Source organism: Jidongwangia harbinensis (assembly GCF_020216025.1).
Taxonomy (GTDB): Bacteria; Actinomycetota; Actinomycetes; order Mycobacteriales; family Micromonosporaceae; genus Actinoplanes; species Actinoplanes harbinensis.
The window spans coordinates 1-57,462 of sequence record NZ_JAIWNC010000057.1; the positions used below are offsets into that span (position 1 = coordinate 1).

Annotated in this window: 46 protein-coding genes, 1 tRNA gene and 1 pseudogene (1 of these 48 only partly in view); 30 read left to right on the forward strand and 18 right to left on the reverse strand. The window is 70.9% G+C overall.

All coding sequences use genetic code 11. The features are described 5' to 3' along the window. A partial coding sequence (locus LDL48_RS40365; protein WP_255630320.1) for a type I polyketide synthase occupies window positions 1-6,496 on the forward strand: 6,496 nt, incomplete at its 5' end. An 87-nt stretch (window positions 6,497-6,583) separates the two neighbouring features. On the opposite strand, the gene LDL48_RS40370 is transcribed toward LDL48_RS40365, so the two are convergent. Then, complete coding sequence (locus tag LDL48_RS40370) at window positions 6,584-7,360, reverse strand: thioesterase II family protein (protein ID WP_225260475.1); 777 nt, start codon at window positions 7,358-7,360, stop codon at window positions 6,584-6,586. Window positions 7,361-7,681: 321 nt separating this feature from the next. Here LDL48_RS40370 and LDL48_RS40375 point away from each other — a divergent pair, with 321 nt between their 5' ends. From LDL48_RS40375 to LDL48_RS40390, 4 genes are all read left to right on the forward strand, one after another. After that, complete coding sequence (locus LDL48_RS40375) at window positions 7,682-8,599, forward strand: ABC transporter ATP-binding protein (RefSeq protein ID WP_225260476.1); 918 nt, start codon at window positions 7,682-7,684, stop codon at window positions 8,597-8,599. Window positions 8,600-8,609: 10 nt separating this feature from the next. Next, complete coding sequence (locus LDL48_RS40380) at window positions 8,610-9,350, forward strand: ABC transporter permease (protein ID WP_225260477.1); 741 nt, start codon at window positions 8,610-8,612, stop codon at window positions 9,348-9,350. A 3-nt stretch (window positions 9,351-9,353) separates the two neighbouring features. Continuing rightward, entirely contained in the window at window positions 9,354-10,610 is a 1,257-nt protein-coding gene (locus LDL48_RS40385; protein WP_225260478.1) for a sensor histidine kinase, read from the forward strand. 409 nt (window positions 10,611-11,019) lie between these two features. Next, a complete protein-coding gene (locus LDL48_RS40390; RefSeq protein ID WP_225260479.1) occupies window positions 11,020-11,742 on the forward strand; it encodes a helix-turn-helix transcriptional regulator in 723 nt (240 codons plus the stop codon). On the opposite strand, the gene LDL48_RS40395 is transcribed toward LDL48_RS40390, so the two are convergent. Together LDL48_RS40395 and LDL48_RS40400 are read right to left on the reverse strand one after the other, a co-directional pair. Further along, window positions 11,735-12,394 carry a 4'-phosphopantetheinyl transferase family protein gene (locus LDL48_RS40395; RefSeq protein ID WP_225260480.1) on the reverse strand — a complete coding sequence of 220 codons (660 nt, stop codon included), beginning with the start codon at window positions 12,392-12,394 and terminating at the stop codon, window positions 11,735-11,737. The two genes, LDL48_RS40390 and LDL48_RS40395, sit on opposite strands and share 8 nt — an antisense overlap. Further along, window positions 12,391-13,239, reverse strand: coding sequence for a metallophosphoesterase family protein (locus tag LDL48_RS40400; protein WP_225260481.1), 849 nt, complete (start codon window positions 13,237-13,239; stop codon window positions 12,391-12,393). Before LDL48_RS40400 ends, LDL48_RS40395 begins: the two co-directional genes overlap by 4 nt. A 219-nt stretch (window positions 13,240-13,458) precedes the next feature. Here LDL48_RS40400 and LDL48_RS40405 point away from each other — a divergent pair, with 219 nt between their 5' ends. After that, on the forward strand, window positions 13,459-14,349 hold the full coding sequence (locus tag LDL48_RS40405) for a helix-turn-helix domain-containing protein (protein WP_225260482.1): 891 nt from the start codon (window positions 13,459-13,461) through the stop codon (window positions 14,347-14,349). Between the two features lie 271 nt (window positions 14,350-14,620). Here LDL48_RS40405 and LDL48_RS40410 read toward each other — a convergent pair whose 3' ends face one another. Further along, window positions 14,621-15,049, reverse strand: a complete 429-nt coding sequence (locus LDL48_RS40410; RefSeq protein WP_225260483.1) for a hypothetical protein — start codon at window positions 15,047-15,049, stop codon at window positions 14,621-14,623. Window positions 15,050-15,573: 524 nt separating this feature from the next. Between LDL48_RS40410 and LDL48_RS40415 the strand changes: the two genes are divergently transcribed. From LDL48_RS40415 to LDL48_RS40425, 3 genes are read left to right on the forward strand one after another with little or no spacing between them, the layout of a single operon-like run. Continuing rightward, window positions 15,574-16,053, forward strand: coding sequence for a (2Fe-2S)-binding protein (locus LDL48_RS40415; RefSeq protein ID WP_372472303.1), 480 nt, complete (start codon window positions 15,574-15,576; stop codon window positions 16,051-16,053). Next, entirely contained in the window at window positions 16,050-16,457 is a 408-nt protein-coding gene (locus tag LDL48_RS40420) for an FAD binding domain-containing protein (RefSeq protein ID WP_225260484.1), read from the forward strand. The genes LDL48_RS40415 and LDL48_RS40420 overlap by 4 nt, the downstream gene beginning before the upstream one ends. Before the next feature lie 2 nt (window positions 16,458-16,459). Next, the gene (locus tag LDL48_RS40425) at window positions 16,460-17,422 is read left to right on the forward strand and encodes an XdhC family protein (protein ID WP_225260485.1); all 963 of its coding nucleotides are present in this window, start codon (window positions 16,460-16,462) and stop codon (window positions 17,420-17,422) included. 99 nt (window positions 17,423-17,521) lie between these two features. On the opposite strand, the gene LDL48_RS40430 is transcribed toward LDL48_RS40425, so the two are convergent. Further along, complete coding sequence (locus LDL48_RS40430) at window positions 17,522-18,439, reverse strand: LysR family transcriptional regulator (RefSeq protein ID WP_225260486.1); 918 nt, start codon at window positions 18,437-18,439, stop codon at window positions 17,522-17,524. A 392-nt stretch (window positions 18,440-18,831) separates the two neighbouring features. Here LDL48_RS40430 and LDL48_RS40435 point away from each other — a divergent pair, with 392 nt between their 5' ends. The 5 genes from LDL48_RS40435 (at window position 18,832) to LDL48_RS40455 (ending at window position 27,643) form a co-directional block, all read left to right on the forward strand. Then, window positions 18,832-19,914, forward strand: a complete 1,083-nt coding sequence (locus LDL48_RS40435; protein ID WP_225260487.1) for a LysR family transcriptional regulator — start codon at window positions 18,832-18,834, stop codon at window positions 19,912-19,914. A 164-nt stretch (window positions 19,915-20,078) separates the two neighbouring features. Beyond that, entirely contained in the window at window positions 20,079-21,692 is a 1,614-nt protein-coding gene (locus tag LDL48_RS40440; protein WP_225260488.1) for an amidohydrolase family protein, read from the forward strand. Window positions 21,693-21,964: 272 nt separating this feature from the next. Then, complete coding sequence (locus LDL48_RS40445; RefSeq protein ID WP_225260489.1) at window positions 21,965-22,111, forward strand: hypothetical protein; 147 nt, start codon at window positions 21,965-21,967, stop codon at window positions 22,109-22,111. Window positions 22,112-22,545: 434 nt separating this feature from the next. Further along, window positions 22,546-24,801 carry an AfsR/SARP family transcriptional regulator gene (locus tag LDL48_RS40450; protein WP_225260490.1) on the forward strand — a complete coding sequence of 752 codons (2,256 nt, stop codon included), beginning with the start codon at window positions 22,546-22,548 and terminating at the stop codon, window positions 24,799-24,801. 97 nt (window positions 24,802-24,898) lie between these two features. Next, window positions 24,899-27,643, forward strand: a complete 2,745-nt coding sequence (locus tag LDL48_RS40455) for a helix-turn-helix transcriptional regulator (protein ID WP_225260526.1) — start codon at window positions 24,899-24,901, stop codon at window positions 27,641-27,643. A 97-nt stretch (window positions 27,644-27,740) separates the two neighbouring features. Here the strand turns inward: LDL48_RS40455 and LDL48_RS40460 are convergent, their stop codons facing one another. After that, window positions 27,741-28,721, reverse strand: coding sequence for a phosphotransferase (locus LDL48_RS40460; RefSeq protein WP_225260491.1), 981 nt, complete (start codon window positions 28,719-28,721; stop codon window positions 27,741-27,743). Between the two features lie 115 nt (window positions 28,722-28,836). On the opposite strand from LDL48_RS40460, the gene LDL48_RS40465 reads away from it, so the two are divergent. From LDL48_RS40465 to LDL48_RS40475, 3 genes are all read left to right on the forward strand, one after another. After that, the gene (locus tag LDL48_RS40465; protein ID WP_225260492.1) at window positions 28,837-30,126 is read left to right on the forward strand and encodes a serine hydrolase domain-containing protein; all 1,290 of its coding nucleotides are present in this window, start codon (window positions 28,837-28,839) and stop codon (window positions 30,124-30,126) included. Window positions 30,127-30,254: 128 nt separating this feature from the next. Then, a complete protein-coding gene (locus tag LDL48_RS40470; protein ID WP_225260493.1) occupies window positions 30,255-31,064 on the forward strand; it encodes a hypothetical protein in 810 nt (269 codons plus the stop codon). Next, complete coding sequence (locus LDL48_RS40475) at window positions 31,061-31,948, forward strand: hypothetical protein (protein ID WP_225260494.1); 888 nt, start codon at window positions 31,061-31,063, stop codon at window positions 31,946-31,948. The genes LDL48_RS40470 and LDL48_RS40475 overlap by 4 nt, the downstream gene beginning before the upstream one ends. Before the next feature lie 95 nt (window positions 31,949-32,043). Here LDL48_RS40475 and LDL48_RS40480 read toward each other — a convergent pair whose 3' ends face one another. Genes LDL48_RS40480 through LDL48_RS40490 form a run of 3 tightly spaced genes read right to left on the reverse strand, consistent with a single transcriptional unit; the run spans window position 32,044 to window position 35,132 of the window. Then, the gene (locus LDL48_RS40480) at window positions 32,044-32,604 is read right to left on the reverse strand and encodes a hypothetical protein (RefSeq protein WP_225260495.1); all 561 of its coding nucleotides are present in this window, start codon (window positions 32,602-32,604) and stop codon (window positions 32,044-32,046) included. Between the two features lie 24 nt (window positions 32,605-32,628). Beyond that, window positions 32,629-34,440 carry a sensor histidine kinase gene (locus LDL48_RS40485; RefSeq protein WP_225260496.1) on the reverse strand — a complete coding sequence of 604 codons (1,812 nt, stop codon included), beginning with the start codon at window positions 34,438-34,440 and terminating at the stop codon, window positions 32,629-32,631. Beyond that, a complete protein-coding gene (locus LDL48_RS40490) occupies window positions 34,440-35,132 on the reverse strand; it encodes a response regulator transcription factor (RefSeq protein ID WP_225260497.1) in 693 nt (230 codons plus the stop codon). Before LDL48_RS40490 ends, LDL48_RS40485 begins: the two co-directional genes overlap by 1 nt. An 82-nt stretch (window positions 35,133-35,214) precedes the next feature. Here LDL48_RS40490 and LDL48_RS40495 point away from each other — a divergent pair. The 3 genes and pseudogenes from LDL48_RS40495 to LDL48_RS40505 form a co-directional block, all read left to right on the forward strand. Then, window positions 35,215-35,949, forward strand: a pseudogene (locus LDL48_RS40495) (AAA family ATPase); the annotation flags it as partial. Window positions 35,950-36,033: 84 nt separating this feature from the next. Further along, the gene (locus LDL48_RS40500; RefSeq protein ID WP_225260498.1) at window positions 36,034-36,369 is read left to right on the forward strand and encodes a PadR family transcriptional regulator; all 336 of its coding nucleotides are present in this window, start codon (window positions 36,034-36,036) and stop codon (window positions 36,367-36,369) included. After that, entirely contained in the window at window positions 36,357-38,306 is a 1,950-nt protein-coding gene (locus LDL48_RS40505) for a hypothetical protein (protein ID WP_225260499.1), read from the forward strand. Before LDL48_RS40500 ends, LDL48_RS40505 begins: the two co-directional genes overlap by 13 nt. 12 nt (window positions 38,307-38,318) lie before the next feature. Here the strand turns inward: LDL48_RS40505 and LDL48_RS40510 are convergent, their stop codons facing one another. Together LDL48_RS40510 and LDL48_RS40515 are read right to left on the reverse strand one after the other, a co-directional pair. After that, a complete protein-coding gene (locus LDL48_RS40510; protein WP_225260500.1) occupies window positions 38,319-38,582 on the reverse strand; it encodes a hypothetical protein in 264 nt (87 codons plus the stop codon). Window positions 38,583-38,689: 107 nt separating this feature from the next. Continuing rightward, window positions 38,690-39,151 (reverse strand): GNAT family N-acetyltransferase, encoded by a 462-nt coding sequence (locus LDL48_RS40515; RefSeq protein ID WP_225260501.1) that lies wholly within the window; start codon window positions 39,149-39,151, stop codon window positions 38,690-38,692. Window positions 39,152-39,269: 118 nt separating this feature from the next. Between LDL48_RS40515 and LDL48_RS40520 the strand changes: the two genes are divergently transcribed. Beyond that, entirely contained in the window at window positions 39,270-39,911 is a 642-nt protein-coding gene (locus tag LDL48_RS40520) for a hypothetical protein (RefSeq protein ID WP_225260502.1), read from the forward strand. A gap of 93 nt (window positions 39,912-40,004) precedes the next feature. Here LDL48_RS40520 and LDL48_RS40525 read toward each other — a convergent pair whose 3' ends face one another. Together LDL48_RS40525 and LDL48_RS40530 are read right to left on the reverse strand one after the other, a co-directional pair. Then, complete coding sequence (locus LDL48_RS40525) at window positions 40,005-40,910, reverse strand: hypothetical protein (RefSeq protein WP_225260503.1); 906 nt, start codon at window positions 40,908-40,910, stop codon at window positions 40,005-40,007. A gap of 76 nt (window positions 40,911-40,986) precedes the next feature. Next, window positions 40,987-41,598, reverse strand: coding sequence for a YdeI/OmpD-associated family protein (locus LDL48_RS40530; RefSeq protein WP_225260504.1), 612 nt, complete (start codon window positions 41,596-41,598; stop codon window positions 40,987-40,989). Window positions 41,599-41,746: 148 nt separating this feature from the next. Between LDL48_RS40530 and LDL48_RS40535 the strand changes: the two genes are divergently transcribed. From LDL48_RS40535 to LDL48_RS40545, 3 genes are read left to right on the forward strand one after another with little or no spacing between them, the layout of a single operon-like run. After that, window positions 41,747-42,523, forward strand: a complete 777-nt coding sequence (locus LDL48_RS40535) for an ATP-binding protein (RefSeq protein ID WP_225260505.1) — start codon at window positions 41,747-41,749, stop codon at window positions 42,521-42,523. A 15-nt stretch (window positions 42,524-42,538) separates the two neighbouring features. After that, window positions 42,539-43,873: a PP2C family protein-serine/threonine phosphatase gene (locus tag LDL48_RS40540; protein ID WP_225260506.1), complete on the forward strand. Its 1,335-nt coding sequence runs from the start codon at window positions 42,539-42,541 to the stop codon at window positions 43,871-43,873. Continuing rightward, window positions 43,870-44,892 carry a cobalamin B12-binding domain-containing protein gene (locus LDL48_RS40545; RefSeq protein ID WP_225260507.1) on the forward strand — a complete coding sequence of 341 codons (1,023 nt, stop codon included), beginning with the start codon at window positions 43,870-43,872 and terminating at the stop codon, window positions 44,890-44,892. Before LDL48_RS40540 ends, LDL48_RS40545 begins: the two co-directional genes overlap by 4 nt. Before the next feature lie 51 nt (window positions 44,893-44,943). On the opposite strand, the gene LDL48_RS40550 is transcribed toward LDL48_RS40545, so the two are convergent. Then, window positions 44,944-47,676, reverse strand: a complete 2,733-nt coding sequence (locus LDL48_RS40550; protein ID WP_225260508.1) for a winged helix-turn-helix domain-containing protein — start codon at window positions 47,674-47,676, stop codon at window positions 44,944-44,946. Between the two features lie 330 nt (window positions 47,677-48,006). Between LDL48_RS40550 and LDL48_RS40555 the strand changes: the two genes are divergently transcribed. Next, window positions 48,007-48,135: transfer RNA gene (locus LDL48_RS40555), tRNA-OTHER, on the forward strand. A 1-nt stretch (window position 48,136) separates the two neighbouring features. Further along, on the forward strand, window positions 48,137-50,296 hold the full coding sequence (locus LDL48_RS40560; protein ID WP_225260509.1) for a hypothetical protein: 2,160 nt from the start codon (window positions 48,137-48,139) through the stop codon (window positions 50,294-50,296). Between the two features lie 134 nt (window positions 50,297-50,430). Here the strand turns inward: LDL48_RS40560 and LDL48_RS40565 are convergent, their stop codons facing one another. Beyond that, the gene (locus LDL48_RS40565; RefSeq protein ID WP_225260510.1) at window positions 50,431-51,018 is read right to left on the reverse strand and encodes a hypothetical protein; all 588 of its coding nucleotides are present in this window, start codon (window positions 51,016-51,018) and stop codon (window positions 50,431-50,433) included. Between the two features lie 179 nt (window positions 51,019-51,197). Between LDL48_RS40565 and LDL48_RS40570 the strand changes: the two genes are divergently transcribed. From LDL48_RS40570 to LDL48_RS40585, 4 genes are all read left to right on the forward strand, one after another. Beyond that, window positions 51,198-51,674, forward strand: coding sequence for a MarR family winged helix-turn-helix transcriptional regulator (locus LDL48_RS40570; protein WP_225260511.1), 477 nt, complete (start codon window positions 51,198-51,200; stop codon window positions 51,672-51,674). A gap of 178 nt (window positions 51,675-51,852) precedes the next feature. Further along, window positions 51,853-52,788: a helix-turn-helix transcriptional regulator gene (locus LDL48_RS40575; protein ID WP_225260512.1), complete on the forward strand. Its 936-nt coding sequence runs from the start codon at window positions 51,853-51,855 to the stop codon at window positions 52,786-52,788. Window positions 52,789-53,110: 322 nt separating this feature from the next. Next, entirely contained in the window at window positions 53,111-53,602 is a 492-nt protein-coding gene (locus LDL48_RS40580) for a nucleoside deaminase (protein ID WP_225260513.1), read from the forward strand. Window positions 53,603-53,743: 141 nt separating this feature from the next. Beyond that, entirely contained in the window at window positions 53,744-55,084 is a 1,341-nt protein-coding gene (locus LDL48_RS40585) for a thaumatin family protein (RefSeq protein WP_225260514.1), read from the forward strand. A 77-nt stretch (window positions 55,085-55,161) separates the two neighbouring features. Here the strand turns inward: LDL48_RS40585 and LDL48_RS40590 are convergent, their stop codons facing one another. The 3 genes from LDL48_RS40590 to LDL48_RS40600 all read right to left on the reverse strand — a co-directional run. Continuing rightward, window positions 55,162-55,809, reverse strand: a complete 648-nt coding sequence (locus tag LDL48_RS40590; RefSeq protein WP_225260515.1) for a DUF6518 family protein — start codon at window positions 55,807-55,809, stop codon at window positions 55,162-55,164. Window positions 55,810-55,904: 95 nt separating this feature from the next. Next, window positions 55,905-56,384 carry a calcium-binding protein gene (locus tag LDL48_RS40595; protein ID WP_225260516.1) on the reverse strand — a complete coding sequence of 160 codons (480 nt, stop codon included), beginning with the start codon at window positions 56,382-56,384 and terminating at the stop codon, window positions 55,905-55,907. A gap of 31 nt (window positions 56,385-56,415) precedes the next feature. Further along, window positions 56,416-57,462, reverse strand: the 3' portion of a protein-coding gene (locus LDL48_RS40600; RefSeq protein WP_225260517.1) for a hypothetical protein. The gene runs 195 nt beyond the window's last position; 1,047 of the gene's 1,242 nt are visible here — the last part of the coding sequence; its start codon lies off the right edge, out of view; the stop codon is at window positions 56,416-56,418.

Sequence of the window (57,462 nt, forward strand, 5' to 3'; positions counted from 1 at the left end):
GGTTTCCGCGGTGGTGCATCTGGCGGGGGTGCTGGATGACGGGGTGGTGACGTCGTTGACGCCGCAGCGGTTGGCGCGGGTGTGGGCGCCGAAGGCCGCCGCGGTGCAGGTGTTGGACGAGGTGTTCAGCGAGGTGTCGGCGTTCGTGGTGTTCTCCTCCGCGGCGGGGGTGTTCGGTAACCCGGGCCAGGGCAGTTATGCGGCGGCGAACTCGTTCATGGACGCGGTGGTGGCCAGGCGTCGGGCCGCGGGCCGGCCGGGGGTGTCGCTGGCCTGGGGTATGTGGGACGAGTTGGGGATGGGCACCGGCCGGGGGACCGGTCTGAGTGCCGAGCAGGGTCTGGAGTTGTTCGACGTGGCGTTGAGCAGCGACCAGCCGCTACTGGTCCCGACACGCCTGGATCTGAAGGCGGTGCCGCGTGACGCGGTACCACCGCTGCTCCGTTCCCTGGTCCGGGCCCGTCCCACCCTGGCTGGTAGCGGTGACGCGGGACGTTTCACCGGCCTGGACGACACCGAACGCCAGGCGGCGTTGGTGCAGCTGGTCCGGCAACAGGCCGCGGCGGTGCTGGGCTATCCCGACAGCCGTGGTGTCGGCGCGCAGCAGACCTTCACCGAGCTGGGTGTGGACTCGCTGACCGCGATCGACCTGCGCAACCGCCTGCAGAACGCGGTCGGCGTGCGTCTGCCGGCGACGTTGGTGTTCGACTACCCGACGGCGCAGACCCTCGCCGAGTTCCTCCTCGACAAGGTCAGCGGCGGCCCCGGCAAGCAGATCACCACCCGCACGATGCGCACCGACGACGAACCCGTGGTCATCGTATCGATGGCCTGCCGGTTCCCCGGCGGGGTGTCCTCGCCGGAACAACTGTGGGACCTGGTGCGTGACGGTGTGGACGCGGTCGGTGAGTTCCCGGCTGACCGGGGCTGGGCCGACGTCTACGACCCCGACCCGGAGCATCCCGGCACCAGTTACACCCGCCACGGTGGCTTCCTCTACGACGCAGGCAACTTCGATCCGTCGTTGTTCGGGATGTCTCCGCGTGAGGCGCTGGGCACGGATCCGCAGCAGCGGTTGTTGCTGGAGACGGCGTGGGAGACGTTCGAACGCGCCGGCATCGACAGCGCGTCGCTACGCGGCTCAGCGACCGGGGTGTTCACCGGCGTGATGTATCACGACTACGCCGACCTGCTGGTCGACACCGCCGAAGCCGAAGGCACGGTCGGCTCCGGTGCCACCGGCAGTGTCGCGTCCGGCCGACTGTCCTACACCTTCGGACTCGAAGGCCCCGCGGTCACCGTCGACACCGCCTGCTCATCGTCGCTGGTGGCACTGCACCTGGCAGTCCAGGCCCTGCGCTCGGGTGAGTGTGACCTGGCCTTGGCCGGTGGAGTCACCGTCATGGCGACCCCGGCGACGTTCGTCGGGTTCTCCCGCCAGCGTGGCCTGTCGGTCGACGGCCGGTGCAAGGCGTTCTCCGACAGCGCCGACGGTGTCGGCTGGGGTGAAGGCGCGGGTCTGCTCCTGGTCGAGCGGCTCTCCGACGCCCGGCGTCACGGGCACCCGATCCTCGCCGTGGTGCGGGGCAGCGCCGTCAACCAGGACGGCGCGTCGAACGGTCTGACCGCGCCGAATGGTCCGTCGCAGCAGCGGGTGATCCGCCAGGCGCTGGCCAACGCCGGTCTGAACCCCGCCGATGTGGACGTGGTGGAGGGTCACGGCACCGGCACGTCGTTGGGTGATCCGATCGAGGCGCAGGCCCTGTTGGCCACTTACGGTCAGGAGCGGGAGACGCCGCTGCGGTTGGGGTCGGTGAAGTCGAACATTGGTCACACCCAGGCCGCCGCCGGTGTCGCCGGCATCATCAAGATGGTCATGGCACTGCGCCACGAGCAGCTCCCGGCCACGTTGCACGCCGGGCAGCCGTCCTCACACGTGGACTGGGACTCCGGCGCGGTGAAACTGCTCACCACCCCGGTGCCGTGGGACCGTCACGACCGCCCCCGCCGGGCGGGTGTGTCGTCCTTCGGGATCAGCGGCACCAACGCCCACACCATCATCGAGGAACCACCTGCGGTGGAACCGGTCACCGAGCCGGCCCGGGGACTGCCGGCCGTTCCGGTGCTGCTGTCAGCACGAGACGAAGCCGCCCTGGCACTGCCGGAACACGTCGACCTGAACGTGGCATACACCCTCGCGACCGGCCGGACCGCGCTACCGGTGCGGAGCTACGCAATCAACGGAGGCGAGGTCGCGCCACCGGTCCGGGCGGTTGAGCAGAAGACGGCGTTGTTGTTCACCGGTCAGGGTGCGCAGTGGCCGGGCATGGGCCGCGACCTGTACGACAGCTATCCGGTGTTTGCGGACACGTTCAACGAGATCTGCGCGCAGTTCGAGTTGCCGTTGCTGGACGTCGACGAGCAACTGGACCAGACCCGGTTCACGCAGGCGGCGTTGTTCGCGTTCGAGGTCTCCATGTTCCGCCTCCTGCAGTCCTGGGGTGTGCGGGCCGATGTGCTGATCGGTCACTCGATCGGTGAGGTCGCGGCGGCCTACTGCGCCGGGGTGTGGAGTCTGGAGGACGCCTGCCGTCTGGTGGCGGCGCGGGGCAGTCTGATGCAGGCCCTGCCGGCCGGTGGGGCGATGATCGCGATCCAGGCCACCGAGGCCGAGTTGGCCGGCGTGGACGTGGACATCGCGGCGGTGAACGGTCCGCGGTCGGTGGTGATCGCCGGACCGGTGGAGAAGGTGGAGGCGGTGGCGGCGAAGTTCGCCAAGACCCGCCGTCTGGATGTCTCGCACGCGTTCCATTCCTCGTTGATGGATCCGATGCTCGACGAGTTCCGGTCGGTGGTCGCGACGTTGACGTTCCACGAGCCGTCGATTCCGTTGGTGAAGGATGTGACGGACCCGGAGTACTGGGTGCGGCACGTCCGGGACACGGTCCGGTTCGCCGACGACGTCGCGGCGGCGGAGGCGACGGCGTTCCTCGAGATCGGCCCGGACGCCGCGCTGATTCCGGCGGTCGCGCAGCTCCGCGACGACGCGGTACTGATCCCGGTGTCGCGCAAGGACAACACCGACGTGGTCAGCGCGCTTTGCCGGTACTGGGCGGCGGGCGGCACCGTCGACTGGACCGCGTTCTTCGCCGGGACCGGCGCCAAGCTGGTCGAAGCACCCACCTACCGATTCCAACGCCAACGCTACTGGCCCGCCCCGGCCCGCCGGGCGGCCGACGTGGCGGCGGCCGGACTGGCCGACCCCGAGCACCCGCTGCTCGGCGCGGCGGTCACGGTCGCCGGTGGGGGAGGTCTGCTGTTCACCGGCCGGCTCTCACTGGCCGACCACCCGTGGCTGGCCGACCACCAGATTGCCGGCGCCGTCCTGGTGCCGGGCACTGCCCTGCTCGAACTGGCTATGCGCGCGGGCTACCAGGCGGGCGCCGACATGGTCGACGAGCTGACCATGCAGACCCCGCTGAGTCTGCCGGCCGAGGGCGCGGTGCTGGTGCAGGTCGTCGTGGGGGCGTCCGGGGAGGACGGCCACCAGCCGATCGGCATCCACTCACGGCCCGACGACGGCAACCCGGACGCGGAGTGGACGCTGCACGCCGGAGGCTGGCTCAGCCGTGGTGGCGCGGAGCGGATGCCGGCCACGATCACCGAGTGGCCCCCGGCGGGCGCGGACGAGGCCGACCTGACGGGCCTCTACCCGGGTCTGGCCAAGCACGGGTTCGCGTACGGTCCGCTCTTCCAGAATCTGCGGCGGGTCTGGCGCGGCAGCGCGGGAGAGATCTACGCCGAGGTCGCGTTGCCGCAGGCCGGGGACGACGGCTTCGGTCTGCACCCGGCGTTGTTCGACGCGGCCCTGCACGCGCTGGTGTTCGGCACGGGCGAGGGGCCGGCCGAGCCCAAGCTGCCGTTCTCCTGGGAGGGCGTCCGTCTCTATGCCACCGGCGCCGAGACCCTGCGTGTCACGCTCACGCCCACCGGCGACAACGCGGTCGCGCTGTACGGCGTGGACCCGGCGGGCCAACCGGTCGTCAGTGCGTCCGGGCTGCTCGTTCGCACGTTCGCACCCGCGGTGGTGGGCCGGTCCGGCCAGGGCACCGGAGACACCCTTCTGCAGGTCGACTGGATCCAGATGCCGGACGCGCCGCACGGGGACCCGGCCGCCTGGCAGATGACCCGGCCCGCCGACGCCGAGCAGGCCCTGGCCATCGTGCAGCAGTGGCTCGCCGTCGACGACGAACGGCTCCTGGTGATCGCGACGCGCGACGCGGTGCCGGCGGGGGAGACCGTGCCGGATCCGGCGGCCGCGGCGGTGTGGGGGCTGGTGCGCTCCGCACAGTCCGAGCAGCCGGGACGGTTCTTGCTGCTGGACACGGACGTCGCGGGTGGTCACCAGGAAGCGGTGGCGGCGGCGGTCGGCGCGGGAGAGTGGCAGGTGGCGGTGCGGGACGGCCGCTACTACGTCCCTCGCCTCCGGCGGGCCGGCACCGGCGACTCCACCGTCGGATTCGGTTCGGGTGCGGTGTTGCTGACGGGTGCTTCGGGTGCGTTGGGTGGTTTGGTGGCGCAGCATCTGGTCGCGGCGTATGGGGTGCCTGAGCTGGTGTTGTTGTCCCGGCGTGGTCGGGTGGCGGAGCTGGATGAGCGGTTGGTCGCTGCGGGTGCGCGGGTGCGGTGGGTTGCTGGTGATGCCGGTGATCGGGAGCTGCTGGAGACCCTGGTGGATGGGGTTTCCGCGGTGGTGCATCTGGCGGGGGTGCTGGATGACGGGGTGGTGACGTCGTTGACGCCGCAGCGGTTGGCGCGGGTGTGGGCGCCGAAGGCCGCCGCGGTGCAGGTGTTGGACGAGGTGTTCGCCGAGGTGTCGGCGTTCGTGGTGTTCTCCTCCGCGGCGGGGGTGTTCGGTAACCCGGGCCAGGGCAGTTATGCGGCGGCGAACTCGTTCATGGACGCGGTGGTGGCCAGGCGTCGGGCCGCGGGCCGGCCGGGGGTGTCGCTGGCCTGGGGTATGTGGGACGAGTTGGGGATGGGCACCGGCCGGGGGACCGGTCTGAGTGCCGAGCAGGGCCTGGAGTTGTTCGACGCGGCTCTTCGGCACGACCGGGCGTTGCTGGTGCCGATCCGGTTGGACCTCACCCCGGTCGCCGCCGAGCAGGTCCCGCCCCTGCTGCGCGGCCTGGTTCGGGTGGCGCCGGGGCGCAGTGCCACGGCTGAGAGCGCTGCCAACGTCACCGACCGGCTCACCGGGCTCAGCGCCGACGATCAGCACGCCGTCCTGCTCGACCTGGTCAAGCAGGTGGTGGCCCGGCTGCTCGGCCATCCCGGCCCGGAGGCGGTCACCGCCGACGACGGATTCGTCGAGCAGGGCGTCGACTCGCTGGCCACCGTGGAGCTGCGCAACAGCCTCTCCCGGGCGACCGGTCTGCGGCTCTCGGCGAAGCTGGTCTTCGACCACCCCACGCCGAGCCTGCTGGCGCACCACCTGCGGGCGGAACTGGCCGTTCCGGAGGAGGTCGTCACCGGGCGCCACGACCCGGAGGACTCGGTCGCCGAGTTCTACCGTGCGGCCTGCGCGGACGGCCGGTTCGACGAGGCGCAGGAACTGCTCAAGCTGGTCGCCGAGATCCCGCCCAGCCCGGGCACGTCCCTCGACTCGCTGTCCAGCCTGTACGGGCGGCTCAGCGAGGTCGGCCGCTACGGTGAAGGCATCGAGCTGCTGATGACGGTGTCCCGGCTGCGGCCCACCTTCGACGACGCCGCGCAGGTCACCGTGCGCGGCGATGCGGTGCCGTTCGCCGAGGGCCCGGACGAACCCGCCCTGGTGTGTTTCTCGCCGCCGAACGTGTTCGCCGGCCCGCACCAGTACTACCCGTTCGCGAACGCACTACGTGGCCGGCGGTCGGTGTCGGTCTATACCGCGCCCGGATTCCGGCGGGGCGAGCTGTTGCCCGCCAACCTCGAGGTGATGGCCGAGTTGCAGGCCGAGGCGGTTCTGCGCAGGCACCCCGGGGATGAGCCGTTCGTGCTGACCGGGGTCTCCTCGGGCGGCTGGCTGGCCTACGAGACGGCCGCCCGTCTGGAGCGATTGGGCCGCCCGCCGGCCGCGGTCGTGCTGCTGGACACGTACCTTCCCGGGGTGCAGCAGGTCGTCCGGCTCAGCGCGGGCTGGCTCCGCGAGGGCTACGACCGCGCGGACGACTACAACTACCTCGACGGTCGCGGGCTCACCGCCACCGGCTGGTACATGCGGCTGTTCGGCTCGTCGTGGACGCCGTCGCCGATCCAGGCGCCCACGTTGCTGGTGCGGGCCACCCAGCTGGTCGGCGCGGACACCACCGGCGACGAGGGTGACGACTGGCAGTCCACGTGGGAGTTCCCGCACAGCTGCATCGACGTCCCCGGCGACCACTTCACGATGATGGACGCGCATGTGTCGACGACCGCCGATGCGGTCGACACGTGGATCCGGGAGAACCTCACGTGACGCCGATCGACTGACCGCCTGCACGTCAAAGGCCGGCGGGAAGCGTGTCGCGCTTCCCGCCGGCCCTGGCGCCCCGCCGGACCGCCGTCAGCGACGGGCCGGAGCGGCTGCGGTGATCGTCGTGACTGCTTCGGCGATCTCGCGGTTGACCGCGGCCTGCTGCTGAGCCAGGAAGAAGTGCCCACCCGGCAGGGTGACCAGCCGGCACGGTCCGGTGGTGTGCTCCGCCCAGGCCGCGGCTTCGGCGGCCGTGGTGAGCGGGTCGGCGTCGCCGGTGAGCACGGTGATCGGACTGTCGATCCGGCGCCCCGGCTCGCACCGGTAGGTCTCGATCGCGTGGTAGTCGTTGCGGATCGCCGGCAGGCTCATCCGCAGGATCTCGTCATCGGCGAGGACACCGACGGCGGTGCCGTTGAGGCGCTTCAATTCGGCGATCACCCCTTCGTCGTCACGCTGGTGCACCGACTCGTTGCGGATGCACGACGGAGCGCGCCGTCCCGAGGCGAGGACCGCGCCCGGTCCGTCGCCGGCCGCGCCCGTTCGCCATGCGGTTTCGAAAGCGAGCACAGCACCCATGCTGTGCCCGAAGAAGACGGTGGGTTTGGGGGTGAGCTTCTGGAGTTCCTCCGTGATCCGGTCTGCCAGAGTCTCGATGTCGGGGATCATCGGCTCGTGCCGGCGGTCCTGACGTCCCGGGTACTGCAGGGACACCACATCGGCCTGGCCCGCGAACCGGACAGCGACCGGCTGGTAGAAGGTCGCGGAGCCACCCGCGTGCGGAAAGCAGATGATGCGGACCGAGCTCGCGCCGTTCGGGCGGTAGCGTCGAATCCAGGGTGTGGTGGCGTCGTCGGCGAGCGTCACGGTCAGCCCTCTCTGATCGGAAGCTTCGAGTGCATCCGATTCTGGACCGGCTTTCCCCTAAGCCTTTCTAGATCTTTCCCTAGCGTTTCGTTCGGCGGAGGCTGGCGCGTTGGTCCACCACCTACGCTGCGACCGTGTATTCGACGATGCCGGAGGCGGCGAGATGATGACCCGGGTGGGCTTTGCCGGGACCCGGAACGGTCGTCGCCCTCATCAATACGTCGTAGGGCACTTCGGCCGACGAAGCATCAACCAATCGGTGGATTGCGGAGCCGTACACCGGCTGTTGAGCCCGGCGTCCCACCCGACGATACTCGACTGATGGCGATCATTGAGGTAACCAACTTCCGGAAGGTCTACGGGTCTACCGTTGCCGCGGACGACGTGACCTTCTCCGTTGAGGAGGGTGAGATCTTCGGCATTCTGGGGCCGAACGGCGCGGGCAAGAGCACGACTGTCGAGGCCATCGCCGGCCTGCGTAAGCCCGACGGCGGGAAGATCGTGGTCCTGGGCCGCGATCCGGGCGACCCGAGCCTGCGCAAAGAGGTGGGCGTGCAGCTCCAGGAGAGTGAGCTGCCGGAGAAGATGACCGTCCGGGAAGCGTTGGAGCTGTTCAGCACGTTCTACCCCAAGCCGGCGGACTGGCGGCAGCTGGCCGCCGAACTCGGCATCGACGCCAAGCTCAACGCCCGCTTCGGCAAGCTCTCCGGTGGCCAGAAGCAGCGACTGTCCATTGCGCTCGCTCTGATCGGCGACCCGGAGATCGCGATCCTGGACGAACTCACCACCGGTCTCGACCCGTCGGCTCGCCGGGACACCTGGGACCTCATCGAATCCGTCCGGAACCGGGGCGTCACCGTCCTGCTGGTCACCCACTTCATGGAGGAGGCCGAACGGCTCTGCGATCGCATCGCGGTCATCGACCGAGGTCGTGTCGTCGCCCTGGACACTCCGCAAGGGTTGATCGCGCAGGTGTCGACCGAGCAGCGTATCCGCTTCCGTCCGTCGGAACCGCTCGACGACGCGCTCCTGACCGGGCTGGCCGAGGTCCGCGAGGTGCGCCACCACGGCCCGACGGTCGAGGTGATCGGCGTCGGCGACGTGCTGCAGGCGGTGACCAGCGTGCTGGCCGTGAACAACATCATCGCCGCCGAGCTCCGGGTGGAGCAGGCCAACCTGGACGACGCGTTCGTCCAACTGACCGACCGCAAGCTCGCCGCCAACGGCTCCGACAACTGAGGAGATCACCATGAACGTGTTCGTCAAGATGGTCTCGTCCGAACTCAAGTTGTCACTGCGGGAGCCCCTGCTGCTGTTCTTCTCCTTTGCGTTCCCCACGATCCTGATCGTCATCCTGGGCAGTATCCCGTCGTTCCGGGAACCCTCCGAGGAGTACGGCGGCCTGCGCACGATCGACCTGTACGTGCCGATCGCGCTTGCGCTGATCCAGGCCATGCTCGGCCTGCAGTCGACGCCCCAGGTGCTCGCCACCTACCGGGAGAAGGGGATTCTGCGCAGGCTCGCCACCACGCCGGCCCACCCGATGGCCCTACTCGGTGCGCAACTCGTGATGAGCCTGCTGACCGCGGTCGCCTCGGCGGCCCTGGTGCTGATCGTCGGCCGGTTCGCCTTCGACGTGCCGTTCCCACGGTATTTCCTCCTGTTCACGCTCTGCTTCATGCTCAGCGCCGCGGCGGTGTTCTCGGTCGGCATCTTCCTCGCCGCCGTCGTACCGAGTGGCAAGGCCGCTGCCGGCATCGGCGGTCTGCTGTTCTTCCCGCTGATGTTCTTCGCCGGACTCTGGGTCCCGCGCCAGAACCTGCCCGACGTGTTGAACCGGATCGGCGACTTCACGCCGCTCGGCGCCGGACAGCGGGCCATCCAGGAGGCGGCCGCGGGCACCTGGCCCGCCGCGATCGCCGTTGCCGTGCTGGTGGGCTACGTCGTGGTCTTCGGCCTGGCAGCGGCGAAGCTGTTCCGCTGGGAATGACGGATGAGCGAGACGACTGACGGTGACGGCGCGGAGCGGTCCGGATGGCTCGAACGCGTGGTGCGCCCGCTGCCGTACCTCACGTTGATCGGTTCCACGGTTCTGGTGCTCCTCGCCGGTGAAACCGCGTTGCCGCTGCCGGTCACCTTCGTGGTCGTCGCGCTCACGGCCGGCTGGATGCTGTGGTTCGTCACGCTGCACCCCGAGTGGGTGCAGCGCCGGGCGTTGATGGCAACGTTCTTTCTCGGCCTGCTGGTCCTGATCGCCGTGCTGATCCTGTGCAGCCCGCTGTACGGGTTCTTCGCGTGGACCGGTTATCTGTTCGTCGTCACCACCCTGCACCGGCGCTGGACGCTCGGCGGGGCGGCCGCCGTGGCGGTCCTGACCGCGGTGTCCCAGACCCACGGCTATCCGGCACTGCTGGACGGCGAGAAGGTGGTCACGTTCGCGATCGTGCTCGCCTTCAACGTCAGCATCGCGACGGCCATGACGTTCCTGGCGATGGCCTCGGACCGGCAGGCCGCGCGCCGGCAGCGGCTGATCACCACGCTCGGGGAGTCCAACGTCCGGCTGGAGAAGGCCCTGCGGGAGAACAAGGGTCTGCACGCGCAGCTGTTGACCCAGGCGCGGGAGGCGGGCGTCCTGGACGAGCGACAGCGCCTGGCCGGTGAGATCCACGACGTCATCGCCCAGGGGCTGACCGGGATCGTCACCCAGCTGGAGGCGGCCGAGCAGGCCGGGGACCGGAGCCAGCACATGTACGCGGCGCGCCAGCTCGCCCGGGACAGCCTCAGCGAGGTCCGCCGGTCGGTGCAGGCGCTGTGCCCGCAACAGCTGGACACGGCCGAGCTGCCCGAGGCGCTGACCGCCGTCGCCGGCCGTTGGTCCAGCCTTCACGAGGTCGCCACGGACGTGATGACCACCGGTACGCCGCGCCCGCTCAGCGCGGCGGTCGAACTCACCCTGCTGCGGACCGCGCAGGAGGCACTGGCCAACGTCGCCCGGCACGCGGAGGCGTCCCGGGTCGCCGTCACCCTGTCGTACATGGACGATCTGGTGTCCCTGGACATCCGTGACGACGGCACCGGATTCGACCCCGGCCGGCCCCGCGTCGCACGCCACGACGGCGGGTTCGGCCTCGCGGCCATGCGCGAGCGCGTGCAGCGGATCGCGGGAACGCTGGCGGTCGAGTCGGAGCCCGGCGGCGGCACGGCGATCTCCGCTCTGGTGCCGGTCGCGCCGGCGCTGGTGAACGGGTGAGGGGAGGGCGGCGACCGGACCGATCGGTTCGGCCACCGCCCGGAGATGTCAACCCGACGCGATACCGTCGGTGCCGCAGACAGACCTGCAGAATTGCCTCGCGCCCATCCCGTAAATCAGTTTTGACCGGTCACGTCAATAGCGTCCGCAGTCGTTTGCCCGCCCGCAACCCGGCGTTTCCGTCTCAGCCGTCGGCCGGCCCGGTCGTCTGCAGATCACGCCCCATTCAATCAGACACCTCAAACGACACGACGGATACTGATGGCTAAGCCTATTAAGCCGTCGATGGATGCGCCACCCCCTATCGCCGCGGATGATCTAGGGGTTTTACCCATGAACGGCACTGGCCACCATTACGTTGGTCAACACGATGCGTTGGTTCAGGCGAAGAGAAGGCGAGAGCGCCTCCATGGAAAGCGTTTTGATGCAGGACGAAGGCCATTTTGACGAGAAACTGAACGCGGGGAGGCAGGCTTCGGAAGCCGTCCTCGGCTCCGGTGACGCGGTGCTGCCGGATGAGGCTGCCCGCCACCTCGGGGAGGCCGGTGTCGGCGTCGCGCAGCTCGACCGGACCCTCACGATCGAGCACGCGAACCAGGACTTCTTCCGGCAGTTCGGCAGTTCGGCGACCGAGCTGTGCGGCCGTGACTTCCGGGAGCTGGTGCACCCCAGCGTGCGACGGCCGGTGGTGCGGCGCTTCGCCGGTCTGCTCGACGGCAAGCAGCACCGGTTCAGCAGCCGGCTGATCGGCGTACGCCCGGATCAGTCGCCTCTCACCGGCACGCTGACCGGGATGGTCGTCCGCGGTGACGCGCCCGACGCGACCGCCGTTCTGGTGCTGGTCCACCCGCAGGACGAGGTGGCCGACGAGGCCCGCGTCATGATTCCGCAATCAAAACTGTTCGGCCAGGTCGATGCGCAGATCCTCGAGGGCATCGCGGCCGGCCAGTCCACCATCTCGCTGGCCTCGCGCCTCTATCTCAGCCGGCAGGGCGTGGAATATCACGTCAGCGGCCTGCTGCGGAAGATGCGGGTGCCCAACCGCGCCGCCCTGGTTTCCCGGGCGTATTCGATGGGCGTGCTCACGGTCGGCATCTGGCCGCCGAAAGTCATCCACGAATACGTCAAATAAGAACCGTGGTGGCGGTCAGGACGAGCCCGTTCCGGACCATCCACCGGCCGTTCAACCCGGTGAGCGGAGGGCCGCCGTCAACCCGGTCGCCCGGCACCAGTAGAGTCGCGGCGAATGTTCCCGCCACCGGGTCGACGGTGAGATCTGCGCCCTCGAAATCGAGCATCCGGCGGGTCAGCGGAAACCACGCCTTGTAAATGGATTCCTTGGCGCTGAAGAGCAGGCGGTCCCAGCAGACCTGCGTGTCGAATCCGGCCAGCGTGCCGAGTCGGGGCCGTTCGGCGGGCACGGTCACCGCCTCGAGAATGCCCGGCGGGAGCGGCTCGTTCGGCTCGGCGTCGATGCCCAGACTCACCGGTTCGCCGCGGCGTGCAACGGCGGCGCCGCGGTAACCGGTGCAGTGGGTGAGGCTGCCGATGACGCCGTCGGGCCACACCGGCTCGCCGCGCGGGCCACGCGGGATCGGTGCCGGCGCGATACCGAGCCCGGCGAGGGCCTCCCGGGCACACCGGCGGGCGGTGACGAACTCGCGACGCCGGGAATCGACGGCCCGCGCGACGTAGGACTCCTCGCCCGGGAAGGCGGCCTCGCCGCCGTGGTCGCCGAACGCCTCGGCGACCACGACGCCGGCCGGGAGCAGATCGTTGATCATCGTACGGCCGCCGCGACGTCGAGCACCGTGCGGAGAGGCCGAGGATGCTCGCCGCGCCGTGGTCGCCACTCGCGGGGGTAGCCGAGCGAGACCTCTTCGAAGCGGACGCCGTCGTAGTGCGTCGTACGGGGGATGTGCAGGTGGCCGTAGACGGCGACGTCCGCGCGGAACCGCACGTGCCAGTCGGCGGTGCGATCGGTGCCGCACCACTGGGCGAACTCGGGGAACCGCAGAACCTCCGTCGGCTGCCGCACCAGCGGCCAGTGACTCACCAGCACGGTGCGCTGATGACTCCCGATCGCCTGCAGCCTGCGCTCGGTCTCGGTCACCCGGGCCCAGCACCAGGCCTCCCGGCTCGGGTACGGGTCCGGGTGCAGCAGCATCTCGTCGCTGCACACCACCCCGGTGTCGTAGGCGCGGCGCAGCGACTCGTCCTTGGTCCGCGCCCCCGGCGCCCGGAACGAGTAGTCGTAGAGCACGAAGAGCGGCGCGATCGTGATCGGGCCGCCGGTGCCCTCCCAGACGGCGAACTCGTCCTCGGGCGTGAGTACGCCCAGGTCACGGCACGCGTCGACCAGTTCCCGATAGCGGTGCTCACCCCGGGTACGTACCGGATCCTGCGGGTGGGTCCACAGTTCGTGGTTTCCGGGCGCCCAGATGACCTTGGCGAACCGCCGGGCTAGAGCCGCCAGCGTCTCGACGACCTCGCCGAACAGCTCGCCGACGTCACCGGCGACGATCAGCCAGTCCTCGTCGGAGGCGGGACGCAACCCGTCGACGACGCGGCGGTTCTCCGCGTAGGCGACATGAAGGTCGCTGACGGCAAGTAGGCTACCGGCGTTCATGATCCGCACGCTATCCAGTCAGCGGCCCGACGAACAGCCGAGAAAGTCCTCCTGCGCCGTCTCTAAGGGAATCACCTGTTCTGGCGACGCCGCCCAAGGCCCGGTACCTCTGCTCCGTGTGGCGCGACGTTAGCCGCCCGGCCGCGGTGCCTGGTCGCACCACATTCCTAGGTCTGCGGGACCTACCCTCACCGTTCCGGGCCTTGGCACACTGGCTACATGGCCGAGACACACCCCTACGCTCGCGAACTGGGCGGCTTTCTGCGGGCCCGCCGCAGTCGGCTACGCCCGCAGGACGTGGGCCTGGAGCCGGGTGGCAGGCGCCGGGTGACCGGCCTACGTCGCGAGGAGCTGGCTATGCTGGCCGGCCTGAGCACCGACTACTACCAGCGGATGGAGCAGGGCCGGGAGGTGCGTCCGTCGGACGACGTGCTGGACGCGATCGCCGGCGCGCTGGGCCTGGACGCCGAGGAGCGTCGACATCTGTTCACACTGGCCCGCGCGGCGCGGCGCCCGGCGCCGGTCCGAGAACAAAGTGGCGAGCCTGAGCAGGTTCCCGAGCGCACCCGCCGGCTGCTGCAGGTGATCGCCGCTCCGGCACTGGTGCTCGGCCGGCACCTCGACGTGCTTGCCTGGAACGACTTGGCGGAGGCGCTCTTCGGTGACGCCGGCGCGTACCCGCCTGGTCGCCGCAACATGCTCCTGCTGATTTTCGACGATGCCCGGGATCGGGCGTCGCGGTGCGAGCAGTGGAAGCAGCAGGCTTTGGCCTATATCGCCATGATGCGCGCCGCGGTCGCCACCGATCCCACCCACCCGCGCGCCACCGCGGTCGTCGGCGAGCTGAGCATCCGCAGCTCCGAGTTCCGGCGGCTATGGGCCCGGCACGACGTCCGGGAGTCGGTGAGCGGCACCAAGACGTTCCGAACCCCCGAGGTCGGCGACATCGTCCTGGACTGGGACACCTACCCGCTACCGGCCAACCCCGGGCCGGTGCTGCTGGTCTTCACCGCCCAGCCGGGCAGCGCGGACGCCGAACGCCTCCACCTGCTGGCATCTCTGCATGCCACCCGGGCCACCGAGGGGTCACCGCGATACCACCGGTGGTAAGTCCGACCGGGCGAGGCGATCGCACGCAGCAGGTCACTTCACCCCGCGAATGCCCCCACCGACGCCTGTACGGCGATCCGGGACACCGCGCCGGCATGCTCCGTCCCCTCGTTCACGCCACCGAACGGCGCGGCGCTCGCGATCGCCGCGTCCGCTCAGTAGCTCCGGGAGACACGAAGTTCGTTCGTCGCCGCGCGCGCACCCGGCCCGCACATCGTGGAATGCCATCCGCACCGGCACCTGACGGGTGCCACGGCGACGCCTGCCGGCGTCAGGCAGGGATGAGCTTCTCGGCCCAGGTGTACTCGACGTAGGTGCTGGGAGGCCCGCTCATCGTGCCGAACACCTGCCAGGACGCCTCGGCGCCAGGGGTGTAGCGGAAGATCTTGTCGCCGGGCCGGTTGTCCACGAAGACCCGCGTGGTGCCGTCGGCGGAGCGCAGCCTCGCCTCAATGGCGAAGGTCGCGGAATCGAGGATGTCGAGACACACCTCGTACGTGAAAGCCTGCGGTCCGGAGATGTTGTAGCTGTGCCCGTCCACCCCCGGTCGCTGGACGTTGGTGGGAACGTAGCTCGCAAGCTTCCGTGTGTACTGGGCCGAGGTGCAGTCGACAACATCCGCCGCGCCGGCGGGAGCGACGCCAGTGAGTGTGGCGCCGGCGACGCCGGCAGCGACGGCAAGGCGAATCCATCCTTTCATGCGACACCGCCGATGGTCCGGCCGTCGTGTCCCGCGTTCGCGCCGGTAGCGAAGGCCACCTGTCCGGAAAGGTATGTAGTCATGCCGCGATGCTAGGTGCCCGGGAGCGGCGTCCGGACGTAATGCGTTTCCTAGGTCTGCCGGACCTACCCTCTCCTCCGCGGGCGACGGCACACTAGGCCGTGTATCGAAGTGGGAGACGGGCTGCCGCGTGATGAAGCGGGGGACCGGAGCTCCGCCGGACGCCGGCCATCCTTTGTGGAGACCCGAGGCGCCACGTTCGCCATCACCTTCACGTCGTCCAGTAACGGGAACAGGTTCGTACTGTCCCGGTGACAATCTTGAGCGTTCTCTCGACGGGAGACTTGTCCATGGTGGAGCAGAGCCGACGGGCGGCTGAGACGCTGAGCAGACGAGCGCTGCTCAGCAGAGCCGGCCTGGCAGGCACGGCGGCGGCCGCCGCGGGGTCACTCCCGGCAGCCGAGCCGGCGGCTGGAGCAGACGTTGCCGTTCCGGAGCGGACGCTGGCGCCCGGGCCGGCTCAGCTCACCCTGCGAGTGAACGGCCGGCCGTACCCGGTAGACGTGGAGCCGCGGACGACGCTGCTCGACGCGTTGCGCGAGGAACTCGGGCTGACCGGCACGAAGAAGGGCTGCAACCAGGGAGCGTGCGGCGCGTGCACGGTGTTGGTGGATGGCCGGCGGGTGAACTCGTGCCTCACGCTGGCCGTCATGCAGCGCGGTGCCGAGATCACCACCATCGAAGGGCTGGCCGATGGTGATGGTCTGCATCCGGTGCAGCAGGCGTTCCTCGAGCACGACGCATTCCAGTGCGGGTACTGCACACCCGGGCAGATCATGAGCGGTACGGCGGTGATCGCAGAGGGGCACGCCGGCTCACCGGAGGAAGTGCGAGAGTGGATGAGCGGGAACATCTGCCGATGCGGCGCGTACCCCAACATCGTCGCCGCCGTGTGCCATGCGGCGAGGGACGGCCGGCGATGAGGCCCTTCTCCTACACCAACGTGAACACGGTGCGTTCGGCAGTGCAGCTGGTGTCGGCGGACCCGGACGCCATGTTCATCGCGGGCGGTACCGAGATGGTGAACCTCGTCCGTGAAGGTCAGCTTGCGCCGGACCATCTCGTGGACATCGGCGCCCTGCCGTTGCACCTGACCCGCGCCGGCGCCCGTGGGTTGCGTATCGGCGCGCTGGCGCATGAGGTGCAGGAGCATCCGGTCGTGCGCCGCGGGTACCCGGTGCTGTCGCAGGCGCTCCTGGCCGGAGCGTCCCCGCAGGTGCGCAACATGTTCACCGTCGGGGGCCGCCCGCAGCGCGGCCTCATACCGGGGTCGTACGTTGCCTCAGGGGACAGGACGGAGCGGCTACCAGCCGCCGGACGGAGGTAGGCGTGCTGCGGGAGATCTGGCCATTCGTGGAGGCGCACCGGAACGCCGGTCGCGCGGTCGTGCTGGCCCGCCTGGTGGATCGTGATGGTCCCGGACCGCGGCCGCTGGGCGCGACCATGGCGGTGGCCGCCGACGGCACCTGGTCGGGTTCGTTGTCCGGCGGCTGCGTGGAGGGCCAGGTGCTCGAGGTGGCCCGCGCGGTCCTCACCGGCACGGCCGCGCAGGTGATCACGGTAACGCCGGGAGCAGAGCTGTTGCCGTGGGAGGAAGCTCCGGTATGCGCCGCCGAACTGCGCGTCCTCGTGGTGCCGGCCCCGGACGATCCGATCCGCACGGCGATCACCGCCGCGCTCCGCGACGACCGCCGTCTCGCCGTACGCGTGCAGCTGAACCCGCCGTTCGAATGGGCGCTGGCAGCGGAACCGATCGCGGGAACCTTCGTCGACGAGCTGTGGCCGCGACCTCAGCTCATCGTGGTCGGCGTCACCGACCTGGCCGTCCAACTGGCCACGTTGGCCCACCGGCTGGACCGGGCGGTGACTCTGGTGGACCCCCGGCCGTCGCACGTCGACTCGGGAGGCTGTCCGCGGTCTGTCGCGGTGGTCCGGGCCTGGCCGGACGAGTGGATCACCGGTCGGCAGTTCGGCGCCAGGGACGCCGTCGTGGTGGTGACCCACGATCCGCGCATCGACGACGGCGCCATCCGCGCCGCCCTGACCAGCGGCGCAGGTTATGTCGCGGCGCTGGGTAGCCGCGCTACCCACGCACAGCGCCTGCGGCGGTTGTCCGGCACCCCGGGTCTGGACCGTCTGACCGGGCCGGCCGGGCTCGATCTGGGCGGCGAGTCTCCGGCGGAGACCGCGTTGTCCATCCTCGCGGAGCTCGTCGCGGTCCAGAACCGGCGTCCCGGCCACCGTCTCCGCGACGGCAGACGCCCGATCCGCGCCACCACGCAGGCCGCGTGAGGGCTCAGCGCCTCCCGGCGGAAACGGCTGGCCGGGAGGCTCGGCGACGGGCCGGGTCGGATCGACGTGGGCATGGCCGGATCCCGCGCCATTGGCGGCTCAGGTGGCCCGGTGACCGTCTTCGTCGGAGGCCGCCTGGCCAGAGAGACAGTTCAGAGCCGACTTCAGAAACTCTTCCACCAGACTGTTGTCCTCGACCGGGCGGGTCAAGATTACGGCCTGACAGGGCGGGATGCCGTCGATCGGGATGGTGATCAGATCTGGGCGGATGGGGGCGGTGTGATCGCCGCGCGGATGCATGGCGACGGCCTTACCGCTCGCGATCAACTCGAACTTGTCCTGGACGGTGTGCACGGCTGGGCCGGCGAGGCGCCGGCCACCATCCGGGCGCTCCGGCCACCAGAAGGCCAGCCATTCCGTGGAGGCGCCCGGAACGTCGAAGTTCACCATTGGTTCGTCGGCGAAGTCGGCCATTGTGACCGAAGTTCGCCCTGCCAATCGGTGGGAGACGGGAACCACGAGCACCCGCGGATCGTCGTAGAGCACCGTGACGTGGCAATTCTCTATCGGTAACGCCAATGGCTGCCATGCGACCACCACGTCCACCCGGTGTTCCGCCAGGGACCGGCCGTCCTCCCACGTCAGATAGCGAGTGTGAATCTCGGCGTCGGGGAAGCGCTCGCGCAGGTCGCGGACCGCCGGGGTGATGATGAAGCCGGGTGCGTAACCGATAGTGAGCGTTCCTGAGGTGGCGGCGGCCCGAACGTTCCGCACGGCGTGGCGGGCGACCCCCAACAAGTCGTTCGCCTGCGCGAGGAAGACCCGACCGGCGGGGGTGAGCCGGCTGCCATGGGCATTGCGCTCGAACAGCCGGACACCGAGCTGCCCCTCGAGACGCTGGATCTGACGACTCAGCGAAGGTTGCGCGACGCGCAGCTCGGCGGCAGCCCGGCCGATGTGCTGATGTTCGGCGACGACGGTGAAATACCGGACCAGCCGCAGGTCGAGATCCACCATAGCTGCCGATTGTAGCGAGTTCCACAACATGCGCTTCGTGCATAAGGCGGATACGGAACAGGTCTTGGACGCGTACGTCCGGGCACTCGTACCGTCTTTTCATGCATTCCTTATGCAGAACCGGGACGTTATTTCCTGACGAACTGAGACCGCGTACCGGTCCAGGCATCGCCGGCCCGCGCGCCGGCTACCCGCGAGGCCACTAGGCCGGGCGCGTCGACCTTGCTCATCTCGCCACGTGGGACATCGGTCGTGCGGCTCAGCGTCGGCGACTGCGGGGGCGGAGGCCGACGCTGAGCAGCTCCGACGGCAGCGGACGGCAGAGCGCTCCGAGCCGTGACCGGGCGCGCTCTTGGGGGATCTGCCAGGCCCAGGATGGCAAGAACCAGGGTTTGAGTCGCATCTGGGGTTCTCATTGTCTGCCCGATAACGACAGCGCCGGAGAGGATGACAAGGCGATTTCATCACGGCGTTTAAAGAAGGTGCGATCGCGGATGCCAGGCTTGACCGATTTTGGCCCGAACGCGCAGCCGCCCTCGGCGACCATCGCTTCCGGGCTCATACCCAAACTGACCCTTCTGGTCGCGATGAGTGAGCGCGGCAATCTGAGTGCGGCGGCGGACGCGGCCGGCGTGCCGCAGCCCACGGCCAGCCGTTGGTTAGCGGCGCTGAGCCGGATGGTGGGTGTTCCGCTGACCCGCCGGGCCGGCCAACGGGTCGAGTTGACCGCGGCCGGCCGTGCGCTCGCCGAAAGCGTCCGCACGGCTCACTCGGTGATGGCCGTCGGCGTCGCTCGGGCCTACGAAGCCGCTGATCCGGGTCAGGGGCAGGTGCTGTTCGGCTTTCTTCGTACCCTGGGGGTGAGTCGTGCTCCGGAGCTGCTGCGTGGTTATCGGCTGGCGCATCCGCGGGTCCGGCTGACGCTGGTGCAGGCTGCTCACGAACAGCTGGTGGCGGCTTTACACGATGGCACGGTCGACGTCGCGCTCAGTGTGGTGCGGGCGACGGATTCCGAGGTCGTGGCGGTGGAGATGTTCAAGGAGCCGTACGTGCTGGTGATGCCGGCCGGGCATCGGCTGGCTCGGCATGAGTTCGTGCGGTTGCACGAGTGCCGTGACGAGAGCTTCGTGGGGTTGTCGCGGGGTATCGCCATGCGCCGCAGCGTTGACGACCTCTTCCTCGCGGCGCGGGTACGCCCGCGATATGTGTTCGAGACCGAGGAGGTGGAGACGGTCCGGGGTCTGGCGACCGCGGGGGTCGGGGTGGCGGTGTTGCCGGCCCGGCATGGTGGTCCGCTCTCCGGATCGGCCGAGGTACCGATCGCGCCGCGTGCGTATCGGCATATCGGGTTGCTGACGTCGAGGCGGCGCACGCTGGAACCAGCCGCGGAAGGATTCCGCCGCTGGGCGATGCGGCACTCCACCAATGGCCTCAGCTCGGCGCCGTTGGCACTGAATATGCCCGCCAGGCGCTGACGGCTCAGCTCGGGCGAGACCCGGCCGGTACCGCCTCATCACCGCTCCCGGGTTGTCCGCTTGAGGGTATCCGACTATGCATGCGGGCCCGTGACTCTCGTATTTTCGCAGGTCCGGCCGAGCAGCGGCAGGGGAGCCCGCATCCCGGAGAGCGTGCTGACGCTATGCATGGCCGACTCGGCAACCTAGCGTCCCGCCTGATCGGCGGCGTTCGAACATTCGTCGCGAAATACCTGATGGAGGCGGACATGGATAAGGACTCGGGGTCGGGCGAAGCGGCCGGCCCGCACCTACGGCGTCGGTCACTGCTGGGCGCGGCCGCGGGTATCGCGGCCGCCGGAGGAGTCGGCGTGGCCGGCGGGCCGGCCCGGGCGGAGGCGGCGGCGCGGCCGGAGCCCTCTTTCGCTCCTGGGCGGTCTGTCGTGTTCCGCAACGCGACAGTGGTGACCGGCGATCCGCGGCTCGGCGTGCGTTACGAGAGCGACGTTCTGGTCATCGGGGGCACGGTCCGGGCGATCGGCCGGAACTTGAGTGTGCCGGGCGACGCCGCGGTGATCGACGGGCGCGGCGCTATCGTCATGCCCGGCATGATCGACACCCATCGGCACATGTGGCAGACGGTCATCCGTGGGCTGGGCGCCGAGTGGACCATCGCCAACTACTTCGGCTGGATCTACGAGCGCTGGGCCAGCTTCTGGCGGCCCGAAGATCTGTACGCCAGCAGCCTGCTGTCCATGGCGGAATCCATCAACGCGGGCGTGACCACCACCGTGGACTGGTCACAGGATCTGCGCAGCTACGACTATGCTGAGGCCGCCGCCGAGGCGCTCTTCGACTCGGGCGCACGGGCCCGCCTGGCCTACGGTTACTCGTTCATCCCACCGCAGGACTGGGTGCTGAAGGGCGACGTGGCCCGGCTCCAACGAGAGCGATTCTCTTCGAACGACCAGCTCGTCACCCTCCAACTGGCGTGGGACGGCACCGGAACCGAACGGGCGTTCCCCGAGCGTCCGGCCTGGGAGTTCGCCCGCGCGCACCACCTGCCGGTGACGATGCACTCGGGGGTGCGCAACTGGATGGCCGACGAGCAGATCCTGAATCTGCGCGACAACGGCTTCCTGTTGCCAACCAACACCTATGTGCACTGCGGCACGATGTCGGAGAGCAACTACCAGTTGATCGCCGATTCCGGCGGCACCGTCTCCATCGCCGCCGAGAGCGAGCTCAACGCCGGCCAGGGATATCCGCCCACCGGGCGCATCCGCGCCCATGGCATTCCTGTCTCGCTGTCGAGCGACACGCAGGTGTGGTGGAGCGCGGACATGTTCGCGGCCATGCGCGCGACCCTGAACGCCGACCGAGGCATCGACCATTATCGGGCGCACGGGCAGGGCAAGACGGTCGTCAACAACAACCTGCGCACCCAGGATGTGTTGCACTTCGCAACTCAGGGCGGCGCTGACACCCTCGGTGAGAGCGCACGCCTTGGCTCGATCACTCCCGGCAAGTTTGCCGACCTGGTCATGGTGCGTGCGGACACCCCGTCGATGGTCCCGCTCATCAATCCTGTGCATCAGCTGGTCTTTCACGCCCAGCGCGGCGAGGTCGACACCGTCATGGTCCACGGCCGCGTCCTGAAGCACGACGGCAGATTGCTCGGCGGCCTGTTTCCTCGGGCCCGTCGGCTCGCCGAGGCCAGCATGAACCATCTCCGCGACCGGATCGGCGAACAACAGTGGAGCCAATCGCAGGACCCTCCGCCGTTCGAGATGGGCTGATGCGGGCGCGGCGGTTCCGGTGCCGTCTCGGGCGGAACCGGAACCGCCGCCGGGCGAGTGATTGCGCCAGCGGGTGCCGGTTCGCGGCGGCCATGGTGGTGACCTCCTGGCGGCGTACGCGCCGACTGCGGCGCTTCTACCCTTAAGAGGCCGAACCGGACATCCCAGGCTTGCCGGGACCCGGCCGTCGGTGCCCTCGGTAACGCTCTGGTGGTCGTTGAGGCTGGCGGCCGGTCACCCGGCCGGGCTCGGGTCCTGTTGTTCATCAGCGCATGGCGGGACCGTGTCCGCCCGGAGAGCGTGGCCTCATCCTGGGCCTGAACCGGCGTACCCCCGGTCCGCGCCGCGAGGACCGGGCGCTGATCGCCGGAGTGAGCGAGGACTACATTCCGCCGGCCGGGCGGGTCCCAGGCAGGTGACGCCGACGTTGTCCACCTGCGATTTGGCTGCCGGCCGCTACCCGGACATCATCGTCCTCCCGGCTTCCCGTTCGGACTGGTGCGCCGGCGATCCGGGGCGCGGAGGGAGGGTCGTGGCCCCGTGATCCCGTCCGATGTGGACGCGATGTCCGTCTCATCCGATTGAGATGCAAATTTTTGTCCAATCACCTCGTCCGGCCGCCTTGTTTGGTGGGCTAAAGGGGAAGGCCTGGTGCCTTCATGGATACATGTGCCAATTCGTTAACGACGATTTCATGGATCTCCGGCATTGTGGCGGCTTCAGCTGAGGTCCGGCGGCGTGCACCGGCGTGTTTGGCCGGAACGCCGGAACGCAGGCGCGGCGACCCCTGCCGTGCGTCGGGGCACGGAACGCGAGGTGAATTGTAGATTTGGAGTTCCGCATTCTCGGACCGTTGGAGATCACGGCCGACTCCACTCGTGTCCCGCTCGGCGCGGCTCGTCAGCAGATTGTGCTCGGCAACCTGCTGCTGGAGGCGAATCGGGTGGTTCCGATTTCGCGGCTCATCGACGCCATCTACGGCGTCGACGTGCCGTCCACCGCGCGCGTCCAGACGCAGATCTGCATCTCCTCCCTGCGTCGGCTGTTCGCATCGCACGGGCGGCCGGACGCCATTCAGACCAGGTCCCAGGGCTACGTGCTCCAGATCGACCATCCCGACCTCGACATGCACCGGCACGACAGCCTGGTCGCGCGGGCCCGGGCCGAGGCCGATGCGGACCGCCCACGGGCAGCTGCCCGGGACTACCGGGCGGCGCTCGCGCTGTGGCGGGGCCCGGTGCTGCAGGGGCTGGACAGCGCGGCGTTGCGGGCGGCGGCGGGCGCCGTCAACGAGCGCCGGATCACCGTCACCGAGGACTGCATCGAGATCGAACTCGGCCTCGGACTGCAACGCGATCTGGTGGGCGAGCTCACCGAGCTGATCGCCGCGCATCCGCTGAGAGAGCGTTTGCGCGGCCAGTTGATGATCGCGCTGTACCGCTCCGGCCGGCGGGCCGAGGCGCTCGAGGCGTATCAGGCGGCCCGGCGCAGCCTGGTCGAGGACCTCGGCCTCGAGCCCAGCGAATGGCTGCGCCAGCTGCAGCATCTGATCCTGGTCGCGGACGCCGGCCTGCGCTCGCCCGCCCCGTCGGTGGCACCGGCGCACCGCCCCGTCGCGAGCGTCGCGCCGCTCGCCGCCGATCCGGGTAGGAGCGGGCCGCGACTGCTGCCCACCGACATCGGCGACTTCGTCGGCTTCGGTGACCAGCTGGACACGGTTCGCCAGGTCCTCACCGCCGGTGAGGGGGGCGCGAGCCGCCGGGCGGTGCCGATCGTCGTCCTGGTCGGTCGGGCCGGCGCCGGCAAGACCACGCTGGCCGTGCACGCCGCGCATCTGCTGGCCGAGACGTTTCCCGGCGGCCAGCTCTTCGCCGATCTGCACGGCAGGACCGCGGAGCCGGTTGATCCGGCCATGATCCTCGGCCGCTTCCTGCGTGCCCTGAGCGAGCCGGCCGAGGAGAAGTCGCTCGGACTCGACCATCGGGCCGAACGCTATCGCGCGCGGCTGGCCGACCGCCGGACGCTGATCGTGCTCGACGATGCCGCGGGTGAGGAGCAGGTGCGGCCGCTGCTGCCCGGGGCACGCTTCTCCGCAGTGCTGGTCACGAGCCGGCGGTGGCTGCCCGGGCTGCCCGGCGCCGTGCACATCGGAGTCGACGTGCTGGACCGGGCGCACTCGGTCGAGCTGCTCGCCCGGATGGTCGGATCCGGCCGGGTGGATGCCGAACCGACCGCCGCCGGGGAGTTGGCGGAGCTGTGCGGCGACCTGCCGCTGGCACTGCGGATCGCCGGGGCACGTCTCGCCGGCCGCCCGCACTGGCGTCTGCGCCGGCTCGCCGACCGGCTCGCCGACGACGACCGGCTGACGGACGAGCTGGTCCACGGCGGGATGAGCGTCCGGGACAGCCTCGCGATGGCGGTCAGCGCCATGCCCGTACCCGCCCAGCGGCTCTTCCGCCTGCTGGGTCTGCTGGACTTTCCCGCCGTCTCGGGGTGGGCCGGCGCCGCGCTGCTCGGCGTGCCGGTGCCGGAGGTGAACGACCTGCTCGACTCGCTGTCGGACGCCCACCTCCTCGACATCGTGGTGGCGCCGGCCGACCCGGAGCCCCGGTACCGGTTCCATCGCGTGTTCGGGTCGTACGCCCGGGCCGAGGGCCGCGTTCACGAGTCGCCCGAGTGTCGCCGGGACGCCGTGGGCCGTGCGTTGAGCGCCCTTGCGGCGCTGGCCCGGGAGGCGCACCGGCGGCTCGGCGGCCCGGCGCTGCCGGAGGATGCCCAGGACGACGGCGCCCTGCCCGGTGAGACGGTGCGCCGGTTGATCGACACGCCGCACGACTGGTTCGAGCGGGAACGGCTCACCCTGCTGGCCGGGATCCGCCAGGCGGTCCGTTCCGGGCATCTCGACGTGGGCCGGAGCCTGGCGATCAGCACCGCCGGCTTCGCCGCCCCCCGGACGCAGCAGGCTTCCTGGCGCGAGGCCCATGAATTCGCCCTCGACGTGATTCTCACCCTCGGGCACCAGCATGGGAATGCGCAGGACGGCGTAGCCATAACCCGGTATCCGATCCGGCCGGTATGGGCGCTGGAGGAAAAGCGTGGCCGGCATTAATTATCGGCAAATGATGACGCTGCGATAGCGGTCCGATAACGCTATTTAATAGTCTTAACCAACTAAGATCGTCGATCATTTTTGGAGTACGGCCATGATGTCGGACGACCGTGATCGCGCACCTTCCGTGCTGGCCGGGCTGCTTGCCGATGCTATGTCGGGACAGGGACGGACGACCACCCTCGCCGGAACCGTGGGTACCGGAAAGAGCCTGCTGCTCAATACGTTCGCCGGCCAGGCGGTGGCCACGGGCGCGCTGACGCTCGTGGGGTACGGCTCGCGCGCGGAACGCGACCTGCCGCTCGGCCTGATGAGCCAGCTCCTGCGCGACGCGCCGCTGTCGCTCCCGGTCCGGGAACGGCTCCGCGGGCTCTGCTCGCGAGCGGGCCGGCCCAGCCGTGCGGCGTCCGCCGGCGACGGGGCCGATGCCGAACTGTCCGCCTTCGACGTCACGGTGATGCACGAGATCGGTACCGTCCTGCTGAACCTCAGCGAGCGCTGCCCGCTGGCCATCGTGGTCGACGACGCCCACCAGGCCGACGAGGCGTCCCTGCGGTGCCTGGCTTATCTGTGCCGCCGTGCGCGCTACGCGAACATGCTGATCCTGATGAGCTACTCCGAGTTCGACCCCCTCCAGGACGACCTCGTCAACCTGCCGCAGCACACCCGTCTGCGGCTCACTCCGATGAGCCCGGAGGCGGTCGGCCGGCTGCTGGCCGAGCGGGCCGGCGCGGCGTTCGCCAAGCGGCACACCGCCGACTGGCATCAGCTCACCGGGGGAAGCCCGTTGCTGCTCACCGGTCTGTTCGAGGACCACGCGGCGGCCGGTGAGAATGCCGTCGCGGGCGACGTGGCCGGTCCCGGGTACGGCCGTGCCGTGCTGCGCGCGGTCCGGAGCGGTGGTCCGGAACTGCTCAAGGTGGTCCAGGCGCTGGCGCTGTCCGCGGATCCCCGCTACGCGACGGCCCTGTCCGAGGTCGAGAACAAGACCGCCGGACGGTTCCTCCATTCCCTGTGCACCGCCGGCATCCTGCATCAGGGAACGTTCCGGCACCAGGCCGCCCGGGACTCCGTACTGGCCGACATGGACGGTCGTCGGCGCGCCGAGTTGCACCGGCGGGCCGCCTTCCTCGCGCACGAACGCGGCGCCGGTTCCGCGGTGATAGCCGAGCACCTGCGCCAGGCCCCGACCGTCGACAAGTCCTGGGCCGCGGCGGCCCTGGCGGACGCGGCCCGGGTGGCACTGCGCGACGGTGCGGTGGACCGCGGTCTGGAGCTGCTCGAGTGCGTATCCCGGCTACGGGCCGACCCGGTCCGCCGCAACGAGGTCACAGCGTTGCAGCTCCGGGCGCGCTGGCGGGTCAACCCGGCGATGGCGAGTGACCTGATCGGCCGGCTGCTGGCCGGCCACGACCGGGGCGAGTTGCGCGGCGCCGACGCGGTGGTCCTCGTCCGGGCGCTGCTCTGGCACGGTCGCTTCGAGGAGGCCCGGGCGGTGCTGGGCACGTTGTCCACGGCTGCCGACGGCGACGCCGAGACGCTCGCCGAGTTGGCCGTGCTGCGGCCGTGGCTCCGGGCCACCTACCCGACGTTGCGCGACGCGGTCGCACAGCCCCCGACGGAGGCGACGCTCCCGGTGACCACCCTGGCGTCCAGCCGGCTCAACGCCGTCACGCTGCTCGGCCGGGTGCTCGATCAGGGGCCGGCGCGGGAGACCGCGGCGGCCGCCCTGCGCATCCTGCGCGGCGTCCACCTGGACGAGATGACGCTGGACACCGCCGAATCGGCGCTGCTCGCCCTGGTCTACGGCGGGCGGGCCGCCGACGCGCTGCCCGGGTGCGACAGGTTCGTCGAGGAGGCTCGCCTCGGCTCCGCTCCCGCCCGCCAGGCCCGGCTCCTGTCGGTCCGCGCCGAGATCGCCGTGCGGCTCGGAGACCTGCGGGGCGCACAGGACCACGCCCGGGCCGCGCTCGATCTGATGCCGTCGAGGAACTGGGGAACCGGCCTCGGCGCGCCGCTGTCCAGCCTGATCCTGGCCGGCACGGCGATGGGGGAGTACCGGACGGTCCAGGGGTATCTCGAGGAACCGGTGCCCGACGGCATGTTCCAGACCCGGAGCGGCCTGCTCTACCTGCATGCCAGGGCGAGGTACAGCCTGGCGACCGGCCATCGGAAGCTCGCGCTCCGCGACCTCACCCGGTGCGGGGAGCTGACCGCCGAATGGGGCATCGACACCTCCGGCCTCGTCGCCTGGCGGAACGACGTCGCCGAGACGTACCTGGCCATGGGCCGTGCCGAACCCGCCGCCAAGCTGGTGAAGGAGCAGATCGACCGCTCGACCCACCTGCCGCGGGTCGCCGGCGTAGCGATGCGGCTGCTGGCCGCGACGACCGCCGCGCGGAAGCGGCCGACGGTGCTCCGGCGGTCGATCGACCTGCTGCAGCTCAGCGGCGACCGGTACGAACTCGCCCGCACGCTGGTCGACCTCACCGACGCGCACGAGGCGCTCGGGGAGTCCCGCCGGGCCGCGATCGCCAACCGGCAGGCTCGGAGACTGGCCCAGGAGTGCCAGGTCACCCTCGGCGGCGCGGAGTGCGACGACACTCCGGCCGCCCCGAGCACACCCAGCCTCGCCGAACTGCTGAGCGAGGCCGAGCGGCGGGTGGCGGAGCTGGCCGCGATCGGCTACACCAATCGCGAGATCTCCGACAAGCTCTACGTCACCCCGAGCACGGTCGAGCAGCACCTGACCCGCGTCTACCGCAAGCTCGGGGTGTCCAGCCGGTCGGAACTCGCGTCGCTCCTGGACACCGACGAGACGGACCGGCTGGTCATCGCTTGACACCCGGACGCGGGCGTGCCGCCTCTGGACCGTTCACGGCCCGCTTTCCACACTTCCGGCGTGCGATCCGGGGTGGGGCCGCCCCCGGCTCTCGCCGTCAGGGCCGTGTCAGCCGGCTCAGCGCCGACGGTCCCCACCCGGTCGGGTCGTCGCCGGGCGGCACCATCACCAGACCCTGCCAGAGCAGGAGGATGTCCAGCCACTCCGCCTCGGCCGGCGTCAGCGGCCGCTCGGACTGGTAGCCGGTGCGGAATTCCGCGTGCACCTCGGCCGGCACCGGCCCCCAGTTGTGGTAGCGCGTGCCGAGCAGGACCGACGCGCGGGCCAGCTCGACGAGTCGGTGCTCCCGCCGAGCCTCCTCGAAGTCGATGACCGCGACGATCTCACCGCGATCACACAGGACGTTGGCGGCGCGGAAATCGAAGTGCACCAGCTGCGGGGGAAGCCGGTCCGGGGGCGCGCCCGCGACCAGCCGGCGGAGCGTGTCGCGCGCCGCCGCCGGCAGATGGCCGGCGTGGGAGTCGAGCCAGCCGCCGATCCGGTTCCGCAGCGGCTTGGACGGGCCGGCGGGCTCGGGTATCCGATCGGCGTCCGGGTAGGCCGCCAGCGCGTCCTGCAGCCGGGCCAGAACGGCGCCGGCCGCCCGGACCTGGGCTGCGTCGGCGGTCTCCAGGAGGTCGCCCGCGACTTCGCGTTGCACGCCGAGGGAGACGCGGTCGACCTCGACCTGAAGGCGGCCGTCCCGCGCCGGAACCGGCGCCGACACCGGTAGCCCCCGGTCGCGGAGCCAATCCGTGAGACGGGCCGTCGCCGCCAGGCGCGGAAAACGCTCGGGCACCACCGACCACTTCGCAAGCAGCCGCCCGGACGGCGTGCCGACCCACGCCAGCGCGTTGCCGCCGCTCATCACGATCCGCTCGCAGGAGTCGATGCCGACGCCCCAGTGCTTGTCCAGCGTGTCGGCGACCCAGCCGCCGGCCGCCGGCCCGTCCCGGAAACCGAACCGTTCGTCCAACATGCGGTGGGGATCCTGCGGCTCCCACAACATCTCCACCACCGGCGCCTGCGAGGTGACCATGCGGCGTATCCCATCACATGACCCGGAGACCGGTTCGGCCCGTCGGGACCGATGAGTTCGCCTCGCCGGGGTGGTCTACACCGTCATGAGTCGACGAGACGAAGGGGGACCTGTGATGCGCAGGCGATCATTGTTGGCCGGTGCCGGTGCGGCCGGGGTGGCGGGGCTGACGGCCGGCGTCGTGCCGGGTGGGCCGGCGGGAGCCTCGGCCGGTGGGTCGTGGCGGGCAGGGCTCGCCGAGCTGCGCGCGGCGATGGCGGCCCGGGTCGGACGCGGTGACCTGGTCGGCGTCGTGTACCTGGTCGCGCATCGTGGACGGGTGCACGTCGAGACGATCGGCACGACGTCGCTCGGCGGGGGCCGGGCGATCGATCGGGGTACGCCGTTCCGGCTGGCCTCGTTGACCAAGCCGGTGATCGCGGCGGCCACGATGATGCTGGTGGAGGATGGCCGGCTGGCACTGGACGAGCCGATCGACCGGCTCCTGCCGGAACTCGCCGGCCGGCGGGTACTCGCCCGCGTCGACGGTCCGCTCGAGCAGACCCTCCCGGCGGTACGGCCGATCACGGTGGAGGACCTGCTGACCTTCCGGATGGGTCACGGCCTGATCTTCGAGCCGAGTTTCCAGCCGCCGTACCCGGTCATCACCGCCGCCGATCGGCTGCAGCTCACCCTGGCGGAGCCGGACCCGCGTACGCCGCACACCCCGGACGAGTGGATCCGGCGGTTCGCCACCCTGCCGTTGATGTACCAGCCCGGGCAGCGCTGGCAGTACAACACCGGTTCGCTGGTGCTCGGTGTGCTGCTCGAGCGGGCCGCCGGCCGGCCGCTCGCGGAGTTCCTGCGCCGGCGGCTGTTCGGTCCGCTCGGCATGCGGCACACCGGTTTCTGGCTGCCCCGGGCCGAGGCGGCGCGCCTGCCCGGCCTGTACGCGGCCAACCCGCAGACCGGGCAGCTGGAGCTGCAACCCCGGTCCACCCCCGCCGAGTGGTCTCGGCCGCCGGCGTTCCCGTCCGGCGCCGCGGGCCTGGCCTCGACGGTCGACGACTACTTCGCGTTCGGCCGGTTCCTGCTGACCGGCGGCGTCCACGGTGGCCGGCGCCTGCTGTCGGCGGAGTCGGTCCGGCGGCTGACCACGAACCACCTCACCGCGCAGCAGATCGCCGATGCGGGCCCCTTCCCGCTCGCCGGGCACGGCTGGGGCTACGGCATGGCGGTCAGCGTCACCCCGGACGAGGTCTCCGGTCCGGGCCGCTACGGCTGGGACGGCGGGTACGGCACCACCTGGTTCAACGACCCGCACCGGGACCTGACCGCGATCGCGCTGACCCAGACCGTCGACTTCCTGTTCAACGGCGCCCGCGAGGAGTTCCAGCGCCTGGCGGCCGCCGCCGTCGAGAAATAGCGCGATTCGAGAGCCGATGGCCTGCCGAATATTGATCGTCTTCTCACGCTGTAGGGTTTCCGACATATTCGGGTGGCGACGGTCTTCGCAGACTCCACCATGATGTCAGCTATGCCGTTGGAGCTTCGGTGACTCTCGCATTTCAGGCGGGGAAGGCCCTGCACAAGGGCAACCCGGCGGGTGTCATGGCGATAGAACACGCCGAACTCTTGGAGCGGATCTATATGCTCACGGACCGGTTGGAGATCCACGAACTGGAGCTGCAGAACATTCGAAGCACTCTGGAGGCGGCGTTCGGGCCGGCGCCGCCGTACAGCGACGACGTGAAAATCATCTTTGATATCGGCGACCGATCGGTCGACGATCAGGTCGCGGAGGAGCACGTCACCGCCGCGCATCACGGCAATGTCGTGCACTGGTACGCATTCGAGGGATTCAGCCGGGGACGGGACCAGGCGTTCCAGTTCCGCGAAGTCCTCGTACATCTCACCCGCGCACGCGAGGTCGGCCACGAGCGGGTGACGGCCGTCGAACTGACGACCGCGGCGGCGCCACGCGCCCTCATCACGTTCACTCCACCCCACGAGCGCGTGCTCTGGGAGGTGCGGTACCGCTGCCCCGGCTATTGGGACAAGCTCCGTCAAGCGGGCGGTCAGCGGTTCGAATGGGTACCGCCACCGGTCGGGCCCGGGGAGACCAAGGGACGGCGCAGCGTGGTGCGGGCCGTCACGTTCGTCTTCCGCGTCCCCGCGACCCTCGGCACACTCGAGGCATTCGATCTGCCCAGGGGTGCCAGCTTCCGCCGGGCCGCAACCGACGCGCACGGCAGTACGTACCGGATCGACATCAGAGACATCTCCGCGCTTCTCGGTCCGCCGGCCACGGCCATCGATCCCATCCGGTGGTATCTGGAACTGAAGTCGGCGGACGCGCCATGAGCGGGCGCGCCGGCCCGGCACATCACCTGCTCGACATCCTGGCCGCGGTCGCGCCGCTCAGGACGTGGGGTTCGGCGGCCGTCATCGCGATCCTCAGCAGCGCCATCGCCTACAACGCGGGTGCCGGCTGGGCGTCGAGTGCGCTGATCTTCGCCCTGCTCCTCCTGGCCATCCCGCTGCTGCTTCGCAGAGGTGGCCGCGACGCCCCGGTCGACCGGGACCCCGCATGGGCCCGGCATCGCCGTGCCGTGTCCCCGGTGATGCCGGCCGACCTGTCGCCGGTCGACCGTGCCGCAGCGGATCGGGCGGCCCATGACGAAGAGTTCGACGAAGACCTGGAGCTGACCGTATGGGTCGGCGAGAACGCGGCCGGTGATCGCGTCGAAGAGACCCGCCTGACCAGACCGCACCATGCGATCAACGGGCGCGCGCTCACTCTGGTCTCGCCCTATGTGGAGCCGGACGCCCGCCCCGCGCCGGTCGTCCCCGAGCTGTCGTTCGATACCGAGGCGGTTCGCGCGCACTGGCAACACACCACGGTCCCCGGTCGGGGAGTGGTGCTGTTCGACGCGCCGGTATCGGCGCGTCCGCTGCGGTGGATCGTGTCCTACGGCGTGCCGGGAGGGCTCTGGAACCCGCTGCGCTGCATCGGGCTCGACGTATTCCGATACGACGTCCGGCAGTTCCAGATCGGAAACTTTGCCGTACGATTCATCGTCCACGGCAGCGCACACAAGGTCTTCATCCAGGAACGCAACGGGCGCGGCAGGGTCACCGGTTATGACCGAGATCCCGATGGGAGCACGGTCGTGACGTGGACGAGCGACTACCCCGCGGCAGCCGTCCTCTACGAGTGGGACCTGCGCGTCGTCTGGCGCGATTAGCCGGCCGCCGGCCGGATACTGTGGCCCGACCGGCGACGCGCCCGCTTTCGTGCGTTCGGTCACCTCGAAGGTGATTCTCCCTGGATCGGGCCGGCTCAGCCCGTGAACGCTTCTCGCCTGCACTCCTGGAACGCCGGTGAGCCGGCGTCACCGTTGGGTCCGACCTCGGTGAGGCCGAACTGGCCGGTTTCCGGGTCGGCCGGGGTCAGCTGGTAGCCCGCCGCCTTGGCGCACTGGTACCACTGGCGCTGGTTGTCCCGGTACTCCGCCAGGTTGGTGCGTCGCTGGTGCTCGTCGAACGCCTCGGGCTGCTTGGGCAGGCACACCTTCAGGGCGGCCCTGCCCTTCGGATCTTCGGCCGCGATCCCGCCCTTCTCGATCAGGTGCTGCCCGCTGTTCCGGTAGGCCGGGCCGGCGTTCTGGACCATGCAGTCCTCCCAGGGCTTGGTCATGGCCTTCTTGTCGTCCGGGGTGGCATCGAAGGCGAACACCGGCCGCTGGCCGGCGCTCTGCGGCGACGCGGTCACCGGCGGCGGCTGCGACTGCAGCGTGGCCACCGGAGGCGTTTCGGAGTTTCCGCCGGAGCAGCCGGCGAGAAGGACGGCGAGTCCGGTGATCACGATCGCGAAGCGGCTCAGCCGCGCTCTGCTAGACATGGCGGGCACTGAAACATACGGATGTTAGGAGCCTGCTAGGTGTTCCTGCCGCTCGGCGTATTCGTCGACCGGGCGGTGGGGGAGGACCACGGTGAAGGTCGTTCCCGTGTCGGGTGTGCTGCCGACGGTGATCGTGCCGCCGTGCGCCTCGGCGATCTGCCGGGCGATCGGCAGGCCCAGCCCGCTTCCGCCGGTGCTCCGGCTGCGCGAACCGTCGGCCCGCCAGAACCGGTCGAAGACCTTCGGCAGATCGCCGGGTGCGATGCCGACGCCGGTGTCGGCGACCGCGATCGTGAGCGATCCGGCCGCCATCGCGGTCCGGACCGTCACGGTGCCGCCGGGCGGCGTGTGCCGGATCGCGTTGGCCAGCAGGTTGCCGATCAGCTGGCGCAGGCGAACCGGGTCGGCGATCACCTCGGGGTCGCCCGCGTGCTCGGTGATCAGCCGTACCCGGGCCGCCGCGGCGTTCGGCCGGTGAGCGTCGACGACCTGGCCGACGGCGTCGCCGAGGAAGAGCGCTTCGGGATGCATGCGCAGCGTGCCCGCGTCGGCGGCGGCGAGGTCACGCAGGTCGTCGACGATGTGTTGCAGTTGTGCGGTCTCGTTCTGCAACAGGGTGAGTAGCGGTTCGTCGACGGTGGCCAGACCGTCGCGGACCGCGGACAGCCAGGTGCGGATGTTGGTCAGCGGATTGCGCAGCTCGTGCGCCACGTCGTTGACCATGGCCTGGCGCAGGTGCTCGGACCGTTCGCGGCGCTCGGCCAGGTCGTTCAGTGCAGTCGCGAGGTAGCCGATCTCGTCGCGCCCGCCGACCGGTACCCGGAGGCGGTCGTCCGGACGCCGGGCGGCCTCGGTGAGCGCACTTAGCGGGCGGGTCAGGCGGCGGCCCACGGTGATGGTGAGCAGGCCGACGAGCAGCAGCACCCCGGCGGTGGCGGCCCCGGTGCGCAGCACTCCGTCGCGGGACAGCGGGAGGACCCGCCGGGCGGTGGGACCGGCCGGGTCGGTGACGAACAGCAGGGCGGGTGGGGCGGCGTACGGCTCGAGCTGGGTACGCCGCGCCTGATCGAGGCAGCCGGCGGCGCGCGCCGTGCGGTCCATGATGGACAGACCGGTGACCGGGTCGGGGACCGTGACGGTGAGGTCGGGCGCGAGCCGCACCCGGTCCGGATTCCGTTCGCCGGCGCAGGCGGCGACGAGCTTTCGCAGCGCCGCCAGCAGACGCTTCTCGGTCCGGGTCGGGTCGGGGATGAGCAGACACGAGTACGGCTCCTTGCCCAGCATGGTGATGGCCAGCCGGGGGCGGCCGTGTGGCCCGACGACGACCTGTCCCTCGGTGCCGTAGCTGCGCAGGCACGCCAGCGACTGGGTCACCTGGTCGCGGATCCGTCGCTGCTCGGCCGGTGGCAGCTCGAACGGGCCCAGGAGCCGGGTGTCGATGCGATCGGTACGCCCGGTGAGCCCGAGATCCACCCAGAGCGGGTCGACGGTGGCCGACGGACGGGCGGTCGCCAGCGACGGGCCGGTCATCGAGTCCGCGATCACCTGCCGGTCCGCGGTCATCAGGGTGATCCGGCGGTTCAGCTGTGACGCGCGAGCGATGACCAGCGGCCGCACGCCGGACCAGTCGCGGTGGGTCGCGGCGTACCCCAGCATGTCGTCGTAGACGCGCTTGTCGTCGCTCAGCGACCGGCCGATCTGCTGTTCGATGGTCCGCGACGTGAACTGCGCAGCGATCCACGAGGTGGCCAGGACGGCGGCGACGGCGATGGTCAGGGACGCGACCAGCAGCCGGAAGGTCAGGCTCCGGTGCACCGGCACGCGCGGTGCGTCCATCAGGCGGTCCCGGCAGTGAGTTTGTATCCGACGCCGTAGACGGTGACCAGCCGGGACGGCCGGCGAGGGTCGGGTTCGATCTTGCGGCGCAGGTTGAGTACGTGGACGTCGATGCTGCGCTCCACCGAGTCGCGTTCCACGCCGTTGGTGTGCTTGAGGAGTTGGGCGCGGGTGAAGACCCGTTCGGGCTCCTCGGCCATCGCGGCGAGAAGGGCGAACTCTCCGCGCGTGCATTCCACCTGACGCCCGTCGACCCGCACCTCATGGCGGGACACGTCGACGCTGAGCCCGCCGAGCTGCAGCAGACCGGCTTCGGTGCTGTCCCGGCCGGCGCCGCGGCGCAGCAGTGCCCGGGTCCGCGCCAGCAGTTCCCGCGGACTGTACGGCTTCGTCAGATAGTCGTCGGCCCCTCCGGCGAATCCGGCCAGCATGTCGTCCTCGCCGGAGCGGGCCGTCAACATCAGGATGGGGACGTCGGATTTCTCCCGCAGAATCCGGGTCAGGCTCAGCCCGTCCAGGCCCGGCATCATCACGTCGAGAACGAGCAGGTCCGGTGGACGGCGCCGGACCTCGTCGAGCGCGGCCCTGCCGTCGTGCACCACGACCGTGTGGTGTCCCTCGGCGGCGAGGTATCTCCGCAGCCCCTCGGCCTGGCCCGGGTCATCCTCGGCGACCAGCAGATACGCGCACACGCGACGACTATAGGTGCCGACGATCATGGCGGCGGCAAAGCTAACAGGTTCCTAAAGGCGGGTACCCCGCTATCGTGGGGCGATGAACCGACCCCGGACGGTCGTCCTCAACGGTGATCTCGGCAGCGGGAAGACGACCGTGTCGGTGCTGCTCGCGGAGCGCCTCGGGGTACGCCGGGTCAGCATCGGTGATCTCTACCGCCGGATGGCGGCGGAGCACGGCATGACCGCACTTCAGTTCAACCTGCACTCGGAGCTGGACGACAAGGTCGACCACTACATCGATCAGCTTCAGCACGACATCGCGGCCTCGGCCGAACGCCTGGTGGTGGACAGCAGACTCGCCTGGCACTTCTTCACCGACGCGGTCAAGGTGCACCTCGTCGTCGATCCGGTCGTGGCGGCGCGACGGGTGCTCGCCCGGCCGGGTGACGCGGTGGAGAACTATCGCAGCGTCGAGGAGGCCGGCGGCGACCTCGCCAGGCGCAGCGACAGCGAACGGCAGCGGTTCCTGGCGCGGTACGGCGTCGACAAGGCCGATCTGCGCAACTACGACCTGGTCTGCGACACCACCAGGGCGAGCCCGGCGGAGGTCGTCGCGCGGATCGTCGACACGCTCGAGACGCCCGCCGCCCGTCCGGCGCCGGTGTGCCACCTCGATCCGGACCGCGTGCGCCCGGGCGCGGAGGCCGGTGACGACGGCGAGATCGTGGTGCGCCACCAGGCGCCGCACTTCGTCGCCGTACGCGGACACCGGCGGTTGGACGCCGCGGTGCGGGCCGGCGAGACCTTGACCCCGATGGTGCTGGCCGGCGACCGCTGACCCCACCGCCGCAGCCGCCCCGGGCCAGCTGGACCCCTATGTAGGAAAAGTTGCTAGGGCTATGTAGCGTATGTCCTCATGGCGTCACCACTACGAATGACCGCCGCCGTGGCGGGGGTCCTGCAGGCGTTCCTGGCCGAGCCCGGCACCGAGCGGTACGGCCTCGACATCATGCAGGCGACCGGCTACCCGAGCGGCACCGTCTACCCGATCCTCATGCGCCTGCAGCGAGCCGGCTGGCTGGCCGGACACTGGGAGGACATCGACCCGGCGGCGGCCGGCCGCCCGGCGCGGCGCTGGTACCTGCTGACGCCGGACGGTGCCACGACGGCCCGCACCGAGCTGGCCGCGTACCGGCAGCGGTTCGCGGTGACCGGCCCCGCCGTGCCGGGGAGGCCGACATGGGCCTCCTGACCCACCTGACCGGCGCCTGCCTGCGTGCGGCGGCCCGGCGCTGGCCCGCCGACCTCCGCGATGACGTCGCCCGGGAGTGGGCGGCCGAACTCGGTGCCCTGGAGCGGCAGGGCGGCACCGGCTGGCGCCGCGTGACCTTCGCGGTCAGCCTGGCGGTCACGCCGCTGTCGTCCGACGAGAACGGCGCGCCGCGCGGCGGGTGGGAGTGGATGCGCGCGGGCCTGACGCTGCGGTCGGCATCGCGGCTCCTGGTCGCCGGCGGTTTCGGGCTCGGCATCGCGATCACCGTGGCGATGGCGATCGGCAATCTGATCGACTACGGCGCCTACCCCGACGACACCGCCTGGCTGCTGGTCAGGACGCTGATGTCGGCCGTGACGGCCGCCCTGATGACGGGCTATGCCGTCGTGGCCGGCCGGTGGGCCGGTGCGCGCGCGGCGCGGGAGCCCGGCCCGGCCGGCAGCCTCGGCCTCGCCGCCACCGCGGTGGTGCCGTTCACCGTGCTGCTCCCCTTCTTCCTCGCCGTGCGCACCGAGCCGGTGCCCTCCCTGGTCCTGCTGGTGACGGCGCTGTGGACGATGGTGAGCCTGGCGCTGGTGGCGGTCACCGTCCGGGCGGCCGCCACCGGCCGGCGCACCCGGACCCGAGTGCTGACCTGGGCCGGTGTCCCGCTGGTCGCGGTGCTGTCCGGCGTCCCGCTGCCGGTCGGGGGCGGGTCCGGGGTTCCGGCCGATCAGGTCGCCCGCCTGGCCGAGGTGGCGTGCTTCGTGCTGCCCTGGACGGTGTGCGCGGTGGTGTTCGCCCGGACGGCGGTCCGGCGCTGGTCGGCACCCGTGGCAGCGGTGGCACCGCAGCCCGGGTCGCGGGCCTCGTACCCGGTGCGCGGTGTGCCGGCCTGGCGGCACCTGACCCCGCAGCGCGTCCTGCTGTCCGCCCTCGCCGCGGTCGCGGCGGCGGTGTGGGCGGTGGGCGTGACGGTGTGGCAGCCACTGAGCGAGCCGGCCCATGTCGCCGACGCCACCGGCGAGAACAACACCTACTGGGCCCGGGAGCTGCGCTGGGGTGCGCTCGTCGCGGTGGTCCTGCTGCTTGTCGTGTACGTCCGCGGCGACCGCCGGGCGACCCGCGGCGTGCTGCTCGGGGGCGCCGCCTGGCTCGCGATCGACATCCAGCTCGACCGGATCGACCCGGCCTCCGGGACCGTCGCGCTCGCGATCACCGCCGCCGTGGCCGCGATCGCCGCCTGCGCCGCCGCCGGTGCGGTGGCCGCCGTGCCCCGTCCTCAGGTGCTGCTCACCGTCGCCACGGTCGCGGGCGTCATGTCGTTCCTGGCCACGGCCACCGAGTCGCCGACCGACGTGGAGCCGCAACTCAACCTCGGCAGCGCGATCGTCGGCTCGCTGCTCGCCGCGGTGGCGGTCGCCGCGGCGGTGGGTGCGGCCGGGTCCGTCAGCCGGACCCGCGCCGTCGCGGGCCTGGCGGCCGGCGTTGCCGCGGCGGCGGTCCCGTCGCTGTTGCGGCTTCGCTACCCGCAGCCGAGCGACGTCCGCCTCTACGCCATCCTGCTCTTCGCCGCGGTGCTGCTGCTCACCGTCGTCGTCCTCGCCGGCCCCCGGCCGCGGGCCGCCCGGCAATGGCTGCGCTACCCGTTCGCGTTCGTCGTCGGCGCGGTCACCGTTCCGCTGATGCTGTTCCCGCTCGTGGTCATGGCCATCGCCCTGCCGGTCGGCCGGCTGTTCACCGCCCTGGCCGGCAATCCTCCGATCCACGGCGCCGACACGGACGCGGTCACCGTCCTTCTGGCGGTGCCGATCGGGTGGGCCCTGGGCCGCCTGTTGCGGAATGCGGCGTTCGGCCGGCGGTTGTTCCCGCAGGCACCGCGCCCGATCGGCCCGGCACCGGTCCCGGTCCTCGTCCCGCCCGACCGGGCGTCCTGACGCCGGCGCCGGTCAGCGCGTGCACTCCAGGTCGACATAGACGATGAGCGGCCAGGAGTCGACGACGTTGATCTCGTGACAGTCGGCGTTCCCGAAGCCGGCGTCCCGGGCCTGGGCCAGGGCGTCCGCGCGCGCGTAGTGATAGGCGATCTCCGGTCCGAAGCCGCTGTGCCCCTCGCCGCGGAACACCTGGGTGTCCGCGGCCCGCGCGGCGGTCGTACCGGAGATCAGTACGGCGGCGGCGAAGACACCGACCGCGAGCATTCGACGAACCATGAGAAGAGATTAACCATGATCGATACCTTGCGCACGGCGAGCCGGCCGCGTCGCCGTTCTCCACCGCACCGGCATGCGGTCCACGCGGGCCCGGCGTCGCGGTCGCCCTATCGCACGTAGTGCCGCAGCCGCACCGCCTCACCGCGCGGACCGCTCCAGCCGGCAGTCGTGGTGTGCGTGTACCGCCATCCCGTGGCCTCGGAGAACGCGGCCGCCGGGGAGTCCGGCCGGTCGATGACGTGGAGGATCAGCCGGCCGCCGGCCCACACGCTGACGTGGTCCAGCAGAGCACTGGCGACCCGCAGGCGCCGGGCCGCGGGCGCCACGAACAAGCGGGTGACCTCCCGGCCGTTCTGGACGGCGACATGCCCGTCGATCACGCCGGGTGAGCTCTGGGCCACCCAGGCCTGGTCGAGCTGCGGGCGGTCCAGCCAGGCCCGGGGATCCGACGGCCACTTCATCGGATAGCCGTCGGCCAGGCGTACCTCCCGGAGCACTTCCACGCACTGGTCGAGATCCTCCGACCGCCGGGCGCGGATGGTCAGGGGCCGGATCGTCAGGTCACTCACCTGAGCATCATGAACCAACGCCGGCTGATCTCACGAAACGGCCGGTGCGGCGGCGCGGTCCGGTCGCCGTGGCCGTAATCGGCTCGCCGCCGGGCGAGCCGAGCGCGAGACTGCACGGATGCTGCTGACGATCGCCGGTTCGAGTTGCTCCGGAAAGACGACGGCCGCCCGCGCATGTGCGTCGATCGACGGGCTGGTCGTCCACGACTTCGACGAGATCGGAGTCCCGAGCGGCGCGGACCGGCAATGGCGCCATCGCAGCACGGAGGAGTGGATCAGGCGCGTCCTGCGGTACCAGAGCGACGGCGTCGACGTCCTGCTGACCGGTCAGTCGCCCCTGGGTGAGGTGCTGGCGAGCCCGTCCGCGACCGCGCTCACCGGCATCGCGGCCTGCCTGCTGGACGTCGACGACGAGGTGCGCCTGCGCCGGCTCGACGAGCGCGATCCGGGAAAGTGGAGTCCGGCCGAGAAACGGGCCTTCCTCGGCTGGGCGCGGTGGCTTCGCGGGCACGCCCACGATCCCCGGCATCTGCCGGAGGCGATCACCGACGGCTGGGAACCGATGCGGTGGGACCGGTGGATCGGCTGGACCGGCGCCGATCCCCGGTGGGCGGTCAGGGTCATCGACACCACGGGACGCACGAGGGAGCAGACCGCGGCGGACATCCGGCACTGGGTGGCCGATGCGCGCGCGGAGTTCGCTTCCGGACGACTCGGACTCGCGGGCGACTGGGCCACCACGCCGGTGCCCTCCGGCTGACGTCCGCTCACCGGCCGGGCGCGGTGAACGGGGTGCCGCGTCGCCGTGCCCGGCAAGTCGTTCCGGCCTTTCCCGGGTCGACGTCCAGCCGGTTCAGGGAATGGTGTGCGGCAGGTCGCGGGCCCGGGCGACGCGGTGCTTCCAGGCCGCCCGGACGGCGTCGATCTCGGTGCGGTGTTGCCGCTCCCAGACGCGAAGCCGTGGTGCCAGGAGCGTCATGGCGATCCGGTACGCCGGGAGCCGGCAGTCCACGTCGGCGTCGAAGGCGGCCTCGATCTGCTTGACACCGCGGGTCCACGCCGGGGCGGGCGGGCGACCCTCGACGGGCGCGTCCCGGTACGAGATCCGCGGCGCGAAGAGGAAGTCGGTGCGCTCGGTGACGTCGTGGCCGTACCGGTCCCGCATGCACGCCCGGTACGGCCGCATCGCCGCGATCACGGCCGGGTCGCGTGCCACGACATCGAGCAGACCGCGGAAGCCGGAAAGCTGGTACACGCCCTGCGGCGGATCGATGTCGGAGTACGGCCGGTGCTGGTACGCCGCGGTGCACCTGTTGCGGGCCGCCACCTCGGCCGGCCGGGTCGGCCCCGGCGGAGGATCGTGCAGCCCCGCTCGGGCGAAGCGGGCCGCGGCGAGCTCGTTGCGGACGGCTCGCCGGCCCCGGTCGGTGATCGAGTCGAACACCGACCCGCGGCCGGAGCCGAATCCGAGGTCGGCGTCGGTGAAACCGTCGTAGTGGCTCAGGAACGGCCGGATCCGGTACGGCATGCCGGCCGCTCGCATGCAGGTCGCCACACCGCCTTCGACGCGGTGGTAGTTGAGCAGTTCGGACGCTTGCAGCTCCTCGCGATTGCCGGCAATGCGTACGTGCAGCGCGTCCAACCGCGCGGCCGTGGCCGCGAGGTCCATCTGCTCGGGTGAGCCGCGCACGGGCACCGGCGAGACCACCAGCAGGGCGACCGCCAACCAGGCCGGCACCAGGGCCCACTTTCTCCTCATGAACGGCAGAACGATCCGGTCCGTGGATGATGACGCACCGAGAGCGCGAAGGCGGTCCGTTCCGGCAGGCGGCCCGTCAGGACGCCGGCGGGTCCGCCGGCCTGGCCCGCTGTGGGTGGATCGTCTCGTGCCGGGCCAGCATCGCCACGAACTCGGCGATCTTCCGGCTGCGCGTCTCGGCCCGTTTGACGGCATTGACCCGGCCGATGAGGGAGAAGCGGTTCGACCTGGTGAGCACGTCGAACATCGCCTGCGCCGCCGGGTCGGCGGCGATCGCGGCGCTCAGGTCGGCCGGCACCTCCGCCTCCGACGACGGCGCATAGGCGGCCGACCACCGCCCGTCGGCCTTCGCGGCGTCGACCGCGGCGCGACCGGCGGGCAGCATCAGGCCGGCCGCCTCCAGCCGGGCCACGTTGGCGACATTGCGCTGGGACCAGACGCTGCGCGGCCGGCGCGGGGTGAACCGCCGCCAGGAACTCTCGTCGTCGCGCTTGCGGGCCTGCCCGTCGATCCAGCCGAAGCACAGGACCTCGTCCACCGCCTGCTGCCAGGTCAGCGTGGTGACCGAGCCGCCCTTCCTGGTCAGAGCGAGCCACACGCCAGGAGAAGTGGTGTGGTTCTCCAGCAGCCACGCGCGCAGCGCCACGCCGTCGGCCACGATCAACTCGTCCAGTTCGGTTCCTGCCACCACCGCAGGCTAGCCGAGTGATCAGATACGGAGTCGTCGAACCGGGTGGAGGTCGGCCGGCCCTGCGGATGTCGTACACGGTGTCCGTCGGGCCGCATCCCGCCGTGCAACCGTGGCGCCTTGCGGTTTGCTGAAGGAGGCGGTCGGCATGGACCGTGCAGCGCAGGTCGACATCGTTTCCGGTGACACGGTGCGTGTCGTGCTGGCCGGAACGGTGCTGATGGTGCGACAGGCCGACGTGTTGTCGCAGGTGGAGCGGACCATGAAGGCCGTGCCCTGTAGGGAGGTGCAGGTCGATCTGACGGAGGTCACGGCGCTGGACTCCTCGGGGGTCGCGCTGCTCATCCTCACCCGCCGGTTGGCGCACCGGTCCGGTGTCGACTTCCGCGTGCGGGGAGCGAGCCCGGAGATTCTGCAGCATCTGCACCTGGTCGGCCTGACCGCGCTGTTCGGCCTGCGGCCGCTCGACGGCGGCGACAGGTCGGCTTCCGTCGTGGCCGGGTCCACGTCTGATCCGGCCGGGACCACCGTTACCATCCTGGACGAACCGTTCGACCGGCAGTGCGTCGGCGCGATCCGGGGCCGCCTGTCCAGCTACGCAACGAGCTGCGGCTTGTCCGGGTTCGACCGCTACCGACTGCTGCTCGCCGCCACCGAGATCATGGCCAACGCGGTCAACCACGGCGGCGGGCGAGGCTCGATCAGGGCCGAGCACCGGGGGGACCGGATGGTCCTCCGGATCACCGACCACGGTCCCGGCATCCCGCGTCGGCACCGGACCGAGCGTCCTCGTCCACGCCCCGGCCGGGTCGGCTCGTCCGGCCTGTGGCTGGCCCGTCACCTGTGCGAGCAGGTGAGCATCGACACCGGGCCCGCCGGCACGACCGTGGTGCTGACGTACGCCTTGCCGCCGCGCGTCGAGTAGAACAGGACGCACGCCATGAATTCCGCTCCCGTCACCCGATACCGTACGGGCGATCCGGACGTCGCCGGCGACGCCGAGACACCGCCGGCCGCGCCGGACTTCCTGCTGGCCGCGTACCGGATGCTCGGACAGTCGCTCAGCTTGCAACGCAATGCCCATGCGGCGGTCTGGCTGCCGGTTCCCGTACTCGCCGATGCGGTGGCGCTGATCCTGACCACCGGGCCGGGTCAGGCGCAATGGTGGATGACGGACGGCGGCACGGCGGTGGACGACCCGGACCGGATACCAGTCCGATGGGCGGACACGGCGCCGGCCGACCTGCCGGACTGGATCCGAACCGCGCTCGCTGACGCGGAGGGGCCCTGGGTACGGCCGGTGGACTCCGGACCGTGGGTGATGCCCGACGGCACGAAACGCGACGGGCACGGGGTGGCCGTCCGGCTGCTGACCGATCACCTCTTCCCGGGCGTGCTGCTGCTGTTCCGGGAAGCGGATCGCCCGGTCTTCGACGCCGCCGATCACTCCCTTGCCGCCCGGTACGCCGAGCCGGTCAGCCGCGCCGTGACGGCGGCCCGGCTCTACCGGGATCAGGCCCAGGTCGCCGACACCCTGCGCGCTGCGCTGCGGCCGACCCCGTTGCCGTCCGTCGCCGGCCTCGACATGGCGATGGTGTACCGGCCGGCCCGTGAGGCGATGCAGATCAGCGGCGACATCGTGCACGTCGAGCCGATGCCCGACGGCGGTGCCCTCTGCGCCGTCGGCGACGTCTGCGGCAAGGGGGTCGACGCGGCGATGGCCGGCGGCCGGCTGCGGCTTTCGCTGGGAGTCCTGCGCCGGATCACCGGCCAGCCCTTGGACATCCTCGCCGTGCTCAACGAAGCGTCCTTCGACGCCTGCGGCGTGGCGGCGACCCAGTTCACCACGGCGGTCGTGGGCTCGGTGCGGAGGGCGCCCGAAGGCGGCGCGCTCCTGCGGCTCGCGGCCGGCGGCCACCTCCCGCCCCTGGTGATCCGGCGGACCGGCGCGGTGGAGGCGGTACACGTCGGCGGCATGATGCTCGGCGCCGACCTGCCGGGGCAGTTCACCGAGGTGGTCGTCTGGCTCGCCCCGGGCGAGACCTGCGTCATCTACACCGACGGGGTGACCGAGGCCCGCGGCCCGGCCGGCGCGGCGTTCGGTCAGGAACGGCTCGCCGCGCTGCTGGCCGACTACGCCGGCGTGCCGGCCGCCGTGCTGGCCGAACGCATCGAGCAATGCCTCGTCGACTGGCTGACCGGCGCCGACCACGACGACATCGCGCTTCTCGTCCTGCGGGCGCAGCCCGCCACGGCATCGTGCGGACCGGCATGACGACCACGACGGACCATCCCGCATGTTCCAACCTGCTGGGGTATCTCCTGACCGGCGACGAGCCGGCCGCCATCCGGCTGGTCCACCGTCTCATCGAAACGGGGGACAGCCACGAGGAGGTCCTGCTTCGCCTGATCGCGCCGGTCCAGGCGAGCATCGGTGAGCTGTGGGCACGGAACCGCCTGTCGGTGGCCGACGAACACGTGGCGAGCTACATCAGCGAGCGGGTGACCGCCGCCTGCGCCGCAACCGGTCCACCCGCGCGCCGACCGGACAAGCTGGTGGTCGCCTGCGCGGACGGCGAGTGGCACACCCTGCCGTCCCGGCTGCTCGCCGAGACCCTGCGGCTGCGCGGCTATTCGGTGAGCTTCCTCGGTGCCAGTGTCCCGGCCGCACACCTGGCGCTGTACCTGCAGCAGCATGAACCGGTCGCGGTGCTGCTCAGCATCTCGCTGTCCGTCCGGCTGCCGTCCGCCCGCCGATCGATACTGGCGGCCCGGCAGGCCGGTGTGCCGGTTCTGGGTGGCGGCCGGGGATTCGGCGACACGGCGCGGTGGGCGCACTGCCTCGGGGCCGACGCGTGGGCCGCGGACGCCGTCGAGGCCGCCGCCGTCCTGGCGGACTGGCCGCCGCGCCGGGCAGCCGGCACGATGCTCGACCACCTGGCCGACGGGGAGTACGCCCGGCTGACCACGCAGACGCCCGGCCTGGTCGAGAGTGCCCTGGACGTCCTGGAGCGACGATTCCGGCCGATGCGCGGCTACACCGGCTGGCAACGTGAGGCGACCGTGGAGGACCTGGGCCATATCGCGGCCTTCCTGGCTACCGCGGTCTACGTCGACGACGAGGCGTTGTTCGTCCACTTTGTAGGGTGGCTCACCGAGGTGCTGGCGGTCCGCCGCGTGCCGCCGGCCTCCGTCGATCTGGTCCTCGAACACCTGCAGGAGACGCTGGACGACCGGCCACGCACGGCGCGGGTGCTGGCCGCAGGCCGAGCGGCGCTGCAGACCCGCCGGTAGTACCGGTCTCGAGCACCGAACAGATTCCGGTGCCGAGCCGGGCGCGGCGGCTCACAACAGCGAACGCTCCCTCGCGCGGTCCACCGCCGCACGCCGGCGGTCCACCTCCAACTTGCGGTAGATCGATCGGAGATGAGCCTTGACGGTATTGACCGACACACCGAGTTCGCCGGCGATGTCGCGAGCGGTGAACATCGTCGGGAGGTAGCGCAGCACCTCCAACTCCCGCGCGCTGAGGTCGGCGGTGGCGCCCGGCGCGGTCGTACCCTCACCGGTCCCTGCCGCGTCTTTGCGCACGTCGGCCGCGAAGGCGGCGTATCGCTCGGTGGCCGGACTCCGCCGGGCGACGAGCCGAGCCACCTGCTCGGCGCCTACACTGACGAACGGCCGGCGCAGACCCTCCCGCTCGGCGAGCGCGAGAGCACCGGCGAGTGCGTCGACGGCACGGAGGCCGTGTCCCCGGGAATCGGCGATGAGCGCGGCCAACAGGCGGGCCTCGACCGTGGTCACGGTGGCCGGCAGCGGCTCCGGCGGACCGGCGAGGAGCCGCTCGGCCCGATGCAGATCGTGCGTCGCGAAGGCGGCCTGGGCCCGGCAGACCCGCTCGGCGAAGGTCAGGGAGGCCTTGCGGGTCAGTCGTGCGTACCGTTCCTCGACCGCCTCGGTCCGGCCCGCCGACAGGTCCACCTGCGACTCGATGAGCAGCAGCCACCGTTCGAGCACGGGTGCCTGGATCCTGGACCGGTGATACAGGCCTGCCTCGGACAGGATCGCCCGGGCGTCGTCGATCTCGTCCCGGGCCAGGGCGAGGACGGCCCGGCTGCCCAGCCACATCAGGTGCTGCGTGGTCTCGCGCCCGTGCTGACCGGCCTGCCGAGCCTGCCCGAGGAGAAGGTCCGCCGGACTCAACTCGCTGCGCAGGATGTGTGCCTGCGCGAGGGCCAGGTGCGCGGCCGCGGACTGGGGTGCGTGTGTCCACCCCCGGCGCTCGGCGAGGTCGCGCACCTCACCCGCCAGGCGGACGGCCTCCTGCACCGAACCGAACATGATCTCCAGCAGGGCGAGATGACCCACCGCACTGATCTCGACGAGCTCCATGCCCGACGCGCGTGCGGCGGTCGAGGCGTTCCACAGGAACTGCTCCGCGGTACGCGTCCGGCCCAGCCAGAGCAGCCCGACGCCCTTGTGGTGCAACGCCAGCACCCGGTACCGGCCGGCCGCGCGGATCTCGGGTACCTCCATCCGCGCCAGCCTGGCGAGCAGACGCGTGGCCTGAGCGACGACCGCCGGCATGTGGCCGCGCGCCAGGGACATCATCATCTCCAGCGCCGCAAGGGTGATCTCGACCGGCCGATGCTCGCGGTCCAGGCCGTCCGGCAGCAGTTGGCGCGCTCGCGCCAGCCGCTCGGACAACGCGTCCCAGTCGCCCGCGTCGAACAGCTGCAGGGCGTCGCACGCCATCAACTCGGCGGTCGAGGTCACCTCGGCCGCCGGAATGCTCCGGACCACGTTGACCAGGGCCGCCCGGTTCGCCGAGAGGATGAGCGGCGCGGCTTCGGCGACCACCAGACGCCCGACATAGGCCCAGTCCCGGGCCACGGCCGCGTGTCCGAGTGCCTCGAGGATCGAGCCGTGGGCCGCATGCCAGCGCGCCGCCCGCAGGTGCAGCTCGGGCACCATCCGCGGGTTCCAGAGCAGGAGGTGGTGCCGCAGCGCGTCCCGGAGCAGGTGGTGATACCGGAACCAGTGCGGCTTCGCGCCGAGCCGCACCACGAAGTCGTTGACCAGTTCCAGCTTCTCGAGGATCTGCTGGCCGCCGCTACCGTCGATGAGCGCGTCGGCCAGGTCGCCGCAGACGTGCTCGCACACGCTCGTGTACAGCAGGAACCACACGATCCGCCTGGGCTGCCGATCCAGGACCTCGTGCGCCAGGTACTCGTCCACCGAGCGCACATCGCCGGTGAAGTCGGCGATCTCCCGCGGCTGGCCCGGACCGGTCAGGAAGGCGGCCGCCATCTGCAACCCGGCCGGCCATCCCTCGGTTCGCTCCAGCAGCGCGGCCACGTCGGCACTGTCCAGATCAAGGTGGGGCCGGGTCAGCAACCGGGCGGCCTCGTCGGCGGTGAAGGCCAGATCCGGGGCCCGGATCTCGCTCAGCGCGCCCGTCAGCCGCCACCGGTGCAGGGGCAGACCGGGATCCGAGCGGCTGAGCAGGATCACGTGGAACCCCGCCGGCGGCTGGTCGAGCAGCTGACCCAGCTCGCGGAGGACCTGGGAGTCGTCGATCTCATGGAAGTCGTCGATGATCGCGACCGCCGGCCCGGACGGCCGTCGCAGCCATCGCGCCAAAGCCCGGACACGTTGGCCGGCGTCGGAAGGCACGGAGGTCAGCCCGGTGAGCGGATCGCCGTGCACCGTGCCGTCGATCTGCCGGATCGCGGTCATCACGGAGGACCAGAAGGACTGGACGTCGTTGCCGCTGCGATCGACCGTGAGCCACGCGCAGGGAAACGGCTTGCTCGCCGCCCACGTCGAGACCAGCACGGTCTTGCCCCAGCCGGCCCCGGCGCAGACGAGCGTGACCGGGACCTGTAAGGCCGCGTCGAGCAGCACGCTCAGCCTCGGCCGGTGGACCTGTGCCCGCAGCGTCCGAGGCCGGGACATCTTCGCGGTGTGGAACGGATCGAACAGCGGCGTGACGACCTGCCGGGTCATGCGGTGGCCCGGTCGCCCGGCCGGAGTCATGGACGCCTCCGGCCGGTTGGCGCTGTCACCGCTCTTCATGCCGCACCCCCGGCATCGAGTCGCACCCGGTCGCCGCAGCGGACTGCCCATCCCATCGCCTGCACGGCCACGACGAAGACACCGTCAGGCTTCCGTCCCGGGCACGGTGCGCCACGGCCACCGTCGTCCCGGGGGCCGCCTGTATCCCCCGCACCGTCCATCAGCGAACCACGCACCGGAACCGCTTGGCAACAGCTGGTCACCCTTGTCGACACTGACGCGAGAACGCCCAGGCACGTTCCGCGGGATGTCCGGCACGGGCGGGTCCGGCACGGGCGGGTCCGGAACTCGATGGCACCGCGGGTTCGGGCCGTGTGATGATCGACGCCGGGGCCGCTAGCTCAATCGGCAGAGCATCCGACTGAACAGCGCGTCCGCTCCCCGCCCACGCGGCCATGGGGGCGCTTCCTTCTCTTCTGACGGATCGGAGGGTTCGGGGTTCGAATCCCCGGCGGCCCACATGTACGAGAAGCTCATCATCCAGAAGACCCTGCGCGTCCCGGCCGGCGCCGGGGCGGCGGGCGACGGCGCGCCGGTCGCCCGGCAGCTGGATGCGGCGTTGCTCGACGCGGGGTTCTCGGCGTCGCGGGCCCTGCTGGACCACGTCGGCGCCCTGGCGCCGGAGCCGGCCATGGATCTCGCCGCCACCGTCGTCTCCGCGGTACGTGAACTCGTCGGCGACCATGTCCAGCACAACGTCTATTTCCTCGGCTTCCCGGACGAGGTGCCGGACACCGTGGAGTTCTGGACCGAGCGGCTGCGTGCGGCCGTGCTCACCGGCGGCGGCACGGCCACCGAGGAGCAACTGCGGGACGCGGTCGGGTCCGGCCGGGTCGACCTGCTCGGCCTGCCGGGGTACGGCACCTACCAGCACACGTACGACGAACTGCTGGCCGCGCACGACGATCTGGTCGCCGCCGCGGGCGACCGGGTAACCCTGCTGAGCCTCGGCGACACCGCCGAGGTGGAGGCGGAGCGTCTCTACCTCGCCCTGGCGGGCAGTACGACGCCGCACGGCGAGGCGGACCTGGCGATCCTCAGCGAACTCGCGGTCGCCTGCATGGACGGCGCGCAGCCGGCGGAGATCCCGGTGCGCGAGAACCGCGCCGTCCTCAACGGGGTCCGGCTCGTCCTCGGCCGTCCGCTGGTCGGGGTGGACAGCACGACCGACGTGCTGCGCCTGGCCTGCCAGGTCTCCGGCGGCGACGTCTCACTCGCGGCGGCCACGCGGTTCCGCGCGTTCCCGCGCCGGGAGCGGCGCGTCCTGCTGGCCGCGTTGCACGAGGTCGTCGCCGCGAACCCGGCCAAGCTGGGCGACGTCGCCCGTCACGCGGAGCGGTGGAAGCGGCTCGGCGAGCGGTTGCACCCGCACGAGTACGCCGCATGGCCGTACGCACAGCAGGTGTTCGCGGTGGCGCGCGGCGAGCGGCGGGTACGGAACCTGGCCGGCCGTGCGGAGGAGGCGCTGCGCGCCGGGGCCGTCGGTCCGGCCGCGTCCGTGCTGTCGGCCGCGCCGGGCATGCTGTTGCGGTCCGCGGACCGGCTCCTGCGGCTGGCACCGGCGGAGGAGCGGGCCACCGTGGTCGCCGCGGTCCACGGGGCGCTGGGCTCGGCGTCCGGCCGCGTGCTCTGCTCGCTGCGGGAGCACGTCGCCAACCGGCTGGCGCCCGCATCGGCCCGCTTGTACGCGAGCCGTGCGCGCACCGCGTGGGTCGGGCCGGACCGGCGGCCGCCGCTGCCGGCCGACCTGGTGGCCGAGCTGTCGTCGCTGCTCGACGCGGAGATCGGTACCCGGCTGCCGCAGCCCGAATTCCCGCTGCTGGTGGACCCGGAGATCCTCGACGTCGCGCTGCCGTTGTCCGGCAAGGCCGCCGAAGGTGGCTTCCGGGTCCTGCCGCGAGGCTCGCGGGCGACGGTACCGGGTGAGCTCCTGCGCTTCTTCACCTACTGGCGGCAGTCGAGCCGTCGCACCGACTACGACCTCTCGGTGCTGTTGCTCGACGACGACTTCGACGCCGCCGGCCAGGTGTCCTGGACGAACTACCGCCAGGACGGCGCCGCGTACTCCGGCGACCTCACCGAGGCGCCGGACGGCGCGACCGAGTTCATCGACGTGCCGCTGACGGTCGGCGCCCGCTATGTCGTTCCGCAGGTCAACATCTACTCCGGTGAGTCGTTCGACGAGGTCGCCGAGTCGATGTTCGGCTACCAGACCCGCACCCGGGATCAGCGCGGCGCCCCGTTCGACGCGCGGACCGTACGGTCGCGCTCACAGATGCGCGGCTCGGGGCGGGTCGCGCTGCCGGCCGTGTTCCTCCGGGGCGAGCACGGGTGGCAGGCGGTGTGGCTGCACCTGTACCTCTCCGGCTGGCCGTCGTTCAACCGGGTGGAGGACAACACCTTCACCACGGCCGACCGGGTACGGGCCCTGCTGGAGCGGCGCTACCTCACCGTCTCCTACCTGGTGGACCTCTGGCGCGCCCGGACCGAGGTGACCAGGTGGGACGGCCGGCTGCCGGACGAGCCGGTCACCTTCCTGGGCATCGAGGCACCCGAGGGGCTGCCCCAGGGTTCGCGTGCCTATACGCTGGACCGGCTCGGGGAGCTGATCCCCGGGTAGCCGTGACGGCCGAGGCCATGCGGGCGCTTCCTTCTATCCCGTTCAAATCGGGTACCCCCGCGCGAGCGGGGGAGTGGCCGTACAGCAACCGCGCTCTCCTCGGCCCGTCACGGCGGGCACCGATCGACCGGAGATCACCACCGGTACGACTGCATCTCGCACTCGCGGTAGATCTCGAGGTACTTCTTGCTGTCGATGCCGGGTGCCCGCTTGCCGAACGAGAAGAACTCGTCGTCCCAGTTGCCGCTCACCTCGATGCCCCGGTTGTTCATGCACTTCATCCACGCCCGGGTCTGGTCGGGGTAGTTCGGGTTGCGGGCCTTGTCCAGCAGCGGGTCGAGATACGGTTCCTTGTCCTTGCACGCGGCGTACCCGCTGCGGTTCTTCTTGTTCTCCTGCTCCGGAACCTTGGGCACGGGCACGTTGTCCGGCATATCCACCTTCTCGGACCCCGCCTTGCTCACCATCTTGACGCCATGCGACTCCAGGCATGCCCAATAGGCGTCGTAGACGCGGTCCCGGTCCTCCTCGGTCATGTCGATGCGCAACATGGCGCCGGTCTCGGGGGACGGCGACGGCTTTGCGGTCGGCCCGCCGGCGATGGTGGCCACCCGGTCGGACGTTCCGGCGTCGGACGAGGAGGGCTCGTCCGAGCAGCCGGAGAGCAGTCCGGTCGCGCACAGCGCGGCGATGAGCCAGTGGCGAACGTGTGTAGGGCGCATGCCGACATGCTGGCCGAGGACTGTGAGGAACCTGTCAGGCGGCGTCGGCGGCGGGCCGGATGGCCCATCGGTCTGCCCGAGCCGCCCGCGAAGGAGGCTGAGGGGCATTCTCCTCCGACCTGACCGGGCGGACACCCCACGGACGTCGTGAGGTCCCGCTGAAGACGTACCGTGCTGGCATGCAGAGCCCGCAACCGCCCGGGGCCGCCGGCCCGCGCCCCACCGTCGACTCCGAGATCACCTGGCTGCTGCACCGTGCGGCCCAGCGCATGCGTGCCGCCACCGGTGAGGTGGCCGAGAAACACGGACTCACGCTGCGCGAATACATCGTGCTGAGTGCGCTCCACAAGAGCCCGGGTCTCAACCAGGGCGAGCTCGGCAAGACCCTGGGACTGGACAAGACCACCCTGATGAGCCAGCTCGACCGGCTCGAGCGCAGCGGCCTCGTGGTACGGCACAACGACCCGCGGGACCGCCGCCTGCGCATTCCGGTGATCACCGCGGACGGCGAGGCCCTGCGCGCGACGGTCGCCGACGCCTGCGACAACGTCGAGACCTCGGCCCTGACCGGCCTTGATCCCGATGAGGTCCAGATCCTCCGGCGGATGCTCTTCGCGATCATCGGCGACGTCGAGGACCGCGGTTCCTGCCTCTGACCCGCCGGGAGGTGTCCCCGCCCGTCGGCCGGTCGGAATATCGACGCGACTTGGCCATTTAGTGACGGCGTAACCGTTCTGGGGTATACCGGCGAGTGTGCGGAACTCCGAACGACTGTCCGGGCCAGGGTCACTCGACCATCATCCACCACAACATGGTGAACTGCGCCGATTCTCCGTGGGGCGGTTCGAGGAGTTGCGCGACCTGAGCCAGCGGCTGTTCTACCCGCACCGGTGGCAGGCGGCCTCCAGCGTGCAACGGTTGCCGGTCGAGCTCACCGCGATGACGCTGGGCGCCGTCACGATCAGCACGGCGACCATCCGCGGCGAGGTCACCGCATCCAGCACGGAACGGAGCGGGTACTTCATCGCCCTGACTGCCAACGGGTCCATCGACGTCGAACATCGAGGCGTCCGGACTCGGGTGAGCCGGGACACCGCCGCCGTCTACCGGCCGTCCGGACCCGGCCGGATGCACTGGAACGGCAAGGGCGCCCAGCCCTTCGGCGTGAAGGTGGAGAGTGCGGTCCTGGAAGCCACGTTGCGATCGCACCTGCAGCGGCCCACCGCGAAGCAGGTCAATCTGGCGGCCGGCATGGACACCGCGGTGGGGCCGGGGCGTTCGTGGGCGCGCCTGGTCGTTTTCCTGCACCGGGAGGCGGTCAGCGGCACCACCCTGCTGGACAATCCGCTGATCGCGGTCCGGCTGCACGACGCCGTGGTGCTGGGTCTGCTCTGTGCCGTGGACCATCCGGACCGGCAGCAGTTGCTGACCCCGGGCGGAGCGTGGCGACCGCGATCGGTCAAGCTCGCGATCGACATCATGCAGGCGCACCCCGAGGAGGCGCTCAGCGTCACGACGCTGGCCGGCACGGTGGGCGTCAGCGCGCGCAGTCTGCAGGCGGGGTTCCGGCAGTACGTCGGGATGACGCCGATGGCCTACCTGCGCCAGGTGCGGCTCACCCGCGCCAGGGACGATCTGCTGCACGGCGACCCGCACGGAGAATCGGTCGCCGCGGTCGCTCACCGGTGGGGATTCGGCCACGTGGGCCGGTTCGCGGCCGTGTACCGGCAGGCGTTCGGCGAGTCCCCGTCGCAGACGTTGCGGCGTTGACCACCGTCGCCGGACGAGAAACATCAGACTTTTTCTCCATCGGGGGATGTCCACTTCACGCGAGCCCTATCCGCATGCGACCGTGGCGGCAGGCAAGGTTGCGACAGCCCGGCAGGCCGATGGGATGGACTCGGCCTACCCCGGAACGCTACCCAGCGCGGCTCTCGCGCTGTGGAGGGCAGACCAACCTGCTGGCCGGAGTGCTCACGGCAACCGAGCGCTCCGGCTAACCCCGGTTCCACCGGGAGGCTGCCGTCAGTCGGCGGGGGCCCGTGCCGATGCGGAGAGCCACCTTCCCGCGCGACGGCTACGCTGTCCGACTATGACGGCAGCCTCGCGCGATCTGGCGCATCTCCGGCGGTGTGTCGCCCTTGCCGCCGAGGCGGTGGAGGCCGGCGACGACCCCTTCGGCTCCGTGCTGGTGGACGCGGGCGGTGCGGTGCTCGCGGAGGCCCGCAACCGGGAGATCAGCTCGGCGGACCCGACCGCTCACCCGGAGCTGGAGTTGGCGCAATGGGCGGCGAAGCACCTGCCGCCCGATGCGCGGGCCGCCGCAAGCGTCTACACGTCCGGCGAGCACTGCCCGATGTGCGCCGCCGCGCACGCCTGGGTCGGCCTCGGCCGGATCGTGTTCGCCGCGTCGAGTGCTCAGCTCGCCGGCTGGCGTTCCGAATGGGGGCTGGCGGCCGGGCCGGTGGCGGTCCTGCCGGTCGCCGTCGTCGCCCCCGGCACCCCGGTCACGGGTCCGGTTCCGCCGGTCGACCAGGAAATGCGCATGCTCCACGAACGCGCGGCGTCGCGGAAACCGTCCTAGGAGCCGGCCGGCCGGGCCCGATACCAGGCATTCGGCCGCGACGGGTACAGGTGTGGGCGAGACGGCACAATGCCCCGTCCGCTCGCGCACTCTTCGTCCGGCCGGGTGGGGAGCCACCCACCGGGCCTCGACAATGACCCCATGCTCGGTGCACCCGTCCTCGCTGCCCTGCGCCGTCCGCTGCTGATCGTGGCGGCGGCGCTCTGTCTCGTCACCGGTTTGTTGGTCGTCCTCTTCGGGGGTGCCTTCACCGGTGACTCGCCGGCGCGTGCGGCGGAGAGCCACACGGTCACGTTCGTCAACGACAGTGGCGAGAAGATCTGGATCGGCAGCACCGTCAACGCGGACGGTTCGGCGGCCATCGGCGGCCTGCCGACGCTCGAACCCGGGCAGCGCGCGACCATCTCGATCCCGGAGAACACCGGACCGGGGTACTGGCGCGGCAAGTTCTGGGCGCGCCAGCAGTGCACCGGCGAATCCGGCAGCACGTTCCACTGTGCGGTCGGCGACTGCGGCAACGCCGCGGACCGCTGTGTCATCAACTCGCAACAGCCGGCCAGCCTGGCCGAGTTCAACTTCGACGCGTCCGACGCCTACGGCTCGCCCTGGTACAACGTCAGCTACGTCGACGCGGTGTCGCTGCCCATCACGATCACGCCGACCGGCACGGAGGTGCGACCGGCGTCCCAGCAGTGCGGCGAGGCCGGCTGCGCCAAGCCGTTCCTGCAGGCGTGCCCGGATGCCCTCCTGATCCGTGACCAGACGGGCAAGGCATTGAACTGTGTCAACCCGAACCGGGACGCGGAAACCGACTACAGCCGGGCCATCACCGGGCTGTGCCCGAAGGCGTACAGCTGGTCCAAGCACGACGGTGTGGCGAACAACCAGACCGTGTTCCAATGCAAGCAGTGTTCCGGTTTCACGATCACCTTCCACGGCAACGGTACGCAGCCGCCGGCACCGCCGGCCCGGGTGGATCCGAAGCCGGCGCCGCAGCCGCGGGCGGTGAACCCGGAACCGCAGCAGGAGCGGGTCGCCGTACCGGGTCAGGTGCGCACGCCCGGGAAGCGGGCCCGGGCGGCCGATCCGGCGCCGCGGCCGGGCAACGCGATCGTCAGCGACTGGCAGGGCAAGTGCATCGACGTACCCGGCGCGAACTTCTCCGACGGCGTGCGGCTGCAGGTGTGGGACTGCGCCAAGTCGGACGCCCAACGGTGGACCTTCGCCGACGGTACGCTGAGAACCAGGGGCAATCTCTGCATGGATGTGGCCTGGGGATCACGGGACAACGGCGCGCCGGTGCAGATCGCCCACTGCAGCGGCAACCCGGCCCAGCAGTGGGTCCTGTCCGGCGCCGGCGACCTGGTGAACCCGCAGGCGAACAAGTGCCTCGACATCACGGACTGGAATCCGGCCAACGGCGCGGTGCTGCAGATCTGGGAGTGCGCCGGCACGGCCAACCAGAAGTGGCACCGCGTCTGAGGCGACGAGAGTCAGCTGGCACCTGACCGAACGACGTCTGGTCGGTCGGGCCGGCGTACCCAGGTGGCGGTCGTGGATCAGCTGCCGTAACCGGCCATCGTGTATGCGGCGAAGCCGGCCCCGGCCAGGACCGCCGCCGCGGCGAACGCGTGCAGGCGGGCCCGGCCGGACCGGGCGACGAGCAGGATCAGGGTGACACCGAGCACCGCTTCGATCACGGCGGTCTGCAGGCTGTCCGTTCGGTAGTGCGCGCCACGGCCGGGTTCCGAACTGCGGTCGACCAACATGGCCGCCTCGGCGAACAGGACCGCCCCGGGCATGGCCACGGCGACCGCTCGCAGCCTGTCCGATCCCGATCGGCTCAGGCCGCCGGCCGCCCCGAACAGGGAACCGGCGAGCACCCCCAGAAACAGCCACACCATGGCCGTCGGGGACCACAGGTTCCGCACATTGTCGTTCAGCAGGACGACAGCCGTGAGGTAGTACGCCTCCACGGCGACGACCAGCAGCACGGCCCCGGCGAGGGCGGAGCGTCGCCAGTCGGTGCGTAGCCACCATCCGATGCCGAACGCGCCGACGGCCCAGACCGCGCTGGAATTGGCCAGGTTCGCCCAGGGGTACGGCAGGCTGCGCTGGAGCAGGAGGTCTACCACGCCGAGTAGTACGCCGCAGGTCAGCACGGTCAGGACACGATGGCGCCGCCGGATCTCACGATCAATCGTCACGTCGTGACCTTGTCAGAACGCGCCGCCGCCGGACATCCACCGCAGGACAGACTTCCGGCCGTGCCGGCATCCGCCGTCCGCGGGCCGCCGATGCGTCAGTTCCGCTCGCAGCTGATCGCGATCCGGACGAAGGAGCAGTCGTCGGTGCCGGGTCCGCCGTCGGCCGCGTTGTTGTCGTTGCCCTGACCCAGCAACAGGTCGTTGCCGTTGCCACCGAACATCCAGTCGCTGCCGGGCCCGCTCCGGATGTCGTCGTTGCCGTCCTCGGAGTAGATGATGTCGTCGCCTTCGTGGGCGTCGATCGTGTCGTTGCCCGGACCGGAGCAGATGAGGTCGTTGCCGGCGCCGGCCCTGATGTAGTCCCGGGCGTTGAACGTCAGGATGACGTCGTCGCCTTCGGTGCCGTGGGTGACGTTCCCGAGCTGTGGCCCGATGATGGTGGCCGGTTCACCGGCGCACGTGAAGGCCGCCGCCCGGGCGGGTGTACCGGTCAGCAGACCGCCGGCCGTCATCAGAACGACGGTGGCGACGGAGAAGGCGGAGCGGGTCGTGGCGGCGCTGAGTTTGTCGAACATCGCATCTCCCGGTTGTGCGGCTTGCGGGGTGTCAGGCGGGGACGAGGCGGTAGGTGCCGGATCCGTCCGGCTTCCCGCCTTCGGACTGCTGAAGTCTGCTGCCGGAGACCAGTTCGTCCTGGCTGAACATGCCCCCGCGGTAGGCCAGCTGGATTCCCACCAGGTCGGAGCCCGGCACGTCGCGGTAGATGTACAGCTTCTGCCGCAGCGGCACCGCCTCGCACGAACTCCAGTCGATGGCGGCGCCCTCGACCGCGGTGGCCCCGGCCCCGGCCCCGACGCAGGCGCCGTTCCATCTGCCGATCAGCACCGACGGTGGCATGCCGGTGGCGTCGACCGGCCCGTGGCACACCCTCCAGTGCGACGAGGTACGGACCGGGCTGGTCCACCAGAACATGTAGGGCGAGTCGTCCTGGGTCAGGTACATGCCGTTGCCGCTGATGAGGTAGTGGTAGCCCGGGTCGCAGGCGTACCCGGTGGGTATCGCCGCGGCCGTCGGGCCGACTGCCGCCGGCGTCGCGCGCCTCCCGTCGTCCGCGTCGCGCGCCGCACGGGCCGCACGCTGGGCGGCCGGGCCGGCGCATCCCAGCTCGATCTGCGCGGTTCGCATGATCGAGTTGGCCGGTACGGTGTCCTCGCAGCGCACCACGCCCTCCTGTTCGCGCCCCCAGGTGGTGTAGGTGCCGGTGGCCCGGCGGTTCCACTCGGTGACCCAGCGGCCGTCCTCCTTCTGTACGCGGTGGCACTGCAGGGCGCTCATCTGGCCGGACACCTTGTGCATGCCGGAGTACACGGCGTAGTAGCCCGGCTGGGTGAAGTTCCAGGTGAGCGTCCGCTGCTCGGTGGTCGTGGTCATGGTGGTCTTGGTCAGCTGGAACCGGGCGCTCACCTCCAGCTTGGTGAGGAACGGGATACCGAAGTTGAAGCCGGTGGAGACGGACGTGTCGTTCATTACCTGCACGGTGAGTTGCTGCTGGTAGGTCATCTGCACGACGTGGGTGCCGGTGGAGCCGGCGGTCACGAAGAAGCCCTTGAAGTGGGTGATGGCAGGCGTGATCTCCATGCTGTTCGCCCAGCC

Excerpts from the sequence above, each read along its gene's own strand:
- LDL48_RS40375 (WP_225260476.1), top strand. The coding sequence starts at position 7,682 with ATGGCGATCATTGAGGTAACCAACTTCCGGAAGGTCTACGGGTCTACC.
- LDL48_RS40380 (WP_225260477.1), top strand. The coding sequence starts at position 8,610 with ATGAACGTGTTCGTCAAGATGGTCTCGTCCGAACTCAAGTTGTCACTG.
- LDL48_RS40385 (WP_225260478.1), top strand. The coding sequence starts at position 9,354 with ATGAGCGAGACGACTGACGGTGACGGCGCGGAGCGGTCCGGATGGCTC.
- LDL48_RS40390 (WP_225260479.1), top strand. The coding sequence starts at position 11,020 with ATGGAAAGCGTTTTGATGCAGGACGAAGGCCATTTTGACGAGAAACTG.
- LDL48_RS40395 (WP_225260480.1), bottom strand. The coding sequence starts at position 12,394 with ATGATCAACGATCTGCTCCCGGCCGGCGTCGTGGTCGCCGAGGCGTTC.
- LDL48_RS40400 (WP_225260481.1), bottom strand. The coding sequence starts at position 13,239 with ATGAACGCCGGTAGCCTACTTGCCGTCAGCGACCTTCATGTCGCCTAC.
- LDL48_RS40405 (WP_225260482.1), top strand. The coding sequence starts at position 13,459 with ATGGCCGAGACACACCCCTACGCTCGCGAACTGGGCGGCTTTCTGCGG.
- LDL48_RS40410 (WP_225260483.1), bottom strand. The coding sequence starts at position 15,049 with ATGAAAGGATGGATTCGCCTTGCCGTCGCTGCCGGCGTCGCCGGCGCC.
- LDL48_RS40420 (WP_225260484.1), top strand. The coding sequence starts at position 16,050 with ATGAGGCCCTTCTCCTACACCAACGTGAACACGGTGCGTTCGGCAGTG.
- LDL48_RS40430 (WP_225260486.1), bottom strand. The coding sequence starts at position 18,439 with ATGGTGGATCTCGACCTGCGGCTGGTCCGGTATTTCACCGTCGTCGCC.
- LDL48_RS40440 (WP_225260488.1), top strand. The coding sequence starts at position 20,079 with ATGCATGGCCGACTCGGCAACCTAGCGTCCCGCCTGATCGGCGGCGTT.
- LDL48_RS40445 (WP_225260489.1), top strand. The coding sequence starts at position 21,965 with ATGGCGGGACCGTGTCCGCCCGGAGAGCGTGGCCTCATCCTGGGCCTG.
- LDL48_RS40455 (WP_225260526.1), top strand. The coding sequence starts at position 24,899 with ATGTCGGACGACCGTGATCGCGCACCTTCCGTGCTGGCCGGGCTGCTT.
- LDL48_RS40460 (WP_225260491.1), bottom strand. The coding sequence starts at position 28,721 with ATGGTCACCTCGCAGGCGCCGGTGGTGGAGATGTTGTGGGAGCCGCAG.
- LDL48_RS40465 (WP_225260492.1), top strand. The coding sequence starts at position 28,837 with ATGCGCAGGCGATCATTGTTGGCCGGTGCCGGTGCGGCCGGGGTGGCG.
- LDL48_RS40475 (WP_225260494.1), top strand. The coding sequence starts at position 31,061 with ATGAGCGGGCGCGCCGGCCCGGCACATCACCTGCTCGACATCCTGGCC.
- LDL48_RS40480 (WP_225260495.1), bottom strand. The coding sequence starts at position 32,604 with ATGTCTAGCAGAGCGCGGCTGAGCCGCTTCGCGATCGTGATCACCGGA.
- LDL48_RS40485 (WP_225260496.1), bottom strand. The coding sequence starts at position 34,440 with ATGGACGCACCGCGCGTGCCGGTGCACCGGAGCCTGACCTTCCGGCTG.
- LDL48_RS40500 (WP_225260498.1), top strand. The coding sequence starts at position 36,034 with ATGGCGTCACCACTACGAATGACCGCCGCCGTGGCGGGGGTCCTGCAG.
- LDL48_RS40505 (WP_225260499.1), top strand. The coding sequence starts at position 36,357 with ATGGGCCTCCTGACCCACCTGACCGGCGCCTGCCTGCGTGCGGCGGCC.
- LDL48_RS40510 (WP_225260500.1), bottom strand. The coding sequence starts at position 38,582 with ATGGTTCGTCGAATGCTCGCGGTCGGTGTCTTCGCCGCCGCCGTACTG.
- LDL48_RS40520 (WP_225260502.1), top strand. The coding sequence starts at position 39,270 with ATGCTGCTGACGATCGCCGGTTCGAGTTGCTCCGGAAAGACGACGGCC.
- LDL48_RS40525 (WP_225260503.1), bottom strand. The coding sequence starts at position 40,910 with ATGAGGAGAAAGTGGGCCCTGGTGCCGGCCTGGTTGGCGGTCGCCCTG.
- LDL48_RS40535 (WP_225260505.1), top strand. The coding sequence starts at position 41,747 with ATGGACCGTGCAGCGCAGGTCGACATCGTTTCCGGTGACACGGTGCGT.
- LDL48_RS40540 (WP_225260506.1), top strand. The coding sequence starts at position 42,539 with ATGAATTCCGCTCCCGTCACCCGATACCGTACGGGCGATCCGGACGTC.
- LDL48_RS40545 (WP_225260507.1), top strand. The coding sequence starts at position 43,870 with ATGACGACCACGACGGACCATCCCGCATGTTCCAACCTGCTGGGGTAT.
- LDL48_RS40550 (WP_225260508.1), bottom strand. The coding sequence starts at position 47,676 with ATGAAGAGCGGTGACAGCGCCAACCGGCCGGAGGCGTCCATGACTCCG.
- LDL48_RS40560 (WP_225260509.1), top strand. The coding sequence starts at position 48,137 with ATGTACGAGAAGCTCATCATCCAGAAGACCCTGCGCGTCCCGGCCGGC.
- LDL48_RS40565 (WP_225260510.1), bottom strand. The coding sequence starts at position 51,018 with ATGCGCCCTACACACGTTCGCCACTGGCTCATCGCCGCGCTGTGCGCG.
- LDL48_RS40570 (WP_225260511.1), top strand. The coding sequence starts at position 51,198 with ATGCAGAGCCCGCAACCGCCCGGGGCCGCCGGCCCGCGCCCCACCGTC.
- LDL48_RS40580 (WP_225260513.1), top strand. The coding sequence starts at position 53,111 with ATGACGGCAGCCTCGCGCGATCTGGCGCATCTCCGGCGGTGTGTCGCC.
- LDL48_RS40585 (WP_225260514.1), top strand. The coding sequence starts at position 53,744 with ATGCTCGGTGCACCCGTCCTCGCTGCCCTGCGCCGTCCGCTGCTGATC.
- LDL48_RS40595 (WP_225260516.1), bottom strand. The coding sequence starts at position 56,384 with ATGTTCGACAAACTCAGCGCCGCCACGACCCGCTCCGCCTTCTCCGTC.